General features: G+C 68.0%; 50 protein-coding genes and 1 tRNA gene (1 of these 51 running past the window's edge). 21 read left to right on the top strand and 30 right to left on the bottom strand.

The genetic code is table 11. The features are described from left to right. Nucleotides 1-139: 139 nt before the first annotated feature. Together AACH06_RS01650 and AACH06_RS01655 are read right to left on the bottom strand one after the other, a co-directional pair. Nucleotides 140-772: a VOC family protein gene (locus AACH06_RS01650; RefSeq protein WP_341423848.1), complete on the bottom strand. Its 633-nt coding sequence runs from the start codon at nt 770-772 to the stop codon at nt 140-142. Nucleotides 773-780: 8 nt separating this feature from the next. Continuing rightward, a complete protein-coding gene (locus AACH06_RS01655; protein WP_341423849.1) occupies nt 781-1,749 on the bottom strand; it encodes an AraC family transcriptional regulator in 969 nt (322 codons plus the stop codon). Between the two features lie 170 nt (nt 1,750-1,919). On the opposite strand from AACH06_RS01655, the gene AACH06_RS01660 reads away from it, so the two are divergent. After that, the gene (locus AACH06_RS01660) at nt 1,920-2,921 is read left to right on the top strand and encodes an aldo/keto reductase (RefSeq protein WP_341423850.1); all 1,002 of its coding nucleotides are present in this window, start codon (nt 1,920-1,922) and stop codon (nt 2,919-2,921) included. An 8-nt stretch (nt 2,922-2,929) separates the two neighbouring features. On the opposite strand, the gene AACH06_RS01665 is transcribed toward AACH06_RS01660, so the two are convergent. Then, nucleotides 2,930-4,201 (bottom strand): glycoside hydrolase family 5 protein, encoded by a 1,272-nt coding sequence (locus tag AACH06_RS01665; protein ID WP_341423851.1) that lies wholly within the window; start codon nt 4,199-4,201, stop codon nt 2,930-2,932. 572 nt (nt 4,202-4,773) lie between these two features. Between AACH06_RS01665 and AACH06_RS01670 the strand changes: the two genes are divergently transcribed. Beyond that, the gene (locus AACH06_RS01670; protein ID WP_341423852.1) at nt 4,774-5,088 is read left to right on the top strand and encodes a winged helix-turn-helix domain-containing protein; all 315 of its coding nucleotides are present in this window, start codon (nt 4,774-4,776) and stop codon (nt 5,086-5,088) included. Nucleotides 5,089-5,133: 45 nt separating this feature from the next. On the opposite strand, the gene AACH06_RS01675 is transcribed toward AACH06_RS01670, so the two are convergent. Further along, a complete protein-coding gene (locus AACH06_RS01675; protein WP_341423853.1) occupies nt 5,134-5,583 on the bottom strand; it encodes a hypothetical protein in 450 nt (149 codons plus the stop codon). A 194-nt stretch (nt 5,584-5,777) separates the two neighbouring features. After that, entirely contained in the window at nt 5,778-6,689 is a 912-nt protein-coding gene (locus tag AACH06_RS01680; protein WP_341423854.1) for a hypothetical protein, read from the bottom strand. A gap of 293 nt (nt 6,690-6,982) precedes the next feature. Here AACH06_RS01680 and AACH06_RS01685 point away from each other — a divergent pair, with 293 nt between their 5' ends. Continuing rightward, on the top strand, nt 6,983-8,116 hold the full coding sequence (locus tag AACH06_RS01685) for a sterol desaturase family protein (protein ID WP_341423855.1): 1,134 nt from the start codon (nt 6,983-6,985) through the stop codon (nt 8,114-8,116). Nucleotides 8,117-8,147: 31 nt separating this feature from the next. On the opposite strand, the gene AACH06_RS01690 is transcribed toward AACH06_RS01685, so the two are convergent. The 12 genes from AACH06_RS01690 to AACH06_RS01745 form a co-directional block, all read right to left on the bottom strand. After that, entirely contained in the window at nt 8,148-9,047 is a 900-nt protein-coding gene (locus AACH06_RS01690; RefSeq protein WP_341423856.1) for a plasmid replication/partition related protein, read from the bottom strand. Nucleotides 9,048-9,257: 210 nt separating this feature from the next. Continuing rightward, nucleotides 9,258-9,626: a hypothetical protein gene (locus AACH06_RS01695; protein ID WP_341423857.1), complete on the bottom strand. Its 369-nt coding sequence runs from the start codon at nt 9,624-9,626 to the stop codon at nt 9,258-9,260. A 154-nt stretch (nt 9,627-9,780) separates the two neighbouring features. Next, nucleotides 9,781-11,193, bottom strand: a complete 1,413-nt coding sequence (locus tag AACH06_RS01700; RefSeq protein WP_341423858.1) for a coniferyl aldehyde dehydrogenase — start codon at nt 11,191-11,193, stop codon at nt 9,781-9,783. 117 nt (nt 11,194-11,310) lie between these two features. Further along, nucleotides 11,311-11,931: a hypothetical protein gene (locus AACH06_RS01705; protein WP_341423859.1), complete on the bottom strand. Its 621-nt coding sequence runs from the start codon at nt 11,929-11,931 to the stop codon at nt 11,311-11,313. 152 nt (nt 11,932-12,083) lie between these two features. Beyond that, entirely contained in the window at nt 12,084-14,249 is a 2,166-nt protein-coding gene (locus AACH06_RS01710) for a TOMM precursor leader peptide-binding protein (protein WP_341423860.1), read from the bottom strand. 3 nt (nt 14,250-14,252) lie between these two features. After that, entirely contained in the window at nt 14,253-14,606 is a 354-nt protein-coding gene (locus tag AACH06_RS01715; protein ID WP_341423861.1) for a BMA_0021/BMA_0022 family TOMM bacteriocin, read from the bottom strand. Between the two features lie 23 nt (nt 14,607-14,629). After that, on the bottom strand, nt 14,630-14,968 hold the full coding sequence (locus AACH06_RS01720; protein WP_341423862.1) for a BMA_0021/BMA_0022 family TOMM bacteriocin: 339 nt from the start codon (nt 14,966-14,968) through the stop codon (nt 14,630-14,632). Then, nucleotides 14,965-18,897, bottom strand: a complete 3,933-nt coding sequence (locus AACH06_RS01725) for a TOMM system kinase/cyclase fusion protein (protein ID WP_341423863.1) — start codon at nt 18,895-18,897, stop codon at nt 14,965-14,967. The genes AACH06_RS01720 and AACH06_RS01725 overlap by 4 nt, the downstream gene beginning before the upstream one ends. Next, the gene (locus tag AACH06_RS01730; protein WP_341423864.1) at nt 18,894-19,850 is read right to left on the bottom strand and encodes an FHA domain-containing protein; all 957 of its coding nucleotides are present in this window, start codon (nt 19,848-19,850) and stop codon (nt 18,894-18,896) included. Before AACH06_RS01730 ends, AACH06_RS01725 begins: the two co-directional genes overlap by 4 nt. 96 nt (nt 19,851-19,946) lie before the next feature. Continuing rightward, a complete protein-coding gene (locus AACH06_RS01735) occupies nt 19,947-21,020 on the bottom strand; it encodes a hypothetical protein (protein ID WP_341423865.1) in 1,074 nt (357 codons plus the stop codon). A gap of 10 nt (nt 21,021-21,030) precedes the next feature. Further along, a complete protein-coding gene (locus AACH06_RS01740; protein WP_341423866.1) occupies nt 21,031-22,185 on the bottom strand; it encodes a hypothetical protein in 1,155 nt (384 codons plus the stop codon). Nucleotides 22,186-22,321: 136 nt separating this feature from the next. Next, nucleotides 22,322-25,834 (bottom strand): hypothetical protein, encoded by a 3,513-nt coding sequence (locus AACH06_RS01745; protein ID WP_341423867.1) that lies wholly within the window; start codon nt 25,832-25,834, stop codon nt 22,322-22,324. A 323-nt stretch (nt 25,835-26,157) separates the two neighbouring features. Here AACH06_RS01745 and AACH06_RS01750 point away from each other — a divergent pair, with 323 nt between their 5' ends. Beyond that, nucleotides 26,158-26,388, top strand: a complete 231-nt coding sequence (locus tag AACH06_RS01750; RefSeq protein WP_341423868.1) for a hypothetical protein — start codon at nt 26,158-26,160, stop codon at nt 26,386-26,388. A 40-nt stretch (nt 26,389-26,428) separates the two neighbouring features. Here AACH06_RS01750 and AACH06_RS01755 read toward each other — a convergent pair whose 3' ends face one another. Then, nucleotides 26,429-26,794: a VOC family protein gene (locus AACH06_RS01755; RefSeq protein WP_341424219.1), complete on the bottom strand. Its 366-nt coding sequence runs from the start codon at nt 26,792-26,794 to the stop codon at nt 26,429-26,431. 68 nt (nt 26,795-26,862) lie between these two features. Beyond that, nucleotides 26,863-27,222: a PRC-barrel domain-containing protein gene (locus AACH06_RS01760; RefSeq protein WP_341423869.1), complete on the bottom strand. Its 360-nt coding sequence runs from the start codon at nt 27,220-27,222 to the stop codon at nt 26,863-26,865. 135 nt (nt 27,223-27,357) lie between these two features. Between AACH06_RS01760 and AACH06_RS01765 the strand changes: the two genes are divergently transcribed. Both AACH06_RS01765 and AACH06_RS01770 read left to right on the top strand, forming a co-directional pair. After that, nucleotides 27,358-27,858: a MarR family winged helix-turn-helix transcriptional regulator gene (locus AACH06_RS01765; protein ID WP_341423870.1), complete on the top strand. Its 501-nt coding sequence runs from the start codon at nt 27,358-27,360 to the stop codon at nt 27,856-27,858. After that, nucleotides 27,855-28,592, top strand: a complete 738-nt coding sequence (locus tag AACH06_RS01770; protein WP_341423871.1) for a GNAT family N-acetyltransferase — start codon at nt 27,855-27,857, stop codon at nt 28,590-28,592. Before AACH06_RS01765 ends, AACH06_RS01770 begins: the two co-directional genes overlap by 4 nt. Nucleotides 28,593-28,654: 62 nt before the next feature. Here the strand turns inward: AACH06_RS01770 and AACH06_RS01775 are convergent. Further along, nucleotides 28,655-28,730, bottom strand: a tRNA-Ala gene (locus AACH06_RS01775). A gap of 167 nt (nt 28,731-28,897) precedes the next feature. On the opposite strand from AACH06_RS01775, the gene AACH06_RS01780 reads away from it, so the two are divergent. From AACH06_RS01780 to AACH06_RS01795, 4 genes are all read left to right on the top strand, one after another. Then, on the top strand, nt 28,898-29,746 hold the full coding sequence (locus AACH06_RS01780) for an alpha/beta hydrolase (protein WP_341423872.1): 849 nt from the start codon (nt 28,898-28,900) through the stop codon (nt 29,744-29,746). 186 nt (nt 29,747-29,932) lie between these two features. Then, nucleotides 29,933-30,355, top strand: coding sequence for a rubrerythrin family protein (locus AACH06_RS01785; RefSeq protein WP_341423873.1), 423 nt, complete (start codon nt 29,933-29,935; stop codon nt 30,353-30,355). 166 nt (nt 30,356-30,521) lie between these two features. Then, the gene (locus AACH06_RS01790; protein ID WP_341423874.1) at nt 30,522-31,871 is read left to right on the top strand and encodes a (Fe-S)-binding protein; all 1,350 of its coding nucleotides are present in this window, start codon (nt 30,522-30,524) and stop codon (nt 31,869-31,871) included. Nucleotides 31,872-31,891: 20 nt separating this feature from the next. Then, a complete protein-coding gene (locus tag AACH06_RS01795) occupies nt 31,892-32,470 on the top strand; it encodes a DUF3501 family protein (protein ID WP_341423875.1) in 579 nt (192 codons plus the stop codon). Between the two features lie 72 nt (nt 32,471-32,542). Here the strand turns inward: AACH06_RS01795 and rarD are convergent, their stop codons facing one another. Together rarD and AACH06_RS01805 are read right to left on the bottom strand one after the other, a co-directional pair. Next, nucleotides 32,543-33,433, bottom strand: coding sequence for an EamA family transporter RarD (gene rarD, locus AACH06_RS01800; protein WP_341423876.1), 891 nt, complete (start codon nt 33,431-33,433; stop codon nt 32,543-32,545). A gap of 125 nt (nt 33,434-33,558) precedes the next feature. Beyond that, nucleotides 33,559-34,326, bottom strand: coding sequence for a pseudouridine synthase (locus AACH06_RS01805; RefSeq protein WP_341423877.1), 768 nt, complete (start codon nt 34,324-34,326; stop codon nt 33,559-33,561). Between the two features lie 149 nt (nt 34,327-34,475). Between AACH06_RS01805 and AACH06_RS01810 the strand changes: the two genes are divergently transcribed. Next, entirely contained in the window at nt 34,476-35,021 is a 546-nt protein-coding gene (locus AACH06_RS01810) for a hypothetical protein (protein ID WP_341423878.1), read from the top strand. 72 nt (nt 35,022-35,093) lie between these two features. Here AACH06_RS01810 and AACH06_RS01815 read toward each other — a convergent pair whose 3' ends face one another. The 3 genes from AACH06_RS01815 to AACH06_RS01825 form a co-directional block, all read right to left on the bottom strand. Beyond that, a complete protein-coding gene (locus AACH06_RS01815; protein WP_341423880.1) occupies nt 35,094-36,140 on the bottom strand; it encodes a histone deacetylase family protein in 1,047 nt (348 codons plus the stop codon). Between the two features lie 16 nt (nt 36,141-36,156). Next, the gene (locus tag AACH06_RS01820) at nt 36,157-36,567 is read right to left on the bottom strand and encodes a YchJ family protein (protein WP_341423881.1); all 411 of its coding nucleotides are present in this window, start codon (nt 36,565-36,567) and stop codon (nt 36,157-36,159) included. 74 nt (nt 36,568-36,641) lie between these two features. Then, entirely contained in the window at nt 36,642-37,373 is a 732-nt protein-coding gene (locus AACH06_RS01825; RefSeq protein WP_341423882.1) for an NUDIX hydrolase, read from the bottom strand. 177 nt (nt 37,374-37,550) lie between these two features. On the opposite strand from AACH06_RS01825, the gene AACH06_RS01830 reads away from it, so the two are divergent. The 8 genes from AACH06_RS01830 (at nt 37,551) to AACH06_RS01865 (ending at nt 48,576) form a co-directional block, all read left to right on the top strand. After that, nucleotides 37,551-38,459, top strand: a complete 909-nt coding sequence (locus tag AACH06_RS01830) for an RNA 2'-phosphotransferase (protein WP_341423883.1) — start codon at nt 37,551-37,553, stop codon at nt 38,457-38,459. After that, nucleotides 38,456-38,938, top strand: coding sequence for a macro domain-containing protein (locus AACH06_RS01835; protein ID WP_341423884.1), 483 nt, complete (start codon nt 38,456-38,458; stop codon nt 38,936-38,938). Before AACH06_RS01830 ends, AACH06_RS01835 begins: the two co-directional genes overlap by 4 nt. Beyond that, nucleotides 38,935-39,501, top strand: a complete 567-nt coding sequence (locus AACH06_RS01840; RefSeq protein WP_341423885.1) for an NADAR family protein — start codon at nt 38,935-38,937, stop codon at nt 39,499-39,501. The genes AACH06_RS01835 and AACH06_RS01840 overlap by 4 nt, the downstream gene beginning before the upstream one ends. A 420-nt stretch (nt 39,502-39,921) precedes the next feature. Then, nucleotides 39,922-41,949 (top strand): elongation factor G, encoded by a 2,028-nt coding sequence (gene fusA, locus AACH06_RS01845; protein ID WP_341423887.1) that lies wholly within the window; start codon nt 39,922-39,924, stop codon nt 41,947-41,949. Nucleotides 41,950-42,073: 124 nt separating this feature from the next. Then, entirely contained in the window at nt 42,074-43,195 is a 1,122-nt protein-coding gene (locus tag AACH06_RS01850; RefSeq protein ID WP_341423888.1) for an AAA family ATPase, read from the top strand. 2 nt (nt 43,196-43,197) lie between these two features. Continuing rightward, nucleotides 43,198-43,647, top strand: coding sequence for a bpX5 domain-containing protein (locus AACH06_RS01855; RefSeq protein WP_341423889.1), 450 nt, complete (start codon nt 43,198-43,200; stop codon nt 43,645-43,647). Next, nucleotides 43,644-45,506 (top strand): hypothetical protein, encoded by a 1,863-nt coding sequence (locus AACH06_RS01860; protein WP_341423890.1) that lies wholly within the window; start codon nt 43,644-43,646, stop codon nt 45,504-45,506. Before AACH06_RS01855 ends, AACH06_RS01860 begins: the two co-directional genes overlap by 4 nt. After that, nucleotides 45,499-48,576 carry a bpX6 domain-containing protein gene (locus tag AACH06_RS01865; RefSeq protein ID WP_341423891.1) on the top strand — a complete coding sequence of 1,026 codons (3,078 nt, stop codon included), beginning with the start codon at nt 45,499-45,501 and terminating at the stop codon, nt 48,574-48,576. The genes AACH06_RS01860 and AACH06_RS01865 overlap by 8 nt, the downstream gene beginning before the upstream one ends. Nucleotides 48,577-48,591: 15 nt before the next feature. Here AACH06_RS01865 and AACH06_RS01870 read toward each other — a convergent pair whose 3' ends face one another. The 4 genes from AACH06_RS01870 to AACH06_RS01885 are packed head-to-tail and all read right to left on the bottom strand — an operon-like array spanning nt 48,592 to nt 53,487. Next, nucleotides 48,592-49,662 (bottom strand): bifunctional nicotinamide-nucleotide adenylyltransferase/Nudix hydroxylase, encoded by a 1,071-nt coding sequence (locus AACH06_RS01870; protein ID WP_341423892.1) that lies wholly within the window; start codon nt 49,660-49,662, stop codon nt 48,592-48,594. A gap of 23 nt (nt 49,663-49,685) precedes the next feature. Beyond that, on the bottom strand, nt 49,686-51,383 hold the full coding sequence (locus tag AACH06_RS01875) for an NAD+ synthase (protein ID WP_341423893.1): 1,698 nt from the start codon (nt 51,381-51,383) through the stop codon (nt 49,686-49,688). After that, entirely contained in the window at nt 51,383-52,582 is a 1,200-nt protein-coding gene (gene pncB / locus AACH06_RS01880) for a nicotinate phosphoribosyltransferase (protein ID WP_341423894.1), read from the bottom strand. Before pncB ends, AACH06_RS01875 begins: the two co-directional genes overlap by 1 nt. A gap of 35 nt (nt 52,583-52,617) precedes the next feature. After that, a complete protein-coding gene (locus AACH06_RS01885) occupies nt 52,618-53,487 on the bottom strand; it encodes a cysteine hydrolase family protein (RefSeq protein ID WP_341423895.1) in 870 nt (289 codons plus the stop codon). 169 nt (nt 53,488-53,656) lie between these two features. On the opposite strand from AACH06_RS01885, the gene AACH06_RS01890 reads away from it, so the two are divergent. Together AACH06_RS01890 and AACH06_RS01895 are read left to right on the top strand one after the other, a co-directional pair. Then, nucleotides 53,657-54,334: an NUDIX hydrolase gene (locus AACH06_RS01890; RefSeq protein ID WP_341423896.1), complete on the top strand. Its 678-nt coding sequence runs from the start codon at nt 53,657-53,659 to the stop codon at nt 54,332-54,334. Then, complete coding sequence (locus AACH06_RS01895; protein WP_341423897.1) at nt 54,327-55,229, top strand: ADP-ribosylglycohydrolase family protein; 903 nt, start codon at nt 54,327-54,329, stop codon at nt 55,227-55,229. The genes AACH06_RS01890 and AACH06_RS01895 overlap by 8 nt, the downstream gene beginning before the upstream one ends. A 17-nt stretch (nt 55,230-55,246) precedes the next feature. On the opposite strand, the gene AACH06_RS01900 is transcribed toward AACH06_RS01895, so the two are convergent. Beyond that, a protein-coding gene (locus AACH06_RS01900; RefSeq protein WP_341423898.1) for an AAA family ATPase crosses the window boundary here: on the bottom strand, nt 55,247-55,900 show its 3' portion. It continues 399 nt past the right edge of the window; the window shows 654 of its 1,053 coding nt (coding positions 400-1,053); its start codon lies off the right edge, out of view; its stop codon occupies nt 55,247-55,249.

Here is a 55,900-nt window from a genome sequence, read left to right on the forward strand (position 1 = left end):
CGTTTTCGCCTCCTATGGTGAGCGGACGGGCCATGCGGCAGTCGCTCGAAAAGCGGCGTTGAATGCCTTCAAACGGCGTCTGTGGGGCCCCTGCAGGGCCGTGAGAGCCGTTCTCGCAGGGCTCGCGGCCCGTGCCTCGTCAAAGCGTGCGAGGGCCTTGCGGTGTGTCGAGTTCGGCCGTCAGCCGGCAGCGATCGCCCGGCTCGACAACCACGCGAGGGTCGGCCAGATGCGGTGCCAGTTGCCCCGCGAGTTGCTCGGCGCGCGGGTGCTGGATGGTCAGCCGGCGCAGCGTGCAGCCCGCATCGGCCATGCGGCCGGAGGGGTGCGGGCCCTCGGGCCATTCGATCAACGTGGGGAATGCGCCATCGAACGGCATGGCGCCATCGTCTGACACACCGATCCGCCAGGTCAGCGTGCCGCGGCTCACCTGCACCGCCGGGCCGGCCGCGCCCGCCACCTCGCCCAAGGCTGCGTGGAGCGAGGAGCAGCCGGCCACCCACGTCCACAACCGGGGCGAGCGCGACAGTTCGGCCCGCGCGGCAGGGCTGTCCAGAGCGAACCATCGAGGGCGGCCGGGTCGCGTGTCCGCTTGCGGCGCGATCACTTCCAGGAACAGGCCCTCGCCGAGCCGCATCAGGTGGTTGTGTGTGCCCATCAGCGGGTGCACGCCCCCCGGCGGTATGGCCACGCCCAGGCGCTCTTGGGCCCAGGCCACGCCCTCGGCGAGATCGAGGGCGGCGACAGTAATGTGGTCGAGTTGCAGCTTCATTCGGACGATCAGGCGTTGGCGGCGGCGCCGCGGGCCCGCTGGACTTCGGTGCGTGGCGGCGCGCCGAACAGGCGCCGGTACTCGCGGCTGAACTGCGAGGGGCTTTCATAGCCCACACGGTGGGCCGCTGCGGCCGCGTCGACACCCTCGGCCATCATCAACTGGCGCGCATGGTGCAGGCGCAACTGCTTTTGATACTGCAGCGGCGACATCGAGGTGAACTGTTTGAAGTGCTGGTGCAGGCTGGAGGTGCTCATGTGCGCGGCCTCGGCCACCTCGTCGATTCGCAAGGGTTCGGCGAACCGCCGCTTGAGCAGATCGATCGCCCGGGCGATGCGTTGGGCGTGGCTCTCAGCCACCGCGAGGGCCCGCAGTCGAGGGCCAAGCTCTCCCGTCAGCACGCGGTAGAAGATCTCGCGCCAGGCCAGCGGTGCCAGCACCGACACGTCGGCTGGCTTGTCCAGCAGCTTCAGCAGCCGCCAGACCGCATCCAGCAATTCGGGCGAGCTGGGGGCCACCTGCAGACCGCGTTCGAGCGGCGGGCTCGATGGTGAGCGCGAGACCGCCCCCGCTTCCAGCACCAGCGCGGCGAGGTCTTGGGTGTCGGCAGCCAGACGCAGGCACAGGTAAGGCGCTTCGGACGAAGCTTCGGTCACCTGGCTGGTGGGCAGCATGGTCATCGACACGACCAGGTGGTGCAGCGGGTCGTACTGCAGCACTTCCTGTCCGAGCCGGGCCTGCTTGCGGCCCTGCAGCACGACCACCACGCCGGGTTCGTAGACCACCGGCAGTCGCTCGCCAGGCGCATCGGCGCGGATGATGTGCAAGCCGCGGATCGGCGTGTCGTGGGACCCCGCCCGCGGTGCGAAGCGCAGCGCGATGGCCTTCATCTCGGCCTGATGCCGGTGATCGAAGGCGGGGGCGTGGGGATCGCTCGCGTGCAGCGGCACGGCGTCATCGGTGGCAATGTCGGCCATGCGGCCGATTGTGGCGCGCCACCGCCGGGCAGACCCGGGCGGCCGATCGGTTCTGGACGAACAGGCAAGCATGGCCGAGCAATCGGCTATCGCCTCGCGGGGCGCGGCGCCTACGCTCATGCTTGTCTGCGCTGCGATGCGCCTTCACCACGTTCCTCAGGAGACTGCACATGAACAAGACCCCATTTCCACATCGTCGTCTCGGACAAGGAGACCTTCGGGTCTCGGCCATTGGGTTGGGCTGCATGGGCATGTCCGACTTCTACGGCGCCGCCGAAGACGGCCGGTCGATCGCCGTGCTGAACCATGCCCTCGACAGGGGGATCAACTTCCTCGACACCGCCGACATGTATGGCGTGGGTGCCAATGAGCGGCTGCTCGCCACGGTGTTGAAGCAGCGGCGCGATGAGGTCGTGCTTGCCACCAAGTTCGGCAACGTACGCCTGGAAGACGGCACCTTCGTGCGGGTGGATGGCCGGCCCGAGTATGTGAAGGCCGCGTGCGATGCCAGCCTGCAGCGCCTGGGGGTTGACCACATCGACCTGTACTACCAGCACCGGGTCGACCGCCAGGTGCCGATCGAGGACACGGTGGGTGCCATGGCCGATCTGGTGAAGGCCGGCAAGGTGCGCCACCTCGGCCTGTCGGAGGCCAGTGCCCAGACCATTCGCCGTGCCGCTGCGGTTCACCCCATCGCCGCCCTGCAGACCGAGTACTCGCTGTGGACTCGGGACGTCGAGGCGCAGATCCTGCCGACTTGCCGTGAACTGGGGATCGGCCTGGTGCCCTATTCGCCGCTGGGACGCGGCTTTCTGGCGGGGCAGTTCCGATCGCCCGACGCCTTGGATGCGCAGGATTGGCGCCGGCAGAACCCGCGCTTCCAGGGCGACAACCTGGCGCGCAACCTGGCCCTCGCTGACGCCGTGGCCACGCTGGCGGCCGCCGAGGGGGCCACCTCGGCCCAACTCGCGCTGGCGTGGCTGCTGCGCCAGGGCGAAGACATCGTGCCGATTCCGGGTACCCGACGCATCGAGCGGTTGGACGAGAACGCCGGCGCTGCCCACCTCATGCTGGCGGACGCCTCCTGGCAGGCGCTCGAACGGCTGTTGGCTCAGCACCCGGTGGCGGGCGAGCGCTACCCGGCTGCGGGCATGGCGATGGTCAATGCCTGAAGGTGGCCTCAGTGGTGTGTGTTGAACAAGGCCTGCAGCAGCCCGTCGTTCCACACGCACCGTGAGGTGGCCGTGTTGTCGACCAGGTCGAGCATGATGCGGTCGGCGGTGTCCGTCGAGGGCTTGGGGCCCTGGCCCTCGACATACGACAGCACCTTGCCGTAGCCCGCCGGCTCGCGCACCTTGCACGGCTGGGTGTTGTTGTTGACCTTCTTGTAGGTCCACCACGCCCAGCCGATGTTGTGGGTGTCGAGCAGGTCGACCATGCCTTGCGCCCACGCATTGCTGTTCTCGCCAGTCTCGGCGTTCCACAGCGGCACGTTGTGCTTGTCGCGGATGTCGAGGTAACCCTGGATCGAGTCCTGGTTGTTCTTGTCCCAGTACTTGTGGAAGACCAGGGCCATGTTGTCGTCCCACGGCGGCAGGATGGTGCGCATGGCCGCCGGCGAGCCGCACCACTCTGTGCCGCACGCGAAGAGGATGTGGTTCGTGTCCACCTCGCGGATTGCGGCGCTGAGCTTGACGTAGAACGCCCGCAGCTTGTCACCGCCACTGCGTGGCTTGGACTTGCTGACGATCGGTTCATCGAGCAACTCGTAGCCGGCCACGGTGGTGTCTTGCGCATAGCGCTGCGCGATGGCCTGCCACAGCCGTATCGTCCACGGTTGGTAGACATCCGGCTCCGTCCACAGGTGGGGCACGCCGTCGACCGTGTCGGACATCAGCTCGTTGCTTTGCGCTCCGGGCGCCGCATGCAGGCAGATCACCACATGGATGTCGTGGGCACGCGCCCAGCCGATCATCTGATCGAGCCAGTCCCAGCCGCTTTGCAGGTAGACCCCATCAGCCGGTGACAGCCAGTGGTGGTTGACGGAAATGCGCAAGGTGTTGACGCCCCATCGCTGCATGCGCGCGAAGTCGTCTTCCGTCATGATGTTGCGCTTCCAGGACTGCCAGTAGCGCTCATAGGCCGAAGGGCTCATCATGTCGGCGAGCGTCTCGTGGATGCGCGTGTCGCCGTAGTACCAGAGGTATTTGCCGTCTCCGTCGGGCCACTCGATCATGTAGGCCTCGACGTTCGTCCATTCGCCGACGCCGAAGCCTTTCATCACCACATTCTTGCCGGCGGCATCGACGATGCGCGGGCCGTCCACGCGCCAGCCGGCCCACGACTCGGGTGGCTGCGCGGCGGCCGGCGTGGCGATACACAGGGCCGCGGCCAGGGCGGCCATCTGTGTGGCCATTCTTGCGGCCATCTTTGCGGCAGCGTGCTTGAACATGGTGCTCTCCCTTCGTCGTTGAACGGTATGCGACTCTAGGCGGCCGGTGGGTCGATCGCTTGAAGAAAACTGCCCCTGGGTGCCTGCGTCCGGTAACAGTTGAAACCCCTTCACCCGATGCCGTGCGGGCGCTCACCAACCGAGAGGATGCGCGTGCCGGCGGATGTCAGCACACTGTCGGTCAAGGTGGCGAACAGGCGATGCGGCCTGAACGTGTTTCACTGCTGCGGGTGTGTCCATCGCCGCGGCGTCTCGTGGCCGCATCGATGAGCGTTGGACGGTACGCGACGCGGCCGGCCTGGGAAGGCTTCATCGGCCAGGCCCGATGCACCGCGCGGCCCGCGGCCTGTATTCGCCCACTCGTGGCCTGTCACGTTTAAATGGGAGTGGAGGACGGTGCGAGACGGTATGCAATGCCAGGCGCGAAGCACAGCGATGCCTCGTGGCATCGCGAGCATTCGCAACGCCGCAGTGCGTGCCGTATCGCGTCGGCAGCCGCTTCCGATTTAAGCGTCACAGGCCACCAGCCAGAGCCTGCAGACCGGCTCGCCCCTGTCCATCGTGAGGCCATCGTGATCCATGTCTTCGGGGAGTTTCGCCTGTGCACCCTGCGCCGGGCCTTGTTTCGAGAGAATCATGAAGTGCCGCTGCGCCGCAAGGCCTACGAGTGCTTGCGTTATCTGATCGAGCAGAGCCCGCGGGCGGTGCCCAAGGATGAGCTGTGCGAGGTGGTCTGGTCGCCGCGCATCATCAGTGACGAGACCCTCGCCAGCACGATCAAGGATGTGCGGCTGGCGTTGGACGATCGCAGCCAGCCGCACCGGTATGTGCGCACGCTGACAGGCTTCGGCTACCGCTTCGTGGCCCTGCAGCATGCTGAGGCATGAACGACAAAAGGGCCCCGAGGGGCCCTTTCGGCCGAAGCAGTTGCCTCAGCCCTTGGAGCAGGCGTAGTAGCGGCTGTCGAAGCGGCTGCCTTCGCCGTCGAAGTTGCCCACGTCGCCCGAGTTCACGAACAGCGCGTTGTCGTCGGCCGTGATGGGGCCCAACCACCAGCCCACGGGTGCGGCGATGCCGTCTCCGTAGAGCACGCGATAGCGCCACGCACCATAGCCCGCCACCGAGCCGCCGATCGCCTGGCAATACGCCATGGCGTTGGCGAATGAGGTCGGGCCGAGGGCGCCGGTCATGCACAGCGTGGCGCCCACCGAGTAGAACCCGGCCGGGCAGGTGATGGCCGGTGCGATCGATACCGCCTCGACTTCAGCGGCATTCGGCGCAGGGTCGGTGCCGCCGCGCTGGCGTGCAGCCGAGGCCGTGGTGGCCGTGGTGATCAACAGTCCCGCCACCAACAGCGCATGGGTCAGCTGGTTGATTTTCATTGCATTTCTCCTGAGATTGATGGTTGAGGTGATAACGGGGGCCCCTTCGCCAAACATGCACGTTGGAGGCTTGTCATCACCACCCTCAGGTTATGAAGGTCGCGTCGTGGCGCGCTGAAGGCGGTATGGAATTGCTCGGTACATCGCCGTGGAAGTTTCGGCAATCGGTTCGCGGAGAACCGTGCCCGTCCGACTCACCGTGAGGGCGGGTCCGGCACGAAGCCGGGTTCGGTGCTGGATCGGGGGAAGGGGCGCGGCGACGACTGCGCCCAGCCAAGCGTGGGGATGATGCCCGCGCGGGCCAGGTTTTCTTGGCGGTCATAGCGCAGGCTCACCACCTCCACCGGGCGGGCGGTCTGGCGCTCGAATTCGGTGTTCGTCACATACGAGGTCTCGCGCGCACCGTGGCCCGTGCCCAATCGCTCCGCGGGGGCGGGTGCTGGCGCCGCGGCAGGCGCTGCGGACTTGGGCAAGGCGCGCGCAGCACCCGTGGCCGGCGCCTCCGATGGGGCGTCGCGTGCCGAGCTTTCGGCATCGGCACGGCGCGATTCCTCGCGCAGTTCTCCCCTTGGCGGTGCCGCCGGCGGGCTGGGGGGCTGCCATCGGACGCGCTCGGTGAAGACCGCGACGCCGATCACGCCGACGTCGTGGGGGCGGCCCGTCTGTGCCGCATAAGAGTCGGGCAGGGCGGTGAATTCGAAGGCGGCTACTTCCTGGTTGCTCTTGCGCCAGCCGGTGATCTCGTAGCTCTGCCACGGCGAAAGCACATAGCCGCTCTGGCTCCACGAGGCGGTCTGACCCGAGATGATGTTCACCCCGTCGACCGACATCACCGCCATCACCCGCTCACCCGTTCGGTTGGTGACGCGGATGGCGTAGCGCGAACCGGGCCGGCCGGCGATGTAGCGTTGGTCTCGGAACGGGTAGACGGGCAGTGTCTCGCCCGTCTCGCGGTCGATCACCTCGACGTCGACCTTGTGTCCCACGGCCCAGACCGCCGGCGTGCACCCGGTGGTGAGCATTGCCGCGGCGGCGAGCCCGCAGGCCGACATGAAGCGGCGACGGGCGGCGGGGCGCAACGCGCCCGAGGGATGAGCTTGACCCATGAAGACCTCCGAAAACGATGAGTGACCAGCGTTCTACGGTCGGCGTGGCTGGGCGGGGTTAAATCCCAGCAAACAGGGGATGGCGGCCCTCTGGACGACGCGGCGGCCTTGGCGGGGGCAAGCTTTGGAGGCCGGGGTTGATAGCTGAAATGGCCATCCGGCAGGCGCGTCAACTCCCCCAATGTGGTGAGTGCTGTCGGGCATCGGGCCCGGATAATCGCCGCGCGATGCAAGACATATCGTCGGACGCGCGACCGAAGCACACAGGCCGGAGGGGCCGAAGAGGGGGAAACATGGATGAACTCGACAAACTGAACCGGCTGAGCCAGTCGCACGGCGCTTTGCAGCCGGGCAAGGGCATGGTCTCCGGTGTGATCGCGCTGAGCTTGGCGATCCTGTGTTTCCTGGGCGTGCTGGCCTTCCATTGGCCCGAGTACCTGACGACGCCGCAGTTGCGGCAGTCTTACAGCGTCGAGCTGATCCGCAAGCTGCTGTTCTGGTCGCTGGTCTTGTCGGGTTCGATCGCGCTGTTCAACGTCATCCGCGGGCGGGTGCGCTGGCTGGCCTTCGCGTCGTTCGCGCTGATCGGCCTGTCGCTGGCGCTGGGTGGACACAAGGTACCCGTCGACAGCGATTTCCCCGACCACACGCCCTACATCGGTCTGGACTGGTTCATTCTCGACCTGCTGGGCTCGACGCTGATCTTCATCTTCATCGAAAAGCTGTTTGCTTTGCGCAAGGATCAGCCGGTGTTCCGCGCAGAGTGGCAGACCGACTTCCACCACTTCATCGTCAACCACATGCTGGTGGGCTTCGTGCTGCTGGCCACCAACCTGCTGGTGCACAAGCTGTTCGGCTGGGCCTCCAACGATGGGGTGCGCGGCTGGGTGCAGCAGTTGAACTTCTGGGTGGCCTTGTTCCTGATCATCCTGGTGGCCGACCTGGTGCAGTACTGGACGCACCGCGCGTACCACGAGATCCCGGTGCTGTGGCGTCTGCATGCCGTGCACCACAGCGTGAAGAGCATGGATTGGCTGGCAGGCTCGCGCCAGCACATCCTGGAACTGCTGATCACCCGCACAATGGTTCTGGCGCCGATCTACCTGCTGGGCTTCAGCAAGGACGTGATCGATGCCTACATCATCGTGGTCGGCTTCCAGGCGGTGTTCAACCACGCCAACGTCAGCGTGCGTCTGGGGCCGCTGCGCTACCTGATCGTCACGCCGAACTTCCACCACTGGCACCATTCGCAAGACCAGGAGGCGCTGGACCGCAACTATGCGGCCCACTTCGCCTTCCTAGATCACCTGTTCGGCACAGCGGTCCAATCCGACCGGCCCTGGCCCGAGCGCTACGGAGTGCTGGGTGACTACGTGCCGGACGGCTTCCTGAAGCAGGTGGCCTTTCCATTCACCTGGAAGGGGTGAGGCTGCCTCGGCCAGGTCGCCACTGGGCATCTCACGCCTCGGCGAGTTGGGCCTTGAGTTCGGCTACCTCGGCGCGCAGTGCTTCGTTCTCTGCGGTCAGGATGGCCACGCGTTCCCGCAGCGCGTTGATGGAGTCGCTTGTTTCGCCGGTCTCCCAAGGAGCAGTTCCAGGCAATGAGGCGCCAGCATCGGCCAGCTCGACGGCGGTTCGGGCTGTCGTTGGCATGTCGGTGGCGGCATGCGTGGCTCCGGCGCTCGTCGTAGCCGGCGCAGACTTCTTTTTCGACTCACGCACTCGCTTGGCAACCTGCTTCAGCTCATCGGCGCCTGCGCTGGCGGCGGCGACTTGTTCTTCGGCGGGCAAGGTGGCCACGGCTGCCGCGGCGTTGATCGAAATGGTGCCGGCCTTGACGGCGGCCACCAATTCGGGCGCGGCCTGCTTGTGGATCTTCTCGATCAGCACGACCTGGTTGTTGCTGATGCGGGCTGCCTTGGCGATGGCTTGGCGGGTGTCGAGCGGATCGGCGGCCGGCGTCGGCACCGCGACGACACTGGCCGATGGATCGGCCGTGGCCGGGGCGGGCGCTTCGGGCGATTGGCGAGCACGCCGCTCGGCCACGATCTCGCGCTTGCGCAGCGCGAGCACGCCGCGTTGGAAGTCCGAGATGCTGCGCCGGCCCAGGTGCTGGTCGATCATCCACAGGTGCACGTCCTCGATCGACTGGAATCGGGGGTTCTGCACCGTCTGGAACGGCAGGTTGTGCTTGCGGCAGATGCCGTAGCGGTTGTGCCCGTCGACCAGCACATTGCCCCACAGCACCAGCGCGTCGCGGCAGCCTTCGGTGAGGAGGCTGCGTTCCAGCGATTCGTACTCTTCGGGCGTCAATGGATCGATGTAGGCCTTGAGTTCTTCGTTGACGACGATGTCCATGGGCGCGCGAAATTCAAAACAGCGGCAAAGGGCGCGCATTGTAGGCAGGGCGGCTGCGAGGGGCTGTGAGCCCGCGATCGAAACGCCATCTGAGCCATTTCCGAATTGGGGTGCGCCCTTGCCGTTCATGGAAGCGAACGGCTCGGCGAGCCTCGTGCGGCCGGGCAGCGCGGTGCACCACGCCAGCGCGGCCGCGGACAGCGGGCGGGGTCAGTAGCCGCTCAGCGACATGTCGACAAAGATGGTGCTGGTCGTGTTGTTGCGCGCGCAAACCTTGAACCAGCCTGGCACGAGATCGGGTCGGGTGCCTGAGGTGGCATTGAAGTAGTAGGAGGACGAGTCCTGCACCAACACATCGACATAGTTGCCGTCAAAGGTGTACGAACGCTTGACGGTGAAGTGCGCCACTGCTGGGCCACCGAAGGCGTTCTTGGCGGTTCCGAACGATGTGACGGTGGTGGTGGTGAAGATCGGCTCCTTGCAGACACGGGCGCCGGTGGAGATGGGTTCGGCATGAACGGTGGCAACTGCCGCCAACAGGGCCGCAGCGCAGAGGCGGGCCGATGAGAGGTTTGACATCGAAAGCTCCTTGACACTGAGATGGGTGTGCAAGGGCCGGCGCAGGCAGGCGATGCGATGCCAGGGCTGGCCCTTGTGGGGGCCGGCCCATGAACATCAGGCCGGTGCTTTCGAATACGACGCCTCTGGGCGCTTGGATTCCACGGGCATGCCTTCAGCCCGCGATCTTCTTCAGGGCACCCAAGAGGTGGTTGAAGGTGGCGCCGTAGGGCGGGTAGAACAGCTTGGTGCCGGCGAAGCGGCTCTGTTCGAAGATGGGCTTCTCTTTGCTGAAGGTGCGAAAGCCCCACTCGCCATGGTAGGCGCCGATGCCGCTCGCGCCCACGCCGCCGAAGGGCTGTTCTTCCTGGCCGAGGTGCCAGATGCAGTCGTTCACTGTCACGCCGCCGGCGTGGGTGCGCTCCATCACCTGCCGCTGGGCCTGGTCATCGCGGCCGAACCAGTACAGCGCGAGAGGCCGATCGTGGCGGCGGATGAAGTCCACCGCCTCGTTCGCGTTGTCGTACGCCATGATCGGCAGCAGCGGGCCGAAGATCTCTTCTTGCATCACCGTCATCTGCTCGGTGGCGTCGAGCACCAGGTGGGGCACGAGCTTGCGTCCACCGGCGGTTTCGGTGTGGGTGGGCACCAGTCGGGCGCCCTTGGCACGGGCATCGTCGAGCAGTGCCTGCAGCCGGGCGTGGTGGCGGGGCGAGACGATGCTGGTGTAGTCGGCATTGCCTGCCAGGCTCGGGTACATCGCACGCATGCGGGCCAGCAGGGCTTCGACCAGGGGCGCCACCATCTCGCGAGGGGCCAGCACGTAGTCGGGCGCGACGCAGGTCTGGCCGGCGTTCAGCAGCTTGCCGAACGCCAACCGTTCGGCCGTGAGCGAGAGGTCGGCGCTGCGGTCGATGAATGCGGGTGACTTGCCGCCGAGCTCCAGCGTGACCGGCGTCAGGTTCTTGGCCGCCGCCTGCGCCACGATGCGGCCCACGGCGGTGGAGCCGGTGAAGAACAGGTGGTCAAACGGCAGCGAGGTGAACGCGCGGCCGACATCGGCATCGCCCACCACGACCTGCATTTCCTCGGGGGCGAAGTTCTCGCGCACCATGCGGGCCATCAGTTCGCTGGTGGCGGGCGTGAGCTCCGACGGCTTGATCAGCACGCGGTTGCCAGCGGCCAGTGCGGCCACGGCCGGGGCCATGGCGAGGTAGTACGGGTAGTTCCAGGGCGAGACCACGCCCACCACGCCCAGCGGTTGCCGCAGCAGGCGGTTGCGTGCCGGCCAGAAATGCATGGCGGTGGGCACGCGGCGTGTCTTCATCCAGCCGGGCAGGTGGCGCATCGCATGGCGCGCGGCCGATTGCACGGTGAACACCTCGGTGAGCATCGTCTCCTGGTGGGCACGATTCTCGAAATCCTGCGACACCGCCTCGGCCAGGGCCTGAGCGTGTTGCGCCGTCATCGCGCGCACGCGGGCGAGCCGGTCGCGCCGAATCGCCAGGGTGGGAAAGGGCTCTGACGAGAACGCGGCACGCTGCTGCTCGAGCGTGACGCGCAGGTGTTCTTCGATGTCTTGGTTCACGCTGCACCTCCAGAAAGGACCGGCGGTGCAGCGTACCGGAGGGCGCTGGCAGCAGCTAGGCGGCTGACCCTAAAGCGGCCAGGGGTGAACCCGGGGCTCTCGAGGCCGATGCCGTGATCAGGACTCTTCTTCGCCCTCTTCTCGGGCCTGGCGGGCGGCGCGCTGGGCCTTGGCGGCCTTGCCCGCTTTCGCGCCAGCCTTGTTGGCCGCCTTGCCGGCTTTGGCCTTGGCGCCGGGGGCCTTGGCCGCGGCGGCTTGGCGGGTGGCCTTGGCTGCCTTGCGGGCCGGGCTCTTGGCCGGCTTCGCGGTGCCGGTTTCACCCTCGGCCTTGGCGGCGGTCTTGCCGCCGCGGGTGGGGCGCTGCGCGATCTTGTCGATGATCTTGCGGCCCGTCTTGACGGCGGGCTCGCCGGACTCTTCGCCGTCCTTTTTGGGGCGGCCGGTCTTCAGGTTGGGCACGGCGGCGAGGGCGGCGAGGAACGCGTCGTCCGACAAGCCCTTGAGCAGCTCGATGCCCGCACGCAGCAGCTCGCTCTTCTTGGCCGGTTGTGCCAGGCGGGTGGAGCGCTGGCGCAGTTCGTTCAGCGTGGCGTACTCGGCCTTGGGAATGGTGAAGCTGTCGCGCACCAGCTTGGTCTTGGGCGTCTTGCCTTCCTTGCCCTCGGCCTTCTCGGTGTTCAGGTCGACATCGACGGAGGCGCCTTCGAGGTCGGTCTTGGCTGCGGCTTGATCGTTCATGGTCTCTCCTTTAAAACGGTATATACAGTTTATATCGTTTTTCATGAGAGATCAACGAACGGACGCGGCTGCGCCTCCGAATTGGTAACGGCTGGTTGGCGGATAGCAGGGCCCCGCGGCACCGCGGCGAAGTGCGCGGCCGGGCCGGCAGCTCAGAGGAACAGGGGCGCGGGGTTCAGGCCGGCGTCGTCCGCCGCGCAGGGTTGCCAGCCGAGGGCGGCAGGCACGTCATACAGGCGGCCGGGGCCGAAACGCGGCCAGAAGTGGCGCAGGCCGGGCACGATGACCTGGGCCACGCTCAGGCCGAAATCCGGGCGTGTCTTGTTGACCACCAGGGCCGAGAGCCCGGCGCCGGCCAAGCGCTGCCGGCACACGTCGATGTCTTCGAGCAGATCGTTCCCGCCGGACAGTCGCGGCAGTGCGGCGGTGACGGTACCGTGGCCCTCCAGGAAAAGCGCTTCGGGCAGCAACCGGCGATCCCAAGGCGGTGGGGCATCGTCGCGCGAATCCATCAGCTGGTTCAGCTCGGTCAGCGCGCGGCTGAGGGCGATGCTGCCTTGAAGGTGGCAGCCGAAGCCTATCGCGTGGCGATCGGCTTCAGTGTGATGTGCCACCGCCGCGTAGACAGGAATGCCCAGGTCGTGCGTGAGATCGAGCACCTGCACTTGCCAGCCCGTCTGGGCGTAGTCCGCATGCAGGCTCTGCACGAAGGCGTCGTCGATGCCGTCCAGGTCGATGGCGGGACGGCGGGCGCGCTGGTACCACCAGATGGCGGTGGCATCGCGCTCGATGAGTTCCAGCAGCCCTTGCAACACCGCTTCTTCAAAGACGTTGCCGGCGGCACTGCCGTTCGGGTTGTGGATGCCGTAGTCGGCGCCGAACGCGGCTGGCGTCTCGGCGTAGCAGTACGCCAGCGGCACCCAGTGCCGCTCACCGCCGGCCAGCGGCCAGGCCGGTGTCCAGGCGACGGCTGCGTCGTCGTCGAAGGGCAGGGGCACCTGACGGCGGCGGTCTTGGGTGGCGGCGTTGATGCGCTCGCGCTGCGCGAACTGCTGGGCGCTGAAGTTCTGCAAGGTGTCGAACCCGATGGCGACCTCGCCCAGCTCGCGGCGGGTGGCGATGCGCATGGCTTCGTCGCCCTGCCACACGCCGCTGGCGCGCTCGATGGCTTCGCACAGCGCGCTGGCCTGGGCTTGCGCGGCGGTGCGGCCCTTGCCGGCGCAGATTTTGTCGAAGCCGTTGTCGGCGGGCCAGGTTTGCGGGCAGACGGGGTAGCCGCTGACGAACACCTGTCGGCGCCCGGTGTGGCGGCCCGGCATGGGGTGAAGGTACTGCACGGCGCCCGTCAGCGGGCTGACGAGTGGGCGCAGGGCCTGCAGCGTTTCTTCGGGCGTGCGCGTGCGGTGGCCGCCATCGGTGCGCTCACGCGCGGGCTGGGCCTGCAATGGCACCGGGCGCTCGGCTTGGGCGGCCATCCAGCCCGGTTGGCCACACGTGGGGCACTGCGGCCGCTGCCGCACGAGATGACGGATGGACTGCAGGCTGCGCGGGTCGAAGGCCAGCATCGCGGATCGCAACTGGCGATCGCCGGCCGCAGCCTGCCGGGCGGCTTGTGCGAGCCAGGCGGCGCAGGTGGCCACGGTGGCTTCGTCGGCCGGCGCGGGCATGGTGAAGGGCCGGCCCAGCCGCTGCTGCACGAATCGCTGGGCCGGGCGGTTCCAGGCCACAGCGTGCAACAGGCAATCGGCGCAAGGCCCTGCGCTCGCATCAATCCAAGGGCCGATCGTGGGCTGCGCGCCAGCGGGGCGGGCCAGCAGCACGGGGCGGCCCAACACCCGCGCCACGGCGAGTTGTTCGGCCACGCGCGGATCGAGCAAATCGGCACAGGCCAGCACATCGAACGCTGGCGCGCCGGCCCCCGGCGAGGCCAGGCGCAGGCCCGCGGCTTCCAGGGCGAGCTTCAGGGGACCCGCGGCGATGCCGATCGCGTTGAGCGCCACGATCGGTGACGCCGCAACGGCCTGGGCGGCGGGCGCGTTGGCCGGTGGGGCGAGATGCCCACCTTGCTGCAGCATCTGCAGCACATAGTCGACTTCGAGCCGGCTGAACGGTGGCGGCAATGCGCTGGCGATCTGCTCCGCATTGCGCCGGCCATCGATCAGGGCCGCGACCGCGGCCACCTCGTGGCCGCGCAGCACGACACGACGATGCTCCCCGTGCATCAGCACGGTGCGTTCATCAATCAGGGCGACGGCGAGGCCGGCTTGCCACTGGGGCACCGGGTTCTCGGCCGCCTCGATGTCGTGCGGCGGCCTCATCGCTCAGCAGCAGGTGAAGAGGTAGGTCGGGCCGGCGTCGTTGTAGGCGGCGAACGCGACCAGTTGCTCTTCGATCTTCGGGGCGATCGGCAGGCCGAACGTCGCCTTCATGCGCGGCAGCGTCCAGCTCTTGCTCTGAGGGTTCCAGCCGAACTCGGGGCCCTGTGGCTCGACGACCTTCAGGTCGACGTTCCACGGCACCGAATAGCCGAAGTAGTTTTGCAGGCAGCCGGCGGGATCTTCCAGGAATTCCTTCTTGAAGACCTTGTCGGTCCAGGCGAGTGCGACGGCGCGCAAGTACACCTCCTGAAACTCCAGCAGGGACTCGTAGGAAGGCAGTTCGTTATTGCGTGGCATGGCGTGGCTCCTCCGGGCGATGTTCAGTCGTTCAGGAACGTGAGGTGCGTGGCGTTGAAGGTGGCCAGCGCCTCGACCTGCTCGGGTTGCGGCGGGGCGGGCGGCAGCACCATGCGCAGCGTGTCGCGCCGCAGCACATGCCAATCGACCAGGCTGAGCGGTTGCCAGCGCGCGTTGTCGACGTCGACACCCAGGTCGATGTTGAACGGGAAGGTGTAGCCCACGCCGTCCTTGAGGGCCTTCTTCGGGTCGGCGATCAGCTCCTCACGGTAGCGCTCGCTGCGCCAGGCCAATGCAATGGCCTGCATCACAGCCGCTCGAAAGGCGATGAAACGGTCATAGGTGCCGTAGTTGTCTTTCATCTGGAACTCCGCTGGGGGGTGTCGAGGGGTGGGGCGTGGGTCCCGCGGTCGGCCGTTGTGGCCTGTCCGGTCTGCGGCAGCGCCCCGATCTGCCGAAGGGCTTCACGGGCGGTCAAGGTCATGCCCAGGCGCAGGGCCAGGGCGTGTGACTGGTCGAGCAGCGCACGGGCTTGCGCCGCCGAGGTGGCCGGGCTGCGGTCGAGCAGCACGGCGGCCTTCATGCGCAGCAGCTCGGGCACGAAGTAGCCTTCGCCGCTGCGATCGGCTTGCGCCAAGCAGTGGTCGATCGCGGTGAGCGCCCGGTCGTGCTCGCCGGCGCGCCAAGCCACCTCGGCCAGGAACGAGCCCAGGTAGGTGGCCCCCAGGCCGCAACCCATCTGCTGCAGCTTTTCGAGGATGGCGCCGAGCATCGGGGCGTCGTCGCGGCTCCAGCCGTGCACGAGTGCGGCATAGGCTTCAACCGCGGGCAAGCCGTAGCGTGATGAGAGTTCGAGCAGCCGCCCGCACACCTCGCCCGCGGCCTGCCGGTCGCCATCGTGCTGGTGGATGAACGACAGGTACATCAGGCACAGGCCCAGCGTGGGGATGTGGCCCAGCGCCTCGGCTTCTGCCACCGCGTGGCGTGCCAGTGCCAGGGCGGCCTCGCGGTCGCCATCGTGGAACCAGCGCACATTGGCCAGGGCGGCCAGGCTCCAGCAGTGGCAGTCCAGCCCGAACCGCGCAGCGTCTTCGGTGCCCGCGGCCCGAGGCAGTTCGGCCACATGCGACAGCGAGGCCGCAGATTCGGCGAACGTGCCGTCGATCCATTGCCCGACGCCCTGAAGCGTGTAGGCCGCACGGTGCAGCGCGGTGGCCTCGGGGCTGGCTTCGGCGAGCGCCATCAACTGGCGGGCCAGTTGCCTCACCTGCGCGCGGTCGCTTGCCACATGGTGGAAGGTGGCCAGCGCCCACACCGCGGCGGCCTGCTTGGCCGGGTCGTTTTGCTGCTGGTCGAGCAGGGTGTGGGCGCGTTCGGCGGCTGCGCGAACGCGGGTGTCGGCCCACCCAAAGCGCGACATCAGCGCATGCGTGTGCAGCAGCGTCAGGTCCAGCTCGGCGCTGCCGCGCTGCTCGGGGGAGAGGGCGTCCAGCCAAGGGCGAACGGCTTCGACCTGGCCGAGTGCTTCGTCGTGCTGGGCTCGGGCGAGCGCTTCGCCCGCCGCGCGCAATCCCAATGGCACCGCACGTTCGACGCGGCCAGCCTGCGCGTAGTGCTGCGCCAGCGTACCGGGTGGTGAGCCGGGCTGGGATTCAAGCGCCACCGCGATGCGCTCATGCGCCTGGCTGCGGGCAAGGCGGGGCAACGAGTCGTAGGCCGCATCGCGTATCAGCGCATGGCGGAAGATGTACGCATCGCCCTGCACGCGGCGCTGGCGCGCCACCAGGTCGGCGAGGAAGAGCTGTTCCAGGTCGCTCTGCACCGCGGCTTCATCGCGCGCTGCGGCCTGGGCCACCAGCCCCGGCTCGAATTCGCGGCCGATGGCTGCGGCGATCTGGGCCGTCTCTTTCGCCGGGCCCAGGCGGTCGAGCGCCTGCGCCAGCACTTCCTGCAGGCTGGGCGGGATGACGGCGGCGCCCGCCGCCGAGCCGGTGGCGGACGATGGTGAACCGGGGTCCAGCCGGGCGCGCGCCAGCTCGGTGAGGAACAGCGGGTTGCCATCGGCGCGCTCGGCCAGGCGCGCGATGTCGGTGGCGGCGAAGGCCTGGGCACCGGGCAGGCGCCGCAGCAGGTCTTCCGCCTCGGCCGGGGCCAGGCCCTTGAGCTGCAGCACTTCCAGCTGCGGCCGGTAGTCGCAATCCGGCCGCGAAGTGAGCACCAGGCCGAGGCCCGGCACACCGCCGTTGGCGAGCAATCGGTCGATCAGCTCTCGGCTGGTGGGGTCGGCCCAGTGCACGTCTTCGATCACCAGCACTGCCGGTCCTTGTGACAGGGCGGTCAGCAGCGCTTGCAGCGCATCCAGCACGATGCCGCGTTGACGCTGCGGTGCGTATTGCAGATCGCCGGCTTGTGGTGGCAGCGGCAGGCCCAGCCAGCTCGCCAGGATCACCGCGGTCTCGGCCTGGCCCACATGCAGCCTGGTCAACTCGGCTTGCAGACGCGCACCGGCGTCGGGCGCGTCGTCCAGACGAAGCTGATGCGAGAGCCAGCGCAAGAAGGGGTGCAGCGCGCTGTGTCGCTGTTCCGGCAGGCACTGCAGCACCCAGGCGGTGCCATGGTCGTCGGTGACATGCTCGCACAGCGCCTGGGTCAATCGCGTCTTGCCCAGACCCGGCTCACCCACCAGCAGCACGGCCCCGCTGCCACCGCTGGCGGCGCGGCGCCACAGCTCGGTGAGGGCCGCCGTTTCTCGGGCGCGGCCCACCAGCGGCGCATGGTGCAGGGCGCCGCCCGCATGGCTGTCGGCCCGACGCTCGGCGCACAAGTGCCAGGTGGGCGTGACGAGCCCGTCTTCCATCGCGATGGTGGGCGCGGCCGCTTCCAGCAGGCAATGGCGTTCGAGCAGCCGGCGTGCGCGGTCGCTGACGACGATGCTGCCTGGCTCGGCCTGGTGCAGCAGCCGCTCGGCCACGCCGGTGGCCAGCCCGGCCGGTGTCTGGCCGGGGCGGGTGAGCATCACGCCGGTGTGCAGGGCGACTCGCACTTCCAGGCGGGCGGCGATTCGCGCCTCGATGCGGCGGCTGCGCTGGGCGCAGCGCGTCACCAACTCCAGCGCCGCGCTGGCGGCGCGGCGAGCGGCGGTGTCACTCGCTTGCGGGTAGCCGAAGTACATCAAGCGCGTGCTGCCGAGCGAGCCCGCGCGGTGGCCACCGAAGGCCATGCAGGTGTCGTGGCACTGGGCCAACTGGTCGCCCAGCAGTTCCTCCATCGCTTCGACTGCCGCTTCGGACGGTGCGGCGTCGCCCAGGGGTACCAGATCGAGCGAGAAGCACAGCATGGTGATCTGCCGCCGCTCGGTGCGCAGCGGCGCCACGCGGGTGGTCGCCGCACTGTCGAAACCGCCGCCCTCCTGCGCGAACGAGCCCACCAGAGATTGCAGCGGCACTTCGCGAAAACGGGCATACACCGCAGCGGTCTCGCCGCGGTCTCGGGCCTGCTTGCTCAGCACACGGCGCAACAGCTCGCCCAGCGGGTGCGACAGCAGCGCCGGTGGCAGCGGCAGCTCGTGCGGGCTCAGGTGCTGGTGATAGACCTCGGCCAGCGTCTGGCCGCGCACGGCGGGGCCACCGGTCAGGCACTCCAGCAGGATCAGGCCCCAGGCGTAGAGATCTGACTTGACGGTGGGCGGCTCGCCTCGCAGTTGCTCGGGCGCGTTGTAGCGCGGCGTGCCGAGCGTCTCGGTGCTGAGCGTCAACTCGCCGGACTCGGCGGCGGCCAGCTCGCTGGCCAGCGTGCCGATGCCGAAGTCGAGCACCTTGGCATGCAGCCGGTCGCCGCGCCGCGTGACCATGATGTTCAGCGGCTTCAGGTCTCGGTGCACGATGCCCTGGGTGTGCGCATCGACGAGCGCATCGAGCACCTGTCCCATCAGCATGCCGGCTTGCGTGGGGGTGAGGGCACCCTCGCGCTGCAACAGATCACGCAGGGTCTCGCCCGGCACGAATTCAAAGACGGCGAACAGATCGCCGCCCTCGGTCTGCCCCTGGTCGAGCAGGCGCACGATGTGCGGGTGGTGCAGCTGCGCGCACAGGTGCGTCTCGCGCGCGAAGCGGGCATGCCGGCGAGCGCGAGTGGCCTCGTCGGCCCCGGCGGCGGCGCGCAGGAACTTCACCGCCACCCACTGGCCGGTGCTGTGCTGGCGTGCCTTGTAGACGACGCCGGAGGCGCCTTCGCCCAGGCGCTCGACGAGGCTGTAGCCGGGCGGCCCGGCACCCAGTTCGATCGTGTTCATGTGACCTCTTCTCGTGACAGGGGCCAGCGGCCCTCGAGTTGCGAGCCGCGGTGAATCTCGATGCTGGCCGTGCCCAGGCGCAGGCCGCCACGCCGGCGCTCGATCACCTGTGACAGCGCACTGACCATTGGCAAGGCGTTCATCAACTGGTCGCGTGCGCGGAACACCTGGATGTTCAGATGGGTGGGCTCCATGCCCAGCATGCGGGCCAACTGGGCGCTGGCCAGCCAGCCTTGCGCCGCAGGATCCAGGCCCGCCCGCGCATCGGCAAGCCGCTGCCGTGCCAGGGTGACCAGCGCGTAGTGGTGGCTGCGTTCGCCCAGGTCGGCCTGGTGCGGGCCGCAGCGCACCTGCAGCCAGGTGTGCTCCTCGTCGAGACTGAGGCGAAAGCTCAAGTGCGGTGGCTCGGCGGGCTGGGCCACCGCGTAGGTGTCGTCCAGGTCGCTGACCACCGCCAACCGGTAGCGCACGCCGCCGACCACGAGTGCATCGCCGTCCTTCAGTGGATGCGTTTCACCGTGCTGCTCGACGAGCCACTGCCCGGGCTCACCCTCGTACAGGCTGAGCTCGGGTGCGGTGGGCTCGGGCAGCAGGTTGTGTCGCGTCAGGCTGATGGGCGCGCGGCCGGGGTCCATTGGCAGCAGCGCGCTGCCGGGTGGCGACAGGTCGACGACCTGCCATGACACTGGCGAGTTGGGCCCGAAGCGAAGCACCTGGCCGGCAGCGATCGCCGCCGGTTCATTGGGCTGCAATCGGCGGCCATCCAGCAGGCTGCCGTTGCGGCTGTGATCGGTGACAAACCATTGGCCTTCGCGCCAGCGCAGCACGGCGTGCAGCAGCGAGGCTTCGGGGTCAGGCAGGACGGTGTCGGAGCGCAGTGCGTTGCGCCCGAACACGTGGTTGCCGCGCAGCAGGACGCGATCGCCCGTCTCGCTGTTGAGCAGCATTCCCATGACCCGACGTCTCTCCCTGATAGGCACCCGTGACGGGCTGCATTTGTGGCCGCAGTGTAGTGCCGACATCGCAACAACAGTGAGAATTGTTGCGGTTCAGCCGCGGGAGAAACTGATCGTGACTTCCCCGAGTGGCGACAGGGCCCGAGGTGTGATGCCCAGCGCACTGAGGTGGCGCCCGGCGGGCGCCAGAGTGCCCCGGCGCGCGGCCTGCGCCACGAGGTCTTGAGGCACCGGGTACATCGCCTGCAGCGTGAGCGTCGCCCCATCCGCCGGTGGACGGGCGCCGGGCCACACCTGGATGGTGATGCTGCCGTCGTAGCCCGGCTCGAGCTCGGCCGAGAAGCCGATGACCGTCCCGTCTGGTGGCACCTGCGGCGCCAGTTGCAGCGTCTGCCGGCCAGCGGTGAAGGTGTCGCCCAGCACGCCCACCGTGGCGCCGTGCAGACCGCATCCGCTGAGCAGCAACGTGATCGGCTGCATGTCGGTCAGCTCCGCGGGCACCTTCAGCCCGAGGCGCACCAGCCATGGCCCGTTGTCAGCGTCCAGGCAGGTCAGCTGGTTGATGGCCAGGCCCGGCGTCGACGTCAACAACGCGGCCATGTCGGCCAGGGTGTGAACGACAGGGGCAGCGGCCGCGGCACTCGACGCGGTGGACATGGCCACCAGCGTGTGGAAGCTGCTCGTCGCTGGCAGCGGCGCAGGGATCCACCGGAACGGCGTGGGCGTGACGCCGACCTCTCCGGGCTCGATCCGGCCGACCGAGGCGCGAGTCTGCCCATCCAGTGTCGGGATGGGCCGGCCCCACAGAGAGGGCCAGGGAATCAGCTGCGCGGGCAGCGCAAAGAAGCTGACCTGGGGCGACACCGCCACGCCCGAGTGGTTGCGGCCGCGAACGTAGTAGTAGTTCAAGTCGCCGACGGGGGCTGCGTTGTAGGCCTGGGCCCAGCAGTCGCTCGCCGGCAGCACCAGATGCGGATTGAGCACCGGCATGTCTGACTGGATGATGTCGGGGCTCTGGCAGTAGGGCGCGGCCTGCGCACCGCTGCCCGTGTCGGCGAGGTTGTGGCGCAGGTGAAAGCTGGCAGAAGGGGCGGCCGCGACGGTGGCGAACGACGAGAGGTTCATCGCGGACACGGCCGTCATCGGCGGCAAGGCATATCGAGACATGGCGGCCTCCTCAAGAAGTGATCGGGTTGGTCCAGGTGTAGCCCCCCAACCCGACGTAGGCGGTGGGTGTGGTGCCGAGGTTCTGGCGCGTGCCGCGCAGGCCGTCGTTGACGGCGCGCATGAAGACGGGGTCGACCAAACCGCGGGCGAAGGCCTGCTCGGCATGCGTGCCCGATGCCTGGTACGAGCACATGAGTGGCAGGCTGGCGCCCGGCAGCTGCCGGTGGCCGTTGGAAAACAACGTGACCGACAGTCGCGCATGAAAGCCCGGCTCCAGCGTGACCACCAGGCCGATGATCTGGCCGTCTGCGCTGATCGGCACCGGCTGCAGCCCCAGCGTCACCGGTCTGCCGTCGGAATCGAGCTCGCTGCAGCTGAATTGCACCGACCAGCCCGTGTAGCGGCGCGGCGCGATCCACAGCAAGAAGGTGTTGCCCGGTGCATGCAGGCCGTGGGGAATCGACAGCAAGGTGGAATAGGCGAACGAGGTGCCCAGCGGCGCCGGCACGTGGGTGCTGTTCTTCCAGCCGCAGTTCAGCCCATGGGTCATCCATGCGGCCATGTCGAGCACATGGTGGATGGTGCGTGGCGCGGGCGGCTCGTCGGTGTCGCTCACCTGGGCGATGAGACCGTAGTGGTCGCTGCCCGGCGGTGGGGGCGGCGGGTCGTGCCAGACGAACGGCTGCTCGGTGACACCGAAGGATTGGGCCGCCGCCGTCAGCAGGCTGGTCGTCGAGCCGCTGGCGGTGCGCACGATGTTGTCACGCCACTGACATGGCCACTGCACCACCGCCGCCGGCGCGTAATGCAACGTGACCGGCCGTGTCTGGCTGGCGGAGCCGTTGTTGTAGCCCCGAACGTAGATGAAGTTCGACATGCCATTTTCGATATTGCTGCTGCTGCTCACGGAATGGCTGTCGGGCTGGATCAAGGTGCCGGGCTGATCGATGGGGGCCTGGTTGGCGATCCAGATGTCCGGGCTGCAGCACAGCGCACCGCTGGCCGGCACCACGCCGCCGTTGGCGTGGCTGGGGCGCAGGTAGATGCCGGCGAAGCTGCTGCTGGTGTCGATCAGCCGCTGCGGCCGGCGCAGCAGCGGGCCGAGCGGCAGCGTGTGGCTGTCCGAAGACACCAGGGGCGTTGAATCGGTGAACTTGATCGGCATGCGAATCCAGTCAGCGGCTGGAGCCAGCGGGGCGTTCCGGCGAAGCCCGGGCGGCCCGGCGTTCAGCAGGCAGGGGTGGTGGCTTACCTCGTCGCATCGACAGGTGCAGGCCGGGGCCGCCCGGTGGCGCCCCGGGTCACGCGGCCACCGCCTGCTGGCCCGCAAGCACCCCGTCGACCGCGGCGGCGGGCGAAGCCATGCCGGGCGTGTGTGGGGGCTCGGTCAAATGCCGGGCCATGGCGCGCGAGGCAGCGTTGACGGCGGCATCGCGCCGGCACACGGCATCGAGTGTTTGCAGTGCCTGGAGAGAATGGCCCTGCGTGGCCTCCACGATCGGCGAGAAGCGCAGGATCCGGCCCGTCTCGGGCACCAGGGCGAGCAGGTGGGACGCCACCTGCTGGGCCGGCTGGCCACGCGAGGCGAGCGTGGCCAGCGCCAGGTGCACATTGCCATACAGGTGCGTGACGACGGATTGGGCCTCGTCAGGGATCGAACGGCCGTCCACGAGCCACAGCAACTCCAAGGCCACACCCAGGTTGGCGTAGGTCCATTCCAGGTAGCCCGCCCCTTCACGCGAACGGCCGATCCCACCGGCGGCGAAGAACCACGGGCAACGTGCAGCCTGGCCGATCAGGGCCGAGGTGACCTGGGCGAGCCCCTGGGGATCGGACCACACCGCCGCGTCGCCCGAGGCGGCGGGCGAGTTCGGGCTGTGGGTTGCCGACGCACCGGCGGCCAACACCGCCTGAAGGTGGGGCGCGAGGGCGCCCACCAGCGCGATCACCGGAGCGGCTTTGGGCGGCAGCAGGCCCGTCCAGCTGCTGCCCAGCCTCGACACGCGCATCAGCGCCCGTTGCGAGCCCAACGCCGAGGGGCCGCGCAGCCCGCTGGCGCGCAGCAAGGTGTTGGCATCCCAGGCGTGTTCGAACGCCGTGAGCTCATCGTCGTTTTCGAACGGGGGACGGCCGTAGGCGCTCTGGTAGAGGCGAGTCGCGGGGATCGCCAGTGCCGCCGCCGCCACGTTCAGCGTGTTCATGCTCAGACCGGGCGCCATGTGCCCGAACAGAGGCTGCAGCGAGGCAGCGCGCCACGGGGCGTGGAGGCCGGCGTTGAAGGCACTCACCATCGAGCGCAGTTGGCGCAGCAGCTCATCGACGACCGGCTTCAGGCCCGCCAGCGACGCTTTGACGAGATCGCGCACCACATGCAGCATCTCTGCCAGTGACGAACCCAGCAGGTCCGCCTGCGCCGCGCCGATGCCGACGAAATGCTGCTGAAGGGGCTCGAACTCGGGCTGGCGGGTGATCGATTGCGCGCAGGAACGCACGGCCGATTCGATCGACGCCCAAGGGCTGGCGATTCTCTGGGCCGCGGCGCCGGGGCGCGGCGAGGGCGCCGCCGTCAGCGCGCCGGCGCGCTCCAGGATGGCGTCGACCAGCGGGTTGTTCGACAGCGCCGCCAGCACGCGTGGGTCGCTGGTGACCGGGGTGGGCGCGGGGCCACCCAGGCGGGCCGCCCCGGCGCCGTCGATGGCCTGGCCAAACAGGTCGTCCAGTGCGGCCTGCAGCGGTGCGAGACCCTGCTCGAAGTGATCGCGCATGCCGCTCACGGCGCCCTGGAAGAAGCCCAGGAATTGGGTGGCGGTGTAGGCCAGCGCCCGGGTGGTGCGGGCGACGGCCGCCCAGTCGGTGTGGCTGCCCAGCCAGCCATGCAGGCCGGTGAAATGCACCTGAACCTGCGCGAAGACGACTTCGACCAGGTCGTACAGATGGTCGATCGTCTCCAGGCGCGTCTCGTAGAGGTAGCGGACATCGTCCACCACGAACTGCACCGCGACCTGCACCTGGTCGTGTTCGGGGCTCAAGGTCACATCGTGAATCTCGAAGAGACCCTGGGCAGTGCGCTGCACGATGTCGCTGAGGCCATGAACGAAGGCGATGAATCCGCCGAAGCGGAAGGAGGCCGCGCGCAGGTCGTCCAGGTGCTGGTGGGCCTGGGTCGGCGCCATGAGCTCGAAGCGCGCCGCGCCATCGGCCGTGCTGAATCGCCAGGCTTGCGGCATGGCCGTATCCAGGCGTCGAGCGAGCCGGGCGTCGCTGACGTTCACCCGGCGCAGACCGTTGAGCACGTCGATTGAAGCGCGGACGGGGCCGAACGCCGCCGCATCCGTGGAAGTGGCCAGAACCATCACCTGGGCCACCGCCATGGCTGCCGCGTCGGCCTGTGCCGGCTGGCGATGCGGGGCGGGCAGCAACGGCATGCCGGTGTCGGTGCGGGCGGCCAGCAATCCCTCGCCCGTCAGCGCCGCCAGCCGAGCCTGAAGGGCCGTGTCTGGCGACAGCACCAGCACTTCGTCCGGCGGCAATCGACCTGGCACGTGCAGCAGCAGCGTCGCGGCCGCCAGGGCGTTTGCCGGCTGGTGGACCGACAACGAACCGATGGCGTTGGTGGCGACATGGGCCGCGCGTTGGGCATCGATCACATAGCGGGCGCCTTGGACGGTGATGGTGGTGGGCCGACTGGCGGTGATGGCGACGCCCAGGCCTGCCAGCGGGGCGCCTTGGGGGCTGCGGAACTGCAGTTCTGACAGATAGGCGCTGTGCTCGTCGACCAGCGCGCCGGCAGCAAGCTCCACCGGCTCGGTGTGCCAGCGAGCGGCACCGGCGTGCCACGTCACACTGTGCAATGCCGTGGCATGGCCGCCCAGGACCTGGATGTCGCCGTCGTCATTGGCCGCGAGTGCGAAGGCCGCCACGCCGCCAAGCACCGGCTGAGGGTCGGCGTACCCGATCGGGCTGGTGGGGTCGGGCCGAAGGTGGCACAGCCGGTCGGCGGCCTGGGCCACCAGGTGAATCGCGCCCAGGTGATCAGCCTGCGCAGCGATCGACGAGAAGCACTGGCCGGTGGTCAACGGCCTCCAGGTGACGGCGGCGTCGGTGTCGTTCGTCCGCCCGCCTGCATCAAGCCGGTAGGCGTTGCCGTCGCGCAGGACGGCGAAGAGATGCTGGCGGCCCCAGGCGTCCACCGCACCGGCGATCGCCACGGCTGGGGACGCTGTGGCCATCCGTTGGTGAGTGGCCACGCCGGTGACCGCTGACACCGAGACCAGGTCGGCCTGGACGCACACGAACCGCATGGTGGCCGCCGTTTCACCCACCCAGGTGCAGCACAGGCTGTGCAGGGTGAGCCCGGTGTCCTGAAACTCGGCCGGTTCATCATCGCAAAGGGTGAGGATCACCAGCCGATAGGCGGCCGGGCCGGCCAGCGAGTCGGTTTCCACCAGCATCGCCAGGTAGCAGGTGTCTCCAGCCTGCGCCGTGTGCAGTGCGGCGATGTGCCGCGCCCCGGGCGGCAGCGGCCAGCGCATCGCGAGTGGGGCGCTCCAACGCTGCGCGTGGCCGAGTTGCTCGGTGACCATCGTCAGGCGGGTGCCTTCGGCGGCAAAGATCAGGATCGCGCCAGAGGCGTCGGCCGCCACCGCTGCACATTGGGCGAAGACGCCGACCGGGGTGGCCACATAGCCGGTGTCGGCAGCGGTATCGGCGAGGTAGTTGTAAAGCGCCTGGTCGCTGCCGATGCTGAAAAACTCGACTTCGCCCGCCGCATTGCGCGTCGCACCCAGGCCAGCGCCCGGGTTGAAGGGGGTCATGACTTGCAGGCTCTGTCCGAGCCGCGAATCCACCGTCACCTGCATCGGCGCCGATTCGCCGAAAGAAGCAGGACGGGCGCCGTTGCACGTGGCACGACCGGCGTCCCGTCCCTCCCAGCAGGAGTGAGCCCCATCGGGCATCCGGGGGGAGCTCATGCAACCTCCTTGTTGTGATGACAGCGGAGGCCCATGGTCGGCCGGCGGGCCCGACGGGACAATTACGCAGCATTACACCGGGGGTGAGATCTCTCCGCCCGGTCGGGCTGGCCGTGGCTCAGCCCCTGAGCCTCGGGGCCGGTCTACTGGGCTTTTGGGAGACCCACATGAACCTGACCCTTCGACCCGACCCCGTGGAACTGATCAGCCGCCCCGCCCATCTGGCGGGTTGGGTGCTTTCGGGCTTGCTTTTGCTCGCCTTGGCCGCCTGCGGCCTGTGCCTGGATCTGATGCCCACCTTCCGCCTGCAGCCGATCGATGTGTTGCCGGTGGTCATTGCCCTGCAGGTGCTGGGCGCCGTGGCCCTGACCGGCTGGCTGTTGTGGTCGCCTGCCTGATGGTGGCGGCGGGCGGTGGTGCCGAGTGGTGCCGCAGGGGCTATTCAGGCTTGTGGCACACCGCCTCGACATTGTGGCCATCCGGCCCGATGACGAAGGCGCCGAAGTAGTGCGGGTGGTAGATCTCGCGAATGCCTGGCGCGCCGTTGTCTTTCGCGCCGGCCTGCAGCGCCGCCTCGTAGAAGGCGCGCACCTGTGCCCGGTTGTCGGCGGTGAAGGCGATGTGCATCGGGTGCTGGGCCGGGCCGCCCGTGCCAAACCAGAACTGGGGCCGGTTGTCCCGCCCGAAGCCGGCCCAACCGGCCACTTCCGTCACCAGTCGGATGCCGAGCGGCGCGAGCGCCGCAGTGAAGAAGGCCTTGCTCTTGTCGTAGTCGCTGACCGACAAACCGATGTGATCGAGGATCAATGGAGGCTCCCTGGGGGTGTGTCAAACCAAGATGTTAGCGACCCGTCCCCCAGGCGCGCCCGAGTTCACCACATCGGGATGTCCCAGTAGCTGTAGACGCGCCGGCCGTAGTCTTCCGTGAAGGCTTCGGGCTGGTCACTGGCGTAGCGCGGCGCCTGTTCCAACTGCGCCTTTTGCAGCGGCACGACATAGCCGTCCTTCTCGGTGTCGTACTTCAGCAGATCCCACGGCAAGGGATACCGGTCCGTGCCCATGCCGAGGAATCCGCCGAACTCCAGCACCGCATAGCGCACCTGCCCTGAACGCTTCTCGATTTCCAGGTGCTCGATCGAGCCCAGTTTGTCGCCTTGCGGGTTGTAGACGAGCGTGCCTTCGACACGCGACGACGAGATGACGGGGCTGGTGCTGTCGGTCGATGTTTCCATGATGGGCTCCGTGAGAAAGAGGAAAGAGAGTGAAGCGGTAGGGGCAAGGCGCGATCCCGCATGGCGATGGGCGGAACCAGTGGCTTGATCAGGTCGATCGCTTGTTATATAACGCGTTATTGAAATCGAACCATCATGAAGCAGGACATCGTCAAAGACCTCGGGTTGCAGGCACTGGGCACGCGGCTCAAACGTGCAGGCGAGCGGGTGCAGGCCCAGACGCAGGCCTGGCTGGAAAGCCAACACATTCGGACGCCGGCTTCGCACTTTCCATTGCTGATGACCCTGGATCAATCCGGCGCGATGGGGGTGGGCGACATCGCCGAAGCACTCGGCATCAGCCAGCCCGGCGTCACCCGGCAAATCGGTGTGCTCCAGGCCGAGGGCCTTGTCGAGACCCGGGCGGCACCGCATGACCTGCGTTGCAGGACGGTGGAGCTTTCAAAAGCAGGCAGGCAACTGATTGCACGGGCTCGGCGAACGATGTGGCCGGGCATCGAGGCGGCCGTGGCCGATGCCTGCGGCCCAGAGGGCCCGGCGCTGCTGCGCCTGCTGTCGGTGCTCGAAGAGGCGTTGGCAGCCGAGAGCCTGGGTGACCGCGCCACCCGCCTGCAGCAACCAGGACACACCGAATGACCCCCCATCCACTCGATCGGCCTGTCTGGGCTTCTCTCAGCACCTTGCATCAGGGCCTGTCCTTCGGCGGCAGTGAGGCACGGCGCTTCGACCGCGAGGTGAACGTCTTTGCCTCGACGCGGGACGAAGGTGCTGAGTCGTATCGTGCGCTGCGTGAATTGATGGCCCCCGGAGAGCGGGTGTATGTGCTGCAGGTGCCCGAGATCGTCGTGCCTGCGGGGCTGGAGGTAGTCAAACGCGCCCGGGGCGTGCAGATGCTGGCCGAGCGATCCTTGGGCTCGGAGGCCGATGCCGTCATGGACGGCGTGGCCGATTTGTGCGCGGATGATGCGGCGCAGATGCTGGCCCTGGCTCAGCTGACCGAGCCTGGCCCCTTCTTGGCCGGCACCCACCGCATGGGCAGCTTCGTGGGCGTGCGAGATGTGTCTGGAAGGGCGCCCGCTTCGCCGGGTATGGGCGCGGCGGGCCCGAGGCTGTTGGCCATGGCCGGCGAACGTCTGCGCCTGCCCGGCTACACCGAAGTCAGCGGTGTCTGCACCCACCCCGATGCCCGCGGCCGAGGATGGGCACGCCGCCTCTCCACCATCGTCGCAGCCCGCATCCAGGCCCGAGGCGACCAGCCCTTCCTGCACGCCTGGACCACCAACCACACCGCCATCGCCCTGTACCAATCGCTGGGCTTCGTGACTCGCGCCGAGGTGAATGTGGCAGTGCTGGAGAAGCCCACGCCCTAGAAACAGTGCGGGGCGTGGAAACGAAAAAGGCCGGTACTCTGCAGTACCGGCCTTCAGGCATCTGGTGGAGACGAGGAGGATCGAACTCCCGACCTTCGCATTGCGAACGCGACGCTCTCCCAGCTGAGCTACGTCCCCAGAAGCTGGCATTGTAGCAGCAAGAATTTCGCTTCACGCGGGCGCCCAAGCGGCGGCAGAATCGCGCCGCCTCGAGGGGCAGGCTGGCCGCGCGGCTGGCCACGTGCATGGGCGACGCCTCGGGCGGGCCTGGCACCGGACGGAACACTCACTTCGGGAGGCTTCGCATGAACCTGCTGGATACCCAGTGGCTGGACGCGCAGTACAACAACCGGGCTCGGGTGCCTGAGCACGCCGCCATCTTTGATCGATGGCGCGAGGCGTCGCGGCTGACGCGTGAGCAGTCGAGGTGCGAGCTGGATGTCGCCTATGGTGAGGGGGCCGATGAGCGGGCCGACGTGTTTTTTGCACCGGCACCCCATGCGCCGCTGTTGATCTTCATCCACGGTGGCTACTGGCGGGCGCTGGACAAATCCGACCAGTCGTTCATCGCGCCATCCTTCGTGGCCGATGGCGCGGCGGTGATGGTGCCCAACTACAGCCTCTGCCCCGCGGTGACGATCGAGCAGATCGCGATGCAGATGGCGCGCGCCGTGGCCTGGGCCTGGCGCCATGCCGCCGAACTGGGCATTGATCCGTCTCGCATCGCGCTGGCGGGGCATTCGGCCGGGGCGCAATTGGCAGCCATGCTGTTGTGCTGCCGCTGGAAAGACGTCGATCCTCAGATGCCGATCCTGCCGCTTCATGGGGCACTGGGCATCTCCGGCGTCTACGACCTCGAGCCTTTGCGGCTGGCGCCGTTCCTGGCTGACCTGGCGCTCACCCCCACCAGCGTCAAGCGCTTGTCGCCGGCCTTCTTTCCGCGCCCCAAGCGGCCGCTGTATGCGGTGGTGGGTGGGGGCGAGAGCGAAGAGTTCATCCGTCAGAACCAGTTGATCCGCGATCAGTGGGGCCCGACGGCGGTGCCGGTGTGCGAAACGCTGGCGGCGCACCACCACTTCGACGTGCTCTACAACCTGGCCGACCCCGCCGGGCGCCTGCACGACCTGGCGTTGCGCTTGCTCGGCTTGCGTTGATCAGGGTTGGCCCCAGTCAGCTGCGTCTGTGAGATGACACCTCCGCCGGGGCGCATAGTCGCAGCCTATCCGGCGCATTGATGCAATGAATGGTTGGCGGCGTGGGCTCTGCTAATGTCTACGACGAGTCGCCGGGTGTCCGCTGCGGCGCCGGCAGCCTCTGTCACCACCACTGAGGAGCTTGTCATGGGTTTGAAGGGTTCCAAGACCGAACAAAACCTGAAGGACGCCTTTGCGGGCGAATCGCAGGCGAACCGGCGCTACCTCTACTTCGCCAACAAGGCGGACATCGAGGGGCAGAACGACGTGGCGGCGCTGTTCCGCTCCACCGCCGAAGGTGAAACAGGCCATGCGCATGGCCACCTCGAGTTCCTGGAGCAGGGCTCGGGCGACCCGGCTACCGGGTTGCCGATCGGATCGACGCGCGACAACTTGAAGGCCGCCGTCGCCGGCGAAACGCACGAGTACACCGACATGTATCCCGGTATGGCGCGCACCGCCCGTGAAGAGGGCTTCGACGAGATCGCCGACTGGTTCGAAACCTTGGCCAAGGCTGAGCGCTCGCACGCGAACCGCTACACCAAGGCGCTCGAGCAACTGGCCGACTGACCCGCGCCGGACAGACCGAGCGGTTTCGCTCGCGAGACCTGAAGGGGGCGCATCGACGCCCCCGCTTTGTTGCTGGGTGACGGTGACGTGCCCGGCACGTTGGCTCGTTGACCGCCGGCAGGCGCCGCCGTGGTGGCGCCTTCGCTTGCACCCTGCAGGAGGATGCATGGCCCAGCGTGAAGGTAATCTCGAGGCGCCCACCCGCCACCCCATCGCCTGGCGTGAACCCGCGTTCTATGACGAGGCGGATCTGCACAAGGAGATGGAGCGCGTCTTCGACATCTGCCACGGTTGCCGCCGGTGCGTGAGCCTGTGCCAGTCGTTTCCCACCTTGTTCGACCTGGTCGATGCGACGCAGGATGGTGAAGTGCACGGGGTGGCCAAGGCCGACTATGTGAAGGTCGTGGACCAGTGCTACCTCTGCGACCTCTGCTACATGACCAAGTGCCCCTATGTGCCGCCGCATGCTTGGAACCTTGATTTCCCGCACCTGATGCTGCGCGCCAAGGCGATCAAGTTCCAGCAAGGCTTGGTCGGGCGGGGAGAGCGGTTGCTGGCCTCTACCGATGTGCACGGCCAGTTCGCGGGAATTCCAATCGTGGTGCAGGCGGTGAACGCGCTCAACAAGACGCCGCTGATGCGCCGCCAGCTCGATCGACTCCTGGGCGTGCACCCCGAGGCCTGGCTGCCGGACCTCGCCACCAGCCGCTTTCGCTGGCAGGCACGGGCCCATGGTGACGCCCAGGTGGCGACGCGCGGCCAGCGCACGCCCGGCAAGGTGGCGATCTACGCCACCTGCTACGTCAACTACAACGAGCCCGGCATTGGGCACGACCTGTTGAAGGTGCTGGCGCACAACGACATCCCTTACACCATCGTCGACAAGGAGCGGTGCTGCGGCATGCCCAAGCTTGAGCTGGGCGACCTCGATTCGGTGGCGCAACACAAGCAGGCCAACATCCCCGTGCTCGCCAGGTACGCCCGCGAGGGCTGGGCGATCGTCAGCGCCATTCCCAGCTGCACGCTCATGTTCAAGCAGGAGCTGCCGTTGATGTTCCCCGAGGACGAGGATGTGCGCCTGGTGAAGGAGGCCATGTTCGACCCCTTCGAGTACCTGGTGGCACGCCACAAGGACGGGTTGCTGAAGACGGACTTCAAGAACGCGCTGGGCAAGGTCAGCTATCACATCCCCTGCCACGGCCGGGTGCAGAACATCGGCCGGAAGACCGAAGAGATGTTCAAGCTGATCGGCCAGACGGTGACGGTGCAGCTGAACACGGTCGAGCGCTGCTCTGGCCATGCGGGCACCTATGGGGTGAAAACGCCCTACCACCCGATGGCAATGAAGATCGGCAAACCGGTGTTCAAGGCCATGGCCAAAGACGAGCCCGATGTGATCAGCAGCGATTGCGCGCTGGCCGGCCACCACATCGCCCAGGGCATGACCCAGGCGGGCGCGCCCCCCAAGGCGCTGGCCCATCCCTTGAGCCTGCTGCGCCTGGCCTACGGCTTGTGAATGCAGTGAAGGAGACACGGATGACCGTCACCCGAGACAGCCTGCTCACCCTGGAGGCCTATGCCAAGGTGCGGCAGGCCCAGCGATCGGCATTGATCGCCCATCGCCGGCGCCGCAGCGTGGTGCTGGGCGAGCACATGACGCTGCAGTTCGAAGACGAGCAGACGATCCGTCGGCAGATCCAGGAGATGCTGCACATCGAGAAGATCTTCGACGAAGAAGGCATCCAGGGCGAGATCGATGCCTACGCGCCGCTCGTGCCGGACGGCACCAACTGGAAGGCGACGATGCTTCTCGAATACGCCGATCCGCATGAGCGCAAACGAGAGCTGGCCCGGTTGATCGGCGTGGAAGACAGGATGTTCGTGGAGGTGGAAGGACACGCCCGCGTCTATGCCGTGGCGGATGAAGACATGGACCGCGAGAACGACGAGAAGACCTCGGCGGTGCACTTTCTTCGGTTTGAGTTGCCTCCATCGGCACGGCTGGCCGTGCGCGCGGGCGCCGCGGCGCGGCTGGGCTGCGATCACACCCACTATCCCGCGCACCTGTCCATCCCGCCGGACACGCTGGCCAGCCTGGCGGGCGATCTGCGCTGACTCGGGGCCCTCGTCAGTGGCCGCGCAGCCGCAGCCGTAGCCGTAGCGGTAGCCGTGGGCGGGGCTGGCGGCTTATCCGGCCGCTGCGCCGGAGCTGGCCTGTTGCCGCATGCGCCAGAGCGACTCGGCGCTGTAGAGCGCCAGGGCGATCCAGATCAGCACGAAGCCCACGAGCCGCTCCGGCCGAAGCGGCTCATGGAACACCCAGACGGCCAGTGCAAACTGAATCGTCGGAGCCAGGTACTGCAGCAGGCCCAGCGTGGCCATCGTCACCCGCCGCGCGCCGTGGGCAAACAGCAGCAGCGGCACGGCGGTGAGCGGGCCCGCGAACAGCAGCCATGCCCAGGTGGACGGGCTGGCACCCACCAGCGCGCCGCCGTGGGCGCTGAGCCAGATCAATGCCGGCAGTGCCAACGGGGCGAGCAGGGCGGTTTCCAAGGCCAGCCCTTCCAAGGCGCCCAGCGGTGCCGTCTTGCGCAGCAGCCCGTACACCCCGAAGCTGAAGGCCAGGGCCAGCGCGATCCACGGCGGCACGCCGGCGCTCCAGGTCAGCCAGGCCACACCGGCGCCGGCCACCGCCAGGGCCCAGCGCTGCGCCGGCCGCAGCTTTTCGTGCAGAAAGAGCATGCCGAGCGCCACGTTGACCAGCGGGTTGATGAAATAGCCCAGGCTGGCCTCCATGACGCGCGCGTTGTTCACCGCCCAGACGTAGATCAGCCAATTGGTCGAGAGCAGCAGGGCGCTGGCGCCAAAGACGGCGAGCGTTCGCGGCCGCTTGACGACCTCGGCCACCCAGGCCCAGCGCCGCAACACGGTGAGCAAGCCCAGCACGAACACCATCGACCAGACCGAGCGGTGCACCACGATCTCGAGGGCGGGCACCTGGGCCACCTGGTGGAAGTACAGCGGAAACAGCCCCCAGAGGGCGTAGGAAAGGGCGGCAGCGAGCAGGCCTGCGGACATGGAGCGGCGTGCTGCCGTCGCGGCGGCACGGAAGGCGACAAGGGCCGGCGATTGTCGATGGTGCCGCCTCGCGGCGCTGGCATGGGTGTTTGGGTGGCGCCCGGCCTGTCGGTGGCGCCAGGGCCTCAATCGAGTGCGGGGACGGCGGCGTGGGCGCCCTCGTCGTCCACCCACGCGCCTCGAGCGCGCAAGGCCGTCCACTCTTTGCCAGGCGGGGCGGCGAAGTGCAGCAGCCGGCCGTCGGCCGGGTGGGGCAGGCGAAGCTCGATGGCATGCAACCACAGCCGGTTCACGCCCAGCCAGGCGGCTACCGCGCGGTTGTGGGGCCCCTTGCCATGGGTTGAATCACCCACGATGGGGTGTGCCAGATGCTTCAGGTGCCGCCTGATCTGGTGCCGCCGACCCGTCAGCGGTCTGGCTTCGACCAGGGCATAGCGGCTGGTGGGGTGCTGGGTGCCCACGGCGAAAGGCCACTCCACGCGGGCCAGGCGTTGGAACAGGGTTCTCGCCGGCAGTTGCAGCTGGCCGGTGCTGGGCTGCTCCGGGTCTCTGGCCAGGGGGTGGTCCAGGTCCATTTGTTCGGCGGGCCACCCTCGCACCAGGGCGAGGTAGCGCTTGGCCACCGCGCCTGCATCGAAGGCAGCGCCCAAGGCTCGCGCAGCGTCCGCGTGGCAGGCCAGCACCAACAAGCCCGAAGTTCCCTTGTCCAACCGATGCGCCGGCGCCAGCCCCGGCGGCGTACCAGGGCCCAGTTGCGCACGCAGCCGATCGAGCACGGTGTCAGTCTCGTGGGCGTCCAGCGTCGTGCGATGCACGAGCAAGCCTGCGGGCTTGTGGATGACCAGCAGGTCCTCGTCGCGATACACAAGTTGCAGTTCTGCGAAGCTGGTCACACTCGATGTGGGGCGGCTGCGACGCGTGGCGTCGCTTTCACCCTTTGTCCTAGGGAGGGCCCACTTTAGGGGGAATGACACGTCTGGTTGCGCGCTGAAAAATGAGCGACACGTGCAATCGCCATGATGCGCTCGCACTGGAGACTGCCATGCCCCAGACCTACTACCTCGGATACCGCTCGCTTTTCGTCACCCTCACTGCGTGGGCCGCCATTGTGTTGGCCGCGGTGGCGTGCGCGTTTGGCGCCATTCAGCAAGCCTCGCTGGCCTCTTGGGCGCCCGCGCTCGATGCGGCGGTGCAGGCCGAGCCGATGCCGCTGGTCAGCGGCTTGATGCTGGGTTATCTGCCGTGGGTCACCGGGGCAGGCTTGATCCTGGCGGTGGCGTTGCTGGTGGCCGCGGTCGGCCTGCTGATGCGCTACGAATGGGCCCGGCGCGCCTTCATCGGCCTGGTGGTGGTGGCGATTGCCGCCAATCTGGCCAGCTTGTGGCTGCAGCATGAGTTCGTGAAGTCGCTCGTCGACGCCACGCTGCGCGACACGCCGCTGCCGGTGGCGGCGGTGGGCGTCTTCGGTGGGTTCGCCACCGCGGCCAAGGTACTGTCCGGCGTCGTCACCCTGGTGGCCTGCGGTCTGCTGGCCTGGGTGATCCGCCGCCTGATGTCGCCCAAGGTCCGGCAGGAGTTCGTTGCCTGATCGGCGCGCCCGCCCCGAGTCTGAGCCCGGCACTGCCGGGCTTTTTTACGCCTGGCCGTGGTACACGCCTCGTCAACGCCCCTCGAAGCCTTCGAGCACGTTGACCACGTTCACGCCCATCGCGGCCACCGCATAGCCGCCTTCCAGCGTGAACACGGTGGGCAAGTTCGCCGATGCCAGATCTCGGCCAAGTTGAAAGTAATCGTCACTGGCGAGGCGGAAGCGCGAAATGGGGTCGCCTTCGTACGTGTCCACACCGAGCGCCACCACCAGCGCTTCGGGCGCGAACTCGCGCACCTGTTGCAGGGCGAATTGCAGGGCGGCGCGCCATTCACCAAAGCCGGTGCCGGCGGGCAGTGGCAGATTCAGGTTGAAGCCCAGGCCTTCGCCTTTGCCACGCTCATCGGCGTGGCCGAGGAAGAACGGGTACTCGGTGCGCGGATCACCGTGGATCGATACGGTGAGCACATCCGGCCGGCCATAGAACAGGCTCTGGGTGCCGTTGCCGTGGTGGTAGTCCACGTCCAGCACCGCCACGCGGCCGGCGCCGGCATCGCGCAGCGCCTGAGCTGCCAGCGCGGCATTGTTCAAGAAGCAGTAGCCCCCGAAGAAATCGAAGCCGGCGTGGTGGCCGGGTGGGCGGGTCAATGCGGTGGCGGAGCGGGTTCCCCGGCTGCCGCTCACGGCCTGGGCTGCCGCCAGCGCGCAGGCGGCGCCCGCTTCAGCGGCCACCCAGGTGCCCGCCGTCAGTGGGGTGCCCGCGTCGTACGAATACAGGCCCATGCGAGCGGCGAAGTTGCTCGGCTCGATGTCGTGCCTGAACCCGCGCACGGGCCAGGTGGAGGGGAGTGCGTCCAGCGCAGCGTTGGCCGGATCCAGCGCCACCCACTCTTCCCAGGCCGTGCGAAGGAAATCGAGATACCGCGGCGCGTGGACCCGCTCCAGCACTGCCCGCTCGACAGGCGGTGGATCCTGCACCGGGCCCACCGGTCGTCGGGCCAGTTCGGCCATCACGTGTTCCAGCCGGGAGGGCGTTTCGTGGCACGGCACCAGGCGGCCGCGAAACATCTCTTGGCGGCCTTCGTGCTGGGCGTGGTGCGGGTTGGCGAAGATCAGCATGAGGTGTCCCTTCTCGTCAGGAGTGCAGGTCGCCGTCGAGATAGGCCCACCGGCCGGTGGCGGGGTCTCTCAGGAACCGGCTGGTTTCGTGCAGGCGAAACGCTCGCCCGCCCAGTTTGCTGCGGGCCACGAATTCAACGGTGGCATGGTCAGTGTCTTGTTGTTGATGGCGGCGAACCTCCAGCCCGAGCCACTTCAGCCCTGGCTCGTTCGGCGCCAGGCTCTCGGGCCGGGTGCTGGCGTGCCAGGTGTCCTGCAGGTAGTCGATCAGGTCCATCACAAAGGCGCTGTACCGCGAGCGCATGAGCGCTTCGGCGTCGGGGGCTTGCCCGCGTGAGGGCCCCTCATGCCAGGGTTGGCAGCAGCGGGCGTAGGGCAGGGGTTTTTTGTCGGGGCCGAGGCGGCCGCAGGGGCATGGCGCGGTCATCCGGGCATCTTGCCGCATTCAAGGGCCCGGGGATGCGGATTCGCCCCCGCGGCAGGGCCGCTGCCGGCCCCACCTCAGCCCCGCGGGCTGAAGGTGCGCGGAAAGACAACCGCCGCGTCGCGGCTGATCAGGCGGTAGCCCATGGCGGGCCGGTTCGAGGTGCCCTCCACGTGGCCCGCTTCGGCCAGAAAGCCGGCCGCGAGCATGCGCGTGCGAAAGCCGCTCTTGTCCACCGGACGGCCCAGCACCACCTCGTACACATGCTGCAGTTGGGGCAGGGTGAAGGGTTCGCGCAGCAGAAACGCCGGCAGCGAGGTGTATTCCACCTTGCTGCGCAATCGTTCGACGGCAGCCGCCAGCAAATCGCTGTGATCGAACGCCAGCCGCGTCTTCAAAGCCCGGTCCACGGCCATCCAAGACACATCCGCGGCATTGGCCCCGTGGCGCAGTTCGAGCTCATCGCTGGGAATCAGGGCGAAATAGACGTGCGTGGCAGACCAACCGCGTGGGTCTCGATCACGGCCGCCCCAACTGCCGAGTTGTTCCAGGTACGGGCTGACCACGCCGGTCTTTTCCTGCAGCTTTCGGCGAGCGCAGGCGAGCAGGTCCAGGTCCAGGTCGATGTTGACGAAGCCGCCCGGGAGCGCCCAGCGGCTGGGGAACGGCTCCCGCGAATCGGCGGGGCGCTTGACCAGCAATACCTCCAGCACCGAATCGCGGACCGTGAAGATCACGATGTCCACCGTCGTGTAGGGCAGCGGGAAGGGAGGTGGCGAGGGTGATCGAGAGGCCTGGGTCTTCGTCATGGCGGGCGGTGGTGGCGAATTCAGTCCGGGCCGAAGCGGGCGGTGGAAGCGCCCGATCGACAGAAGGCTTGACGGGCGGCATTATGAGTTGTATTGTCCAACTTTAATAAAGTTGCTCAGGACAACTTATAAGAGGCAAAGTGTCGGACCTTAAAACAATTGAAGGAGGGAGAACCCATGAAGCCCACACATACCCGGAACAACGGCCGCCAACAGGCGACGACCAGCAAGTTCCTCAGCCTGGTGTTGCGCCACCAACCGGCCTTGATCGGCCTGACGCTTGACGACGCCGGCTGGACCCCGGTGGACGAGCTGCTGGCCAAGCTCGCCGACGCTGGCCATGCGCTGAGCCGAGAGGCATTGGACGAGATCGTCCGCAGCAGCGACAAGCAGCGATTTGCCTTCAGCGACGACGGCCACCGCATCCGCGCGAACCAAGGCCACTCGGTGCCGGTGGACCTGGGGTTGCCGCCCCTCGAGCCACCGGCGGTGCTGCTGCACGGCACCACCCGGCGCTTTCTCGCATCGATCCTGGAGCAGGGCCTGGCCAAGCGGGCCCGTCATCACGTGCACCTGAGCGAAAGCGCCTTGACCGCCACGGCGGTGGGCGCCCGCCGCGGCGAATCGGTGCTGCTGAAGGTCGACGCCGCCCGCATGCACGCCGATGGCCATGTCTTCTACCGTTCGGCGAACGGGGTCTGGCTGACGGACGCGGTGCCGCCAGCGTACCTGAGCCCGTTGGTGACCCTGTACCGGCCGACTGGACCGAAGGAGCTGGCGTTGGTCGAGGCCAGCGGATTCAAGCGATGGCCAGCACGGCTGCCCGATCAGCCCATTTTCTATCCGGTGACCAACGAAGCCTATGCCATCGAGATCGCGCGTGACTGGAACGTGAAGGCCAGTGGTCGAGGTTACGTGACGCGCTTCGAAGTGGAGCAGAGCTTCATGGATCGCTACCCCGTTCAGCAGGTTGGATCGAAGCACCATACCGAGTGGTGGGTACCCGCCGATGAGCTTGAAGAGCTCAATGACCACATCGTTGGCACGATTCAGATCCTCCACCGATTCGATGGGGTTAGTTCGTGAATGTCGTTCAAGGGGATTTGATCGAGATGGCTTTGCAAGGACATTTCGACGTCATCGTTCAGGGCTGCAACTGTCAGTGCCGAATGGCGCGCGGCATCGCGCTGACGATCAGGCGAGTATTTCCGGAGGCGCAGATGGCTGATTCAGCCACCAAGCCTGGCGACCGAGCGAAGCTTGGAACGATCAGCACGGCCACCGTGCATCGAAACGGTCACGCCATCACGATCGTGAACGGCTATACGCAATTCCATTGGGCCGGTGCCGGGGTGAAAGCCGACTACGACGCGATACGCCTGGTCATGCAGACGGTGCGTCGGCAGTTCAGCGGGCTGCGCATCGGCTATCCCAAGATCGGTGCGGGTCTCGCGGGTGGTGACTGGGCCACCATTCGGGCGATCATCAGCGAAGAACTGGCCGGCGAAGACCATACCTATGTCGAGTTTGAAGGGGGCGATCCCGTCCCCGTGGAGGGAACATGAATACCGCGCATCCACCGAAGCATGTGGGTGACCTGTTGGAACGAATCCAAGGAGGCAGCGAATTCGACTACCTGCTCTTCTGGGGACATCGTGCACGAGCCGATGGGCAGGTGTCCGCCAGTTGCTTCAGCCAATGGTTTCCAGCGCCCTTCATCGTGGAAGGCGATCGATACCTCACGGCTGAGCACTTCATGATGGCCGGCAAGGCCCGCTTGTTCGATGACGCCGCGGCGCTCGCGCGTGTGCTGGCCGCGGTCGATCCAGGCGCCGCGAAAGCCGTGGGGCGACAGGTGCGGGGCTTTGACGAGGCGACGTGGCAGGCGCATCGATTCGACATCGTCGTTCGCGCCAACCGAGCCAAGTTCGCCCAGCATCCCGCGATGGCCGAGTACCTGTTGCGAACGGGTGATCAGGTGCTGGTGGAAGCCAGCCCCTTTGACACCATCTGGGGCATTGGCCTGTCCGCCAGCCATGATCGAGCACGCGATCCGTCTCAATGGCGTGGCCTGAATCTGCTGGGCTTCGCGCTGATGCAGGTGAGGGCCGAGTTGCGAGCGGCGTGACATCGGCCCCACAACCGGCGCCGCGCCAAGGCCCTGCCTCTTGCGGGCGTATTCCACCGAAGCGACAATCACGTCCATCATGAAGAACACCGCAGCCATCAAGGCGACTTTCGCCACCTGATACGCCTTTCGACTGCGTTCGGAAGGTCAGCACCTTCCGGAGTTTTCATCACCGAACCCCGGCAGGTCCACACCTCCCGGGGTTTTGTTTTTCCAAGGTCTTTCACCATGCGCACCTACGACAAGCTGATCGCCACGATTCGCGCTCGCCGAAGCGAGAGCTTGCTTGCGCGTGCGCGCTTCGGCAGCCCAACCCCTCTTCCACGCTAGCCCGGGCGATCTCCGCCGGGGCTGGCATCCAGCCTACCGGCGGCGGCGCACACCGAACTCAACGGGGTGCCGCCGAACAGAAAGATCGTCATGACATCCCCTCTCAGAAACCTGCGCAACATCGGCGTCATCGCTCACGTGGACGCCGGCAAGACCACGACCACCGAGCGCATCCTGTTCTACACGGGCGAGAGCCACCGCATGGGTGAAGTCCACGACGGCAACACCCGCATGGACTATGACCCGCAAGAGCGCAAGCGCGGCATCACCATCAACAGCGCCGCGATCACCGTGCACTGGAAAGGCACGCAGATCAACCTCATCGACACGCCGGGTCACATCGACTTCAACATCGAGGTCAAGCGATCGCTGCGCGTGCTCGACGGTGCCGTCGTCGTGTTCGACGGTGTCGCGGGCGTCGAGCCTCAGACGGAGACGAACTGGCGCCTGGCCGACGAATACCGGGTGCCACGGATCGCTTTCGTGAACAAGCTCGATCGCACCGGCGCCGATTTCCTTCGCGTGGTCGCGATGATGTCGGACCGCCTGGGTGTTCGCGCGCTTCCGCTGCAGTTGCCCATGGGTGAAGAAGACGGTTTCCGTGGCGTGGTCGATCTGGTGTCGATGCGGGCCCTGATATGGGATCGTGACGATGCCAAGGCGCCGGTGCGCGAAGACACCGTGCCAGACGCTCTGCGTGACCGTGCCGAGGCACTGCGGGCGCGCCTGCTGGAAGCCGTGGTCGAGATGGACGATGGGGCGATGGCTGCGTTCTTGAACGGCGACGACGTGCCGGTGGACTTGCTCAAGAGCTGCATCCGTGCGGGCACGCTGCGAGGCGCGTTCGTTCCGGTGCTGGCGGGCTCGGCCTACCGCAACCGCGGTGTCGAGCCCCTGCTCGATGCCGTGGTCGACTACCTGCCGATGCCGGGCGAAGCGCGCGGCTATGAAGGCCAGCCCGAAGCGGACCCGAACGGCCCCTTCGCCGCCTTGGCGTTCAAGCTCGTCGTCGACGGCCATGGTGCGCGCACGTTTGTTCGGGTCTACCGCGGGCGGCTCCGGCGTGGCGATCAGGTGTTCAACGCCAATACCGGCCGCAGCGAGCGCATCACGCGCGTGTACGAAGTGCATGCGGATGACCACCTCGAGCGCGACGAGTTGCTGGCCGGCGACATCGCTGCGGTCGTGGGTTTGAAGGACACGCTCACCGGTCACACCTTGTGCGACCGGAGCCATCCGGTTCATCTGGAGGAGATCGTTGTTCCCGAACCCGTGATCGACGTGGCGATCGAGCCCCGCCGTCAGGCGGACAGCCAAGGCCTGTCGAAGGCCTTGCAGGCCTTGCTGCGTGAGGATCCGAGCCTGCATGTTCGGCACGATGCCGATTCGGGGCAGACGATCCTCTCCGGCATGGGTGAGCTGCAACTGGAGGTGGCGGTCGAGAACCTGCGGTCGCGGCATGCGGTGGATGTGGTGGTGGGGCGCCCGCAAGTGGCCTACCGCGAAACCATCACCGGCGTGGCCGAGGTGCGGCATGTGCACAAGAAGCAGTCTGGCGGTCCCGGCCAGTTTGCCGATGTGCATCTGCGCATCGAGCCGTTGGCACGGGGCGAAGGCTTCCGTTTCGAAAGCCAGGTGGTGGGTGGCGCGATACCGCGCGAGTTCATCCCGGCGATCGAAGCGGGCATCCGGCGCGCCGCGCTGGCGGGCATCGTGGCGGGCTATCCGCTGGTCGACTTCGCGGCGACCGTGCTGGATGGCAGCCACCACGAGCGCGATTCGTCGACGATGGCCTTTGAGCTGGCAGCAGCTGCCGCCTTGCGAGAGGCGGTGGCGGCGGCAGGCCCCGAGGTGCTGGAGCCGGTGATGGCGGTCGAGGTGATCACGCCGCCCGATCATCTGGGCGATGTGATCGGCGACCTGCACCGTCGGCGCGGCCAGGTTCGCGGCCAAGGTCAGCGCGGCAACGCCGCGGTGGTCGAGGCTCACGTGCCACTGAAGGAGATGTTCGGCTACATCGGCAGCCTGCGCGCACTGTCTTCGGGCAGGGCCCAGTTCTCGATGCACCTGCATCACCACGCCACGGCGCCCATCGGCACCCTGGAGTCCACGGCCTGATGCCGCCCTGGGTGGCGCAGGCCCCCAAGGCGCAGCCCAGCCGGGCTGCGCCTTTTTTCACCGACGGGCCACGGGCCCTCTGGCAGACTCTGTCTCTTTTCGCCCGGCCATTCCTGGTTCTGTGATGTCCCATTCCCTGATCGATTCCGCCGGGCATGTTCGCGCCGGTATCCGTGCCGCCACCGCGGGTTTGGTGGGGCGTGATCAACTGGCCGAGCTGATCGTGTTGAGCGCCGTGGCGCAGGAGCACCTGCTGGTCATCGGGCCGCCCGGGACGGCCAAGAGCGCCGTGGTCCGCCGTGTGGCCCAGGCCATGGGGGGCCGCTACTTCGAATACCTGCTGGGCCGTTTCACCGAGCCCTCGGAACTCTTCGGCCCGGTCGATCTGAAGAAGCTGCGCGAAGGCACGGTGGAAACCGATGTGACGGGCATGCTGCCGGAAGCCGAAGTGGCATTCCTGGATGAAGTCTTCCTCGGCTCCACCGCCATCCTGAACACGCTGTTGGGCGTGCTGAACGAGCGCCGCTTCCGGCGCGGCCACACCCAGATCCACTGCCCCTTGCGCGTGTGTGTCGGCGCGGCCAACGCGCTGCCGGACGATGAGGCCCTGTCGGCCTTCGCAGACCGGTTCCTGCTGCACTTGTTCATCGAACCGGTGCCCGATCACCAATTGGAGGCCATGCTGGCAGGGGGCTGGCAATCCGACCGGTCTGTGGTCGAGCCGCAAGCTGGCATGTCGCACCTGGATGTGCTGAGCCAAGCGGTACCCACCGTCGATCTGGGCCTCGCCCGGCCTGAGTTGGCCCAGGCGATACGGCAATTGCGCCAGGCGGGCATCCAGCTGTCGGACCGCCGAATCGTGAAGGCGCAGCGATTGATCGCTGCCGCTTCGGTGCTGGCTGGAAGACGGCAAGCGACGCGGGCCGATCTCTGGCCCTTGCTCTATGTGCTGCCCACGCGCGAATCGCAAAACAGCGCCCGCGATGTGCTGCGCGATCTGCTGGCGCAGGCGCATCACCCGAACCTGTTGAGTGCGGTTGAGCAGGCCACGCTGCAGCCCCTGTCCCGGGCCACCCGCCTGATCGAAGCCGCGCAGTCGTGCCTGGCCACCATCCACGGCGACCGCGCCGCCCGCGCCGAATCGCTGTTGCGCGAGATCGATGCCAACTTCTCCGCCGAGACGATGCCTGATGGGCTCGGGCCGCTGCGCGATCAACTGGCTGCGTTGATCGTCGTTCGCACGTGAGCGTGACGGCGACGATCGGTTGGGCCTGGCAGCGCAGCGAGGCCCCGCCGGCCCCGCTGGCCGTGGTGGCGTGGCACGCAGCGGCCGATGGCCTGCTGCACCGGCTGATGGAGATGGACGATGCAGCGCTGGCACCGTTGCAGGCCACGGCTTGCGGCTCCGCGCTGGTCGTTGCCGCCGATCGGCCCGAGGCGCTGCCCTGGAGCCCGGGCGTGGCCTACGCGGCGCCTTGCGACGCCGACCCGGCGCTGTGGCTGCCCACGCTGTGGGTGCCCGACGTGCCACTCGACCTGCTGGCCCATGCGATGCACCAGCGGCATCGGCGCCGGCCTTTGCTGTTGTGGCCGGATCCGGCGGCCGTGGTGCCGCTCGATCGGATGCTGCCCGCTTCGGGCCCGATGCTGGCGCGCATCCAGGCGCATCGCTCAGGTGCGTCGGTGGAGGCCCCATGAGCTCCATGCCCTTGCCGGCCCCGCTGCAAGCGTGGGCGAGCTGGTTGAGCTGGTTCTCGCCGGAGCTGGTGGCGCAGATCGGGCCGCTGCTGATCCGCATGCATCCGATGCTCGGCCGCCTGTCGGGCCAGCGCCAAGGCCCCCCGCACGAGCCGGACGGCCTGGGCGATCTGCAACGTCGCGGCTCCTATGAGCGGCTGTTGCCCAGCGAGTGGTTGCTGGCCAGCGAGATCCCCGACGAGTTCCTGCGTCGCGCCGCCAGCGCCGAGCACCTCTTTCTCGCACCCCGGCCCCGGGCCCAGAGGGCCGACCCCTTGGTGCTGGCGCTCTTTGACACCGGCCCGTGGCAATTGGGTGCACCGCGCCTGGCCCAGATGGCCCTGTGGATACTGCTGGCGCGTCGTGCCCAGGAGGCGGGGGGGCAACTGCGCTGGGGATCGCTGCAGCGCCCGGGCGAGTGGCACGGTGCCGAGTCGGTCGACGATCTGCGCCGGTTTCTGACGGCCCGCTGCTTCGAGCCCGCTGCGGCCGATCAATGGCCACGGTGGACGCAATGGCTGGATCAACAGGCGGTGCGCGCCGGTGAGTGCTGGTGGGTGGGCCACCACCCGCAGGCCGGGGCAACGCCGGGTGGCCGGGCCCCGACGCACGCGGTGCAGATCCGCCGCGATCTGGTGGGCGAGGCGTTGGAGGTGCTCTGGCGCTCGGGTGCCTCGCTGCGGACGCAGCAACTGAGCTTGCCGCTGGCCCATGCCGGTGCGATGTTGCTGAAGGGCCGCTTCACCCACGAGATCGCCCATCCCGGGCCGCGGGCGGTCACGTCTGACAAGCTGTCGCTGCGCTTTGCGCCGATCATCGCGGAGCAGGGCTACCGTGTGGCGGTGCCGTTGCTGGACGAACGTGGCGTGATGGTTTTTCAGTTGACAGCGGCGGTCCACGCCGCGCGTCACACGCCCCGGCGCCAGAACTGGTCCAAGGGCCTGCATCCCCTGGCGGCGGCGTTTTCCGGCAAGGTCTTCGGTGCCGTCCTGAACGGGCCCGAGAGCCTTCAGTTCTGGCAGATCGCCGGCATGGGGCTGCGAGACAAGCCGCCTCGCGAGCAGTTTGAATCGCCTCCGGGCCGTGGAACCTTGCTGCCCATGCGCTGGGCGCGCGAGGGCCAGCAGGTGGGCGCCTATGTGATCGATGCGGCTGGGCGCCTGGTGTTGTGGTCCGACCAGGTTCCACAGGCGACGGCGCCGAGCCCGGCCCCACCGGAGGTGCTGGACACCGCCGTGCTGGCCATGGCCACCGTCGAGGGACTGCGCATCGTCTATGTCTGCCGTCATGCCGGCCGCGTCTGGCTTCGCTTCGCCGGCAGGCACCGCCGCGCCGCCTTCCAGAGCGTCGTGAACCTGGCGCCCGACCCGGGTGCGGATGACGCCAGGGCCTTCCTGGCGGCCGCAGGGCGCTGGGCCATTGCCAGTGGCGGCCTCGCTCTGCGCATGTCGGCCTCCGACGGCGCCGAGAGCTGGCGGATCTACGAATCGCCGACGACCTCGGAGGATGCGTGGTCGGCGGCGCTGGCGCGGGGCCAGCGGGCGGTGGGCCTGGTGAAGCGGCAGCGCACGTCGGGCTACGGGCTGGTCGTGCTGTCGCACCAGCGCCGGCAGCTCTGGATGCAATCGCCGTCGGAGCAGACCCTGTTGTGGGAATCGGTCGCCCCCATCGAGCGAGTGTCGGTCTGCCCCTGCAGTGGCGTGGTGGCCATGCTCACCAGCGAGCGCACGCTGCATGTGTGGTCTTCTCAGGTGGAAGGCATGGTGCTGACCGTGCAGGCCACCGGCGAGGTGCAGCGGGCGGGGGATGCCCATGGCTGACCACGACTTTTCGCTGACGGAATCCTCGCTGAGCGCCACCTCGCTGAGCGCCACCTCAGTTCGGCATCCTTTGTGGCAAGGCACCGTGCCGGTGGCCGCCATCTGGTTTCCTGCCGGGTGGTACCCCGAGGCCGAGCGGGCACGGCGGGTGTTGCAGCAATGGCGCGCAGGGGCGAGTCTCACGCGCTTTGCCGAAGGTGATCTGCTGCGGTTTCCCGAACCGATCGCGATGTCGTGCGATGAGCTGGGGGGCTGGCCGCTGTGCCGGCAGGGGCGAGGGCTCAGCTCCGCGCCGTTGTCGGCGGCTGAGTTGGCGGCGGCACCGACGGCGGACTTCTGGCTGGTCGAAGGCGGCCAGGCGCGGGGATGGAGCCTCAGCCAGGGCAACCCGATCAACCCGTCTCGCTGGCTGGCGGTGGAGGCCTACGCCTTGCTCGACACCTACGACTGCAGCGCGGTGGTGGCGCCCGTGGTTGAGCTGGTGCCGGCCGACGCGCGCGAACTGCGCGATGTGCTGAACGGCAAGATCGCGCCGCCCAGCGATGAACAGCGCGACTTCCTCAAAGCCATGTCAGAGCGTGCGGCGCGGGCCGCCCCCTCGGCCGAGGCGGCCCGGCGGTTGCAGCGGCCCCGTGCGCAGGAGCCCGCCCCGCCGGACGGGCGCAACCGGGTTCGCGATCTGCTGCGGCTGGCCCGCGCCGTCTTTCTGTTGGGCCTGGTGCTCTACATCATCGGCCGTGGATTGAGCGGGGTGGAGGTGGGCCATGCGTGGCTGGTGCTGCTGATGGCCTTGTGCGTGGTGCTGGTCATCCTGGCATCGGTGCTGGCCGTGGCCCGCTGGTTGCGGCGCGGCTGGACATGGCTTCTCGGTTGGCCTGCGCGGGCAGTCGCGGCCGCTGCTCGCGGGGCGGGTGGATCGGCGCCAGCAGGTGCTGCCGCCGGCACTGATGCTCGCGGCGATGCCGGCAGTGGCGCCGGCAGTGGCGCCGCATCGCGGCCGGGGAAGGGGCCCGCGGGCGCGTCTGATGGCGGTGCCGGTGACCTACCGAGCCGGCGTCCCCCCAGCCCGCCACAGCGCTGGCGCGATTGGCTGGCGCGCTGGGCGGTGACGACCCAGCTCGCCCGATTCATGGGGCGACGGCAGGCGGCCTATCTGCGCAAGACCATGGAGCTGTTCGAGTCGGGTCGCCTTGAAGAGGCCCTGCGACACGCGATCCCGCTGGGGGGCGATGGTGACAGCCTGGGCCAGGCCTTTGGTGCGCCCACGCCGCGGCAAGACCTGTCGCTGTCGCGCGGCCGCACGGCGGGGCCTTCCATCGACCCTGGCCTGGACGCGACCAACTACCTGCGGCGCCTGTACCGCCAGAGCTTCGAGCGGCTGGACCGTGAGGGGCGCATCGACGAGGCGGTGTTCGTGTTGGCCGAGCTGCTGGAATCGCGCACCGAGGCCCTGGACTACCTTGAAAAGCATCAGCGGTTCGCCCAGGCTGCCGAGCTCTCTTTGGCCTGGGATTCGCCGCCCGCCGTGATTGTGCGGCTGCACGCGCTGGCAGGTGACTGGCGAAAGGCGCTGGCCGTGGCGCGGCGCGATCGCGCCTTTGCCGACGCGGTGGTGCTGCTGGAGAAGCGCTGGCCTGATGCGGCCGCGCGCCTGCGCGAGGAATGGGCTCGCCACCTGGCGGCCCAGGGCGACTGGCTGCAGGCGGTGGAGGTGATCTGGCCGATCCCCGCGCTGCACACGCAGGCGGCGGATTGGCTGTTGAGCGCCGAAGCGGCCGGCGGCGGGTTGGGGGCTGCGGCGCTCGTCAAGCGGGCCGTGCTGTGGCCCGACACGCTGAAGCACGACGCCGAGCGGCTGCAGGCGCTGCGCGACGATCCCGAGCTTCACGTCGAGCGCCACGCCATGGCGCAGAGCCTGCTGGCGATGAAGACCTGGCCCGAGGCGGCGGCTCGGTTGGCGCGGCTCATCAACCCGGGGCTGTTGGCCGACCATGCGGCGGGCCAGCTCACGCTCTCCCGCTCGGACCTGGAGCGCATGCTGTCGCGGGCGGGCGATGCATGTTTCGATGCCGATGCGCCGCTGGCCCAGTTGGTGTCGCCGCAGATCAAGCCGCTCGCGTCGCGTGGCGAGCTCCTGGCAGGGCAGCCGCCGGAGGCCGGCGCGCTGGGCATTCACGATGCGGCGTTGCTCGATGATGGCTGCTGCCTGGTGGCACTCGGCGAGTCCGGTGCCGCGGTGGTCGACCGACGAGGCCGGTGGGTCGCCCGATTCGCGGTGCCGGCCTATCGCATCGTCATCGCCGACAGCCGGCGCGTGGCGCTGGTGATGGCACCACGCGATCGACTCTGGCGCGTGACGCGGCTGGAGCTGACGAGCCGCCGCGCCATCGATCTCGGCGTGGCCGATCTCGGCCATGTGGCGACCGAATTCGATGGGGTGGCGTGGACGGTGTTGGCGGGCACCCGGTTGCGGGTGCTGGATACCCAGCACTCCTTGCAAGAAGTGCTGTGGCAGGTGAGTGACCTTCCCGGCACGGCGTTGGGCCTCACCGTGCAATCCGATCTGGAGCAGGTCGCCCTCGTGAACGGAGATGGCGCCGTCGAGTTGTGGTCGTACCAGTTGCCGCGTCGTCGCCTGCTCTCACGTGGCGACGTGATGGGCCCGATGCCGGCGGACGAGTGCCTGCGCATCTTGAACCCCGCCGGTGGCGTGATCGATCTGTGGTGCGAGGCCGACGAGGCCGGCCAGGCCGTGCTGCGGCATCGCAAGAACGGGGCCCTGGCGGCCAGCCTGTCGCTGGTGGGCATACCGTTGTCCGAGGTGCGCCGGCTGCACGCCCGTGCCGCGTCTGGCTGGCTGGTGGTGGGCATCGAGGCGGGTTCGTTGGTGCACTGGAAGCTGATCGCGATGGTCACGCGCGATCAGCATGCCGAGGTGTCGTGGCCCGCCGCGAGCCGGCCGCGCTGCCGGGTGCAGGCGGGCCATGTGATGCTGTTCGACGACCACGGGCGCTTCTGGGCGGTGGATACCCAGCGTCCCTTGCCGATCGGGTGGTCGCTGCGGCCTTGAGCGGCCGCGGGTTCGTCAGGCGGTGAGCCCGAGGAAATGGTCGAGGATGTGGAAGTGGTCGTCCATGAACTGGTCCTCCAGCGCGGCGAGCTGGGAGACCGGCACCCATTGCACGCTGGCCGCATCGTCGCCGGCGCGCACTTCGGGCAGATCGCGCTCGCCCAGGTCGAAGAAGTGGGCGTGGGTGATGGTGCGGCCGCGTTGGCTGCGGTCCGGATGGTCGAAGGCCATCACGGCGCGCAGCGACTGCCGCATGGTCTCGGGCAGCAGGTTCAGGCTGGTCTCTTCGTGCAGCTCGCGCAGGGCCGACTGGTAGGCCGTCTCGCGCTGTTCGATGAAACCACCCGGCATGGCGAACAGGCCCTTGCCGGGCGCCTGCCCACGCCGCACCAGCAGCACGTGGCCTGCACAGCGCAGCAACGCATCGACGGTGACGAACACCGGTGGGTACGGCGCCGTGGCCCAGGCCGCCCGATAGCCTTTGAGCATCTCCCACTCTTGGCGCAGGTTGTCGAACGCCGGCAGCGCGCACCAGCCTTGCAGAAAGGCCTTCACGGCCGGCGAGACCTGGTTCACCAGCGCGGCCAGCGTGCCGGGCATGTCGGCACGGGTCGATCCGAAATAGGCATCGCGCAGTGATGTGGCATCGGCCGGGTGCAGGCGCTCGACGCTCACCATGCGCCAGCCGGGGAAGTTGCGCAGGTAGTTGCTGGTCGCGTCCTTGAAGTGGCCCACCAGCGCGATGTCGCCGGCGCCGGGGGTGGCGGGGCAGAGGCCTTCGACGCCCTCGCGCACGGCGATGGTCCAGCGCGCTTCGTCGTACCAGTCGCGCAGGGGCAGGAACTGCACGCGGTGCTGGTCGGCCTCGGGCAGGCTCAGGCGAATCATCTCGGCCCGCTCTTGCCAGGTGAACGGGTTCTTCGGTGAGCGGGCCTGAAACGCCGAGCCCAGCACCACCACACAGCGTGGCGCTTTCTCCAGGGCACGGTGCAGCAGGGCCAGGTGGCCGGCATGGAAGGGCTGGAAACGACCGATGCAGACGGCGGCGCGCAGGGCGGGGGCGACAGCGGGAGGGGGTGTTCGCATGGAGGCGTGGGGTGGGGCGGTGTTCAGTACTTGGCGGCGATGGGCATCTGGCGGCCCGTACCAAAGGCACGTGCCCGCACGCGGATGATGGGGGGCGCCTGGCGGCGTTTGTACTCGTTGCGCGCGATCATCTGGCGGATGCGCTCGACGAGAGCACGGCCCTCGTCGGCCGCCTTCAGACGCACGACGAACGCGCTGGCCTCGGCGTGCTCGGCGGCGGACAAGCGGTCGCCTTCGATCAGCATCTTCAGGATCTCGTCGAGCACCGGGTACGGCGGCAGGCTGTCGGTGTCGCGCTGCCCGGGGGCCAGCTCGGCCGACGGCTCCTTGTCGATGATGGCGTTCGGGATCAGCTCGCGCCCCGCGGCCTCGTTCACATGGCGCGACAGCGCGAAGACTTCCGTCTTGTAGACATCGCCCAGCAGGCCCAGGCCGCCGTTGGTGTCGCCATACAACGTGCAGTAGCCCACCGAGATCTCCGATTTGTTCCCGGTGGTCAGCAGCAGGTGTCCGAAGGCGTTCGAGTACTCCATCAGGATCGTGCCGCGGATACGGGCCTGCAGGTTCTCCAGCGGCAGGCCGGCCAGCGGGCGGCTGAAACTCTTCTCGAACTGGGTGCCATAGCCTGCGACCAGATCGGCAATCGGGTGGGTGGTCAGCTCGATGCCGAGGTTGCGGCAGAGGCTGACCGAGTCGTCGACCGAGCCGGCGGACGAGAACCGCGACGGCATGGTCACCGCCATCACGTTGTGGGGCCCCAGGGCTTCGGCGGCGAGCGCCAGCGTGAGCGCGCTGTCGATGCCGCCGGACGAGCCCACCACCGCCTGCTTGAAACCGCAACGGCGGGCATAGTCTTTCAAGCCCAGCACGATCTGCTGCCGGTAGAAGGCCATCGTCGACAGACCCTCACGCTTGACCGAGGCCGGGCTGTCGCCTTCGCGGGTCAGGAAGCGGCCTTGCTCGAAACGCAGGGTGCGCACGTCTTCCACGAAGCGATCGGCCTCGAAGACCACGCCACCGGCCGGCTCGACCGCGAACGAGGCGCCGTCATACACCAGCTGGTCGTGCCCGCCGATCTGGTTCACGTAGAGGATGGGCAGGCCGTGGCGGCGGCTGGCGTCGCCAAACACCTGATGACGCTGCTCGCGCTTGCCGATGTTGGACGGGCTGGCGTTGATGGAGACCACCAGGTCCGGCGCGGCATCGCGCATGCGCTCGAACGGGTTGACGCCGTAGTCGGCGCCTTCGTCGTTCCAGCCGTCTTCGCAGATCATCAGCCCGACCTGGGTGTCGCCGATGCGCAGCACCTTGGCCACATCGGGGCCAGGTTCGAAGTGCCGGCGCTCGTCGAAGATGTTGTAGGTGGGCAGCAACTGCTTGGCATAGCGCAGCACCACCTGGCCCGCATGCAGCACCAGCAAGGCGTTGTGCAGCAGCTTGCCGGGGCCCTCGCGGCGCTGCGGCGCGCCGATCACCCAATGCAGTTGGGGCAACTGGCGCGAGGCGCGGCACAACTCGGCCAGGCCGTCGTCGATGCGCTGCAGGAAATCCGGCTCATCGAGCAGGTCGAAAGGGTAGTAGCCGGTCAGCGACAGCTCGGAGAAGACGACGAGCGACGAGCCTTCGTCGCGGGCGCGGTGCGCCGCCGAAATCATCTTCTGCACGTTGCCGGCAATGTCGCCGACGGTGTAGTTCAGTTGGGCCAGGGTGAAGGTCAGCATCACGCGGCCTTTTCGGTGGGAACGTTGAACACTTGCCGCAGGTAGGCCAGGAAGGTCTGGTCGTCGCACAGCGTCTTGCCAGGGCTGTCGGAGAGCTTGGCCACCGGCTGGCCGTTGCAACGGGTGAGCTTCATCACGATGTTCAGCGGTGTCAGGCCCAGGTCGTTGCTCAGGTTGGTGCCGATGCCGAAGCCCAGCTGGGTTCGGTCGGCGAAGTGGCGATACAGCGCCATTGCGCGGGGCAGGTCCAGCCCATCGGAGAACACCAGGCGCTTGGTGTGGGCGTCGATGCGAAGCTTGGCGTAGTGGGCCAGGGCCTTCTCACCCCAGGTGAATGGATCGCCGGAATCGTGGCGCAGGCCATCGAACAGCTTGGCGAAGTACAGGTCGAAATCCGAGAGGAAGGCGTCCATGCCCACGACGTCCGTGAGTGCCACGCCGAGGTCGCCTCGGTACTCTTGCACCCAGTCTTCGAGGGCGGCCTTCTGGTGGTCGCGCAGGCGCACGCCGAGCGCCTGGTAGGTCTGCAGGTATTCGTGCGCCATCGTGCCGATGGGCACCAGCTGAAGGTCGCGCGCCAGCAGCACATTCGATGTGCCCTTGAAGTACTGGGGCACCCGTTGCTTGAAGGTGCTCACCACCTCGCGCTGCCAAGCGCCAGAGAATCGGCGGCGCAGGCCGAAGTCGAAGAACTCGAAGGGGTGGCGGCGCGGCGCCTCGGCGGCGGAGCCCTCCAGCAGGGCCAGCTTCGCTTCGAGGCGGCGTTGGCCCTCGGCGAGGGTCTCAGGGACAGTCAGCCGGCGGAAGTACAGCTCATTGACCAGGGCCAACACGTAAATCTCGAAGCCCATCACATGCACCTGGGGGCCGCGCGCCACGATGCTGAGCCGCTCGCCCTCGGCGCGCGCTTCGATGAAGGCGCGTTGGAACCTGAAGATGCGCAGGAAATCGACGAAGTCAGGCTTGATGAAGCGCAGGCTGCCCAGGTAGGCGAGATCGCCTTCACTGAAGCTGAGCTGGCAGAGATGGTCCAGCTCGCGGTTCACATCGGCCAGCAGGTCGGCCAGCGGGTAGGCCGGCTGGTTGCGGCACACGAAGGTGTACTCGGCCTGCGTTTGTGGATGCCGGTGCAGCATCGTCTGCCACATCGTGAACTTGTAGAGATCGGTATCGAGCAGGCTCTGGATGACGGGGGCCATGGTGGGATGCTTCTCGTGGGCCGTTTGGAGGGTGTTCAGGCAGCGACCGGTGTGCGCAGCCATTGGAGCGCTTCGTCGCAGCGGGCCAGGCGCACGCCGCGGGCGCGCATGTCGGCGAAGAAGGCCTCGTGCTGCGCCTCGAAACCGCCCACCGGGCTCATCGCATCGGTGAGCAGGACCACCTTGTCCATCCGCCCGCTGCGCAGGTGGGTCACGATGTGCTCGGTGGTGGCCTTCACGCAGTGGCTGCTGGCTTCGCCGCCAATCAACAGCAGGTCGGCTTGGTCAAGCTGATCGATCAGCGCCTGGTTGAGCTGGGTGTGGGGGTCGTCGGCGTCTGGCACTTCGGCTTGCATGGCGCTGTAGTGTTCGGTCCACGGATTCTCACCCTTGGTCACCGTCTGTACCACGGCCAGGCGTTGCTCTTCCCAACTGGCGAGCGCAGCCTTCAGGTCGGCGTGAACGTTGTGGCCCCAGGTGCCGATCTCGCAATGCACCGGCCAGACCATCAGCGTGTAGCGGCCGAGGCGGTCGAGCTCATCGAGGTAGGCCATCGCGCGGGGCAGGGCGGTGGCATCGCGCGGGCGGTAGGCGCCGGCGCGGACCTGCGCGGCGGTGATCGTGGTGAATGGGCTGACGGTCGTGCCATCGGCTTGACACCAGAAGCCGGGGTGGGCGATGTCGATGCGGTGGTGAGAGTCGAGTGTGATGCTGATGGCGTCCAGCGCATCGCGAGCGGCGTTGACGAAGTGGGCCAGGCGCAGCATGTCGGCGTGGGCGCCGACGACCGGCAGGGCGGGTGCCATGCGGGCTTGCGTCAGCGGGTCGATCGGGCGGTGGCTGTCGGGCAGATCGCAGAAGTCGTTCTGGGGATCGATGATCAGCAACTGGGTGCGGCGGCTCATGGTGAACTCCTTGTATCGCAGTGAGGTCAGTATACGCTAGTTAGTACACGGACGCAACTAACATGAATGGGTCCGGTCAGTGGCTTCCTAATACGGGGAAGATCGGGTCGATCTCCGTCAAGGCATCTGTTTGTATCTATACTGACCGAAGTCGAACTGGACGGTTGCCATGGTCGAACCCACCCCCATCATCTGCACGGTAGACGTGACCCTGCTCACCTTGCAGGACGACATGCTGCACGTGCTGCTGCTCAAGCGCGATCGCGAGCCCTTTGCCGGCGCGCTGGCACTGCCGGGCGGCTATGTGCATGCCGAGGCCGATCAGAGTGCCGAGGATGCGGCCGCGCGGGTGCTGAAAGAAAAGGCAGGCATTGTCAGCCCCTACCTCGAACAACTGGCGACCTTCTCCGGCCCAGGGCGTGATCCGCGGGGCTGGAGCTTGTCGGTCGCCTACTGCGCGCTGCTGCCGGCTGAGTTGCTCGCCGTCGATGGGGCCGAACGGCAGTTGCGGCCGGTGGCCAGACTGCCGGCACTGCCGTTCGACCACGCGCGCATCGTCGATGCGGCCGTGCAGCGGGTGCGCAGCAAGAGCCAGTACTCGTCGTTGCCGGTGTACCTGTGCGGCGAAGCCTTCACCCTGCCACGGCTGCAGGCGGTGTACGAGGCGGTGCTGGGCGAGCCGGTCAACAAAGTGAGTTTTCGGCGCAAGATGGATGAGCTGGGCATGCTCGAAGCCATTCCCGGCGCCCAGACATCGGGGGGCGCCCACCGCCCCGCCCAGCTCTATCGGCTGCGGCGCGAGTTCCGCCACGCGTTGTCCATGCTGGATCGGGGGATCAATGTCTGACAGCCTCTTGCTGGACGACCGTTACGCAGGCTGCTTGTTGGGGCTGGCCTGCGGCGATGCGGTCGGAACCACGGTGGAATTCAGCCCGCGCGGCACGTTCGCACCCCTCACCGACATGGTGGGCGGCGGCCCCTTCGGCCTGCCGCCGGGTTACTGGACCGACGACACCTCGATGGCCTTGTGCCTGGCCGAGAGCTTGATCAGCCAGGCCGGCTTCGACGCGGCGGACCAGATGGGCCGCTACCTCAACTGGTGGACGCGGGGCTACCAGAGCTCGACCGGCGTCTGCTTCGACATTGGCACGACGGTGCAGTCCGCGCTGAACCGCTATCGGGAGGATGGCCAGCCGTACGCCGGGTCGACGCACCCGGCATCGGCGGGCAATGGATCGCTGATGCGGCTGGCGCCGGTGGTGCTCTTCTTTCACCCGGGCTTGGCCGATCAGCTTCGCTACGCCGAGGAGAGCTCGCGCACCACCCACGCCGCGCCCGAGGCGGTGGCCTGTTGCCGGCTGCTGGCCACATGGCTGTCGAGGGCGGTGGAGGGCCGGTCGAAGGACGAGGTGCTGGCCGCCGTCGACGGCCCTTGGCCGACCACCGCGGTGGCCCTGATCGCCTCGGGCGCGTGGACGTCCAAGTCTGTTTCTGACATCACGGGCTCGGGCTACGCGGTCGAATCGCTGGAGGCCGCGGCCTGGTGCTTCGCCCAGACAGATTCTTTCGCGGCCGCCGTGCTGGCGGCGGCGAATCTGGGCAACGATGCGGACACCACCGCCGCCATCACCGGGCAACTGGCGGGGGCGTTCTACGGCCGTGGTGGCATTCCGGCTGCCTGGCTGAAAACGCTTCATCGTGCGGACGACATCGAGAGGACCGCGCTCGCACTGCGGCGTTAGGGCACAGCCCTCAGCCCTCAGCCGTTCAGGGCCCGCAACACCTGGGCGACGCGTTCTTCGACGCTGCCGGTGACGACGAGGTGCCGCACGCCCTGACGCTGCAGGGCGTCGATCGTGCGTGTCTGCTGCAGGGCGCGGAAGGCCTCGTCGCGGCGGGTGCCGTCTTGTACGAAGCCGAAGTCGCCATCGCACAGCACCACGAGGTCGTAAGGCCGGCGAGCCAGGTCGTGCAGGTCGTCGGGCGCGTGGCCATGGTCGATCAGGCAGTACTGCAGCGTGGTCAGCGGCGAGGTGTCGCAGACCAGCCAGCCTTTGGCCAGCGGCGCAGCGGCGATCTCCCGGGCGACCTGCTCTCGCGCCACGTGCAGCAGTTGCTCCGGCGTCATCGTCACGCCGCCCAGTTCCACCCAGCGTTCGCGGCCGTACTCAGGCACCCAGACGGTGTCGAGGGCCTGGGCCAGCGCCTGGGCCAGGGTCGTCTTGCCGGAAGACTCACCGCCCAGCAGGCACAAGCGCGGAACGAGATCGGCCCACACCTCGGGGGCCACCTGCTCGCGCCAGGCGCCTGGGGCCGCGCGCACGGCCGTGCCGCTCACCGGTCGGCGCTGTCGGCCGGGGTCGACGCTGACATGGGTCACCACCGGGTGAGCCGGCTGCCGGGACTGGAACTG

The organism is Ideonella lacteola (assembly GCF_038066555.1).
Classification (GTDB): domain Bacteria; phylum Pseudomonadota; class Gammaproteobacteria; order Burkholderiales; family Burkholderiaceae_C; genus Ideonella; species Ideonella lacteola.

What these genes read in the sequence shown, in the direction of transcription:
- AACH06_RS01705 (WP_341423859.1), bottom strand. Translation starts at nt 11,931, where the DNA reads ATGAACGATCAAGCCGCAGCCAAGACCGACCTCGAAGGCGCCTCCGTC.
- fusA (WP_341423887.1), top strand. Translation starts at nt 39,922, where the DNA reads ATGACATCCCCTCTCAGAAACCTGCGCAACATCGGCGTCATCGCTCAC.
- AACH06_RS01695 (WP_341423857.1), bottom strand. Translation starts at nt 9,626, where the DNA reads ATGTCAAACCTCTCATCGGCCCGCCTCTGCGCTGCGGCCCTGTTGGCG.
- AACH06_RS01730 (WP_341423864.1), bottom strand. Translation starts at nt 19,850, where the DNA reads ATGGGAATGCTGCTCAACAGCGAGACGGGCGATCGCGTCCTGCTGCGC.
- AACH06_RS01770 (WP_341423871.1), top strand. Translation starts at nt 27,855, where the DNA reads ATGACCCCCCATCCACTCGATCGGCCTGTCTGGGCTTCTCTCAGCACC.
- AACH06_RS01795 (WP_341423875.1), top strand. Translation starts at nt 31,892, where the DNA reads ATGACCGTCACCCGAGACAGCCTGCTCACCCTGGAGGCCTATGCCAAG.
- AACH06_RS01690 (WP_341423856.1), bottom strand. Translation starts at nt 9,047, where the DNA reads ATGGACATCGTCGTCAACGAAGAACTCAAGGCCTACATCGATCCATTG.
- AACH06_RS01740 (WP_341423866.1), bottom strand. Translation starts at nt 22,185, where the DNA reads ATGCCGATCAAGTTCACCGATTCAACGCCCCTGGTGTCTTCGGACAGC.
- AACH06_RS01655 (WP_341423849.1), bottom strand. Translation starts at nt 1,749, where the DNA reads ATGGCCGACATTGCCACCGATGACGCCGTGCCGCTGCACGCGAGCGAT.
- AACH06_RS01680 (WP_341423854.1), bottom strand. Translation starts at nt 6,689, where the DNA reads ATGGGTCAAGCTCATCCCTCGGGCGCGTTGCGCCCCGCCGCCCGTCGC.
- AACH06_RS01720 (WP_341423862.1), bottom strand. Translation starts at nt 14,968, where the DNA reads ATGAAAGACAACTACGGCACCTATGACCGTTTCATCGCCTTTCGAGCG.
- AACH06_RS01745 (WP_341423867.1), bottom strand. Translation starts at nt 25,834, where the DNA reads ATGACCCCCTTCAACCCGGGCGCTGGCCTGGGTGCGACGCGCAATGCG.
- AACH06_RS01660 (WP_341423850.1), top strand. Translation starts at nt 1,920, where the DNA reads ATGAACAAGACCCCATTTCCACATCGTCGTCTCGGACAAGGAGACCTT.
- AACH06_RS01810 (WP_341423878.1), top strand. Translation starts at nt 34,476, where the DNA reads ATGCCCCAGACCTACTACCTCGGATACCGCTCGCTTTTCGTCACCCTC.
- AACH06_RS01760 (WP_341423869.1), bottom strand. Translation starts at nt 27,222, where the DNA reads ATGGAAACATCGACCGACAGCACCAGCCCCGTCATCTCGTCGTCGCGT.
- AACH06_RS01710 (WP_341423860.1), bottom strand. Translation starts at nt 14,249, where the DNA reads ATGAGGCCGCCGCACGACATCGAGGCGGCCGAGAACCCGGTGCCCCAG.
- AACH06_RS01895 (WP_341423897.1), top strand. Translation starts at nt 54,327, where the DNA reads ATGTCTGACAGCCTCTTGCTGGACGACCGTTACGCAGGCTGCTTGTTG.
- pncB (WP_341423894.1), bottom strand. Translation starts at nt 52,582, where the DNA reads ATGGCCCCCGTCATCCAGAGCCTGCTCGATACCGATCTCTACAAGTTC.
- AACH06_RS01890 (WP_341423896.1), top strand. Translation starts at nt 53,657, where the DNA reads ATGGTCGAACCCACCCCCATCATCTGCACGGTAGACGTGACCCTGCTC.
- AACH06_RS01865 (WP_341423891.1), top strand. Translation starts at nt 45,499, where the DNA reads ATGGCTGACCACGACTTTTCGCTGACGGAATCCTCGCTGAGCGCCACC.
- AACH06_RS01850 (WP_341423888.1), top strand. Translation starts at nt 42,074, where the DNA reads ATGTCCCATTCCCTGATCGATTCCGCCGGGCATGTTCGCGCCGGTATC.
- AACH06_RS01815 (WP_341423880.1), bottom strand. Translation starts at nt 36,140, where the DNA reads ATGCTGATCTTCGCCAACCCGCACCACGCCCAGCACGAAGGCCGCCAA.
- AACH06_RS01885 (WP_341423895.1), bottom strand. Translation starts at nt 53,487, where the DNA reads ATGAGCCGCCGCACCCAGTTGCTGATCATCGATCCCCAGAACGACTTC.
- AACH06_RS01665 (WP_341423851.1), bottom strand. Translation starts at nt 4,201, where the DNA reads ATGTTCAAGCACGCTGCCGCAAAGATGGCCGCAAGAATGGCCACACAG.
- AACH06_RS01875 (WP_341423893.1), bottom strand. Translation starts at nt 51,383, where the DNA reads ATGCTGACCTTCACCCTGGCCCAACTGAACTACACCGTCGGCGACATT.
- AACH06_RS01790 (WP_341423874.1), top strand. Translation starts at nt 30,522, where the DNA reads ATGGCCCAGCGTGAAGGTAATCTCGAGGCGCCCACCCGCCACCCCATC.
- AACH06_RS01780 (WP_341423872.1), top strand. Translation starts at nt 28,898, where the DNA reads ATGAACCTGCTGGATACCCAGTGGCTGGACGCGCAGTACAACAACCGG.
- AACH06_RS01685 (WP_341423855.1), top strand. Translation starts at nt 6,983, where the DNA reads ATGGATGAACTCGACAAACTGAACCGGCTGAGCCAGTCGCACGGCGCT.
- AACH06_RS01785 (WP_341423873.1), top strand. Translation starts at nt 29,933, where the DNA reads ATGGGTTTGAAGGGTTCCAAGACCGAACAAAACCTGAAGGACGCCTTT.
- AACH06_RS01840 (WP_341423885.1), top strand. Translation starts at nt 38,935, where the DNA reads ATGAATACCGCGCATCCACCGAAGCATGTGGGTGACCTGTTGGAACGA.
- AACH06_RS01650 (WP_341423848.1), bottom strand. Translation starts at nt 772, where the DNA reads ATGAAGCTGCAACTCGACCACATTACTGTCGCCGCCCTCGATCTCGCC.
- AACH06_RS01725 (WP_341423863.1), bottom strand. Translation starts at nt 18,897, where the DNA reads ATGAACACGATCGAACTGGGTGCCGGGCCGCCCGGCTACAGCCTCGTC.
- AACH06_RS01750 (WP_341423868.1), top strand. Translation starts at nt 26,158, where the DNA reads ATGAACCTGACCCTTCGACCCGACCCCGTGGAACTGATCAGCCGCCCC.
- AACH06_RS01860 (WP_341423890.1), top strand. Translation starts at nt 43,644, where the DNA reads ATGAGCTCCATGCCCTTGCCGGCCCCGCTGCAAGCGTGGGCGAGCTGG.
- AACH06_RS01715 (WP_341423861.1), bottom strand. Translation starts at nt 14,606, where the DNA reads ATGCCACGCAATAACGAACTGCCTTCCTACGAGTCCCTGCTGGAGTTT.
- rarD (WP_341423876.1), bottom strand. Translation starts at nt 33,433, where the DNA reads ATGTCCGCAGGCCTGCTCGCTGCCGCCCTTTCCTACGCCCTCTGGGGG.
- AACH06_RS01765 (WP_341423870.1), top strand. Translation starts at nt 27,358, where the DNA reads ATGAAGCAGGACATCGTCAAAGACCTCGGGTTGCAGGCACTGGGCACG.
- AACH06_RS01820 (WP_341423881.1), bottom strand. Translation starts at nt 36,567, where the DNA reads ATGACCGCGCCATGCCCCTGCGGCCGCCTCGGCCCCGACAAAAAACCC.
- AACH06_RS01870 (WP_341423892.1), bottom strand. Translation starts at nt 49,662, where the DNA reads ATGCGAACACCCCCTCCCGCTGTCGCCCCCGCCCTGCGCGCCGCCGTC.
- AACH06_RS01825 (WP_341423882.1), bottom strand. Translation starts at nt 37,373, where the DNA reads ATGACGAAGACCCAGGCCTCTCGATCACCCTCGCCACCTCCCTTCCCG.
- AACH06_RS01675 (WP_341423853.1), bottom strand. Translation starts at nt 5,583, where the DNA reads ATGAAAATCAACCAGCTGACCCATGCGCTGTTGGTGGCGGGACTGTTG.
- AACH06_RS01735 (WP_341423865.1), bottom strand. Translation starts at nt 21,020, where the DNA reads ATGTCTCGATATGCCTTGCCGCCGATGACGGCCGTGTCCGCGATGAAC.
- AACH06_RS01830 (WP_341423883.1), top strand. Translation starts at nt 37,551, where the DNA reads ATGAAGCCCACACATACCCGGAACAACGGCCGCCAACAGGCGACGACC.